The organism is Gluconobacter roseus, assembly GCF_046058915.1.
GTDB classification, from domain to species: Bacteria; Pseudomonadota; Alphaproteobacteria; order Acetobacterales; family Acetobacteraceae; genus Gluconobacter; species Gluconobacter roseus_A.
This window is the reverse complement of the sequence record NZ_CP175538.1, coordinates 2,541,606-2,598,242: the sequence shown is the minus strand read 5'-3', so window position 1 is coordinate 2,598,242 and position 56,637 is coordinate 2,541,606. Positions and strand designations below refer to the sequence as shown.

The window sequence follows — 56,637 nt, the reverse complement described above, 5'->3', positions numbered from 1 at the left end:
TCGAAATGAAAAATGGCAATGGCCATCTGACGATCGGCGGCAAAACCGTCACGCCGAAGCGCTCTCTCGTCGCGGCCGCCCCGCATTTCGATACAAGTGGTGGCAAGGCAGACCCGTCAGTCGGCTTCCTCGGCTTCGCAGGGCACTAGATTTTTCTGACCCAGACACGAAAAAAGCCGGAGAGCAGTCTCCGGCTTTTTTTTATACCCGCTATGTTATGGCCTCAGCCGACGTTACGCAGCGCCTGGCTTTCCTGACGCAGCACGTCAATCTGGACGAACTGACCGTCCCGCTCGAAATACCAGAACGTCCAGCCATTGCAGGACGGCGCATTGGTCAGCATCGCACCCAATTTGTGGATCGAGCCGCGCTGATTGCCCGATACAAGCGTGCCATCGGGCGTAACCGTCGCCTTGAGACGCTTCTGCCGGTCATAGAGCAATGTCCCGGCCGGAAGAGCTCCCGTCTCGACGAAGCTTCCGAACGGAATGCGCGGCATTTCGCGCTTGGCGGGCGTCGTTGCAAGCTGCTCGGAGGTCAGGCGCTCTTCACGCGCCACCCGCTCCCGGGCGGCTTTGACGTAGTCCGGGTGGCGTTCAATGGCGATGTAATGTCGTCCGAGACGCTTGGCCATTGCGGGGGTCGTACCGCTTCCACAGAACGGGTCAAGCACGACGTCATTGGCATTGGTCGAGGCCACCAGCACGCGATGCAGCAGGCTTTCCGGCTTTTGCGTCGGATGCAGTTTCAGGCCATGTTCATTTTTCAGACGCTCATTGCCCGTGCAGAGCGGCAGATACCAGTCCGAACGCATCTGAAGGTCGTCGTTCAGGGCCTTCATGGCCTGATAGTTGAAGCGATACTTGCTCTGCGGACCACGCGCTGCCCAGATCAGCGTCTCATGCGCGTTGGTAAAGCGACGTCCGCGGAAATTCGGCATCGGGTTGGACTTGCGCCAGACGATGTCATTTAGAATCCAGAAGCCCAGATCCTGCATGATCGCACCCAGGCGGAAGACGTTGTGATACGACCCGATGACCCAGATCGTGCCGTCCTTGTGCAGGATGCGGCGGGCTTCACTCAGCCATTCGCGCGTAAAATTGTCGTAGGTCGCGTAATCCGCGAACTTGTCCCAGTCATCGTCCACACCATCCACGACGGTTTCGTCCGGACGACGCAGCTCACCGCGCAGCTGAAGGTTGTACGGTGGGTCGGCGAAAATGCAGTCCACGCTCCCATCGGGCAGCGTCTTCATCGTCTCGATGCATTCTCCACGCAGGATCTGGTCGACGGGAAATTCACCGCTCATGCTGCGTGTGCCTCTGCTTCAATCATGTTTCGTATCGGCGCGAACCCGCGCCTGTGATGGGGTGTCACCCCCCGGAGCTTCAGACCCTGCATGTGCGCGGCCGTGCCGTAACCGGCATTGCGCTCCCATCCATAAGCATCATGACGCACGGCCAGACGCGCCATCAGGCGGTCCCGCGTCACTTTTGCGATGATGGAGGCTGCGGCGATGGACAGGCTGATCCCGTCTCCACCGATCACCATTTTTATGGGGCATGGCAGCTTCGGGGCATGTTTGCCGTCCACAAGCGCCAGATCGGGAGTGCGTCCCAGACGGGACAGGGCCCGCCGCATGGCCAGATAACAGGCCTGGGCGATATTGATCTGCTCGATTTCCGCGACAGATGCCGCGCCGATGCCAATCAGCGCCTGCTCGTCGGCTATCAGGGCATCATAGGCCAGCATCCGGCGGCGGGCCGTCAGTTTCTTGGAATCATCAAGCAGGGAGGACAGGGTTTCTGACGGGGGCGCCGTAAATGCTACGGCAGAAGCCACCACCGGCCCTGCCAGAGGACCACGCCCGACTTCGTCGATCCCGACGACCAGCCCCCCATGGGCAGCTTCCAGGGCGTAATCCGGCATTTCTGAGCATTCTCCCCGACAGACACCCCGAAATCAGGTGACCGAATCGGTTTTGAATCATGGCGACTCGAAAGGGAAGCCTAAAAATGCATTGTTCTTCAGTTTAGTATGTCAAGTGTGGTTCGAAAGACTCTTTCCTCAGGGCTCAGAGTTCTTCCTGTTCGTCGTCCTGTCCGGAGGAGGCAGGCGGATTTGATGGTGCAGACTGGTGCATCTGCTCCTGCTGGTGCTGGAGTTCGGCTTTCATCTGCGGCAACTGATAGATCTTCTCCGTCACATTGGCCGCAAACAGCACCAGACTGACCAGGAGCAGTGACAGACCCCGCCCGACAATCTGCCGCCGCCTCCAGAAATATCCCGGCAGGAACAGCCACCACCAGAAGCCCGGCGGCGTCTGCCCGTTTTCACGGATGGAATTGCGGTCCAGCGTGAACGCCGTGAAAAACAGGACCAGAGACATGATCGCGACAATGGAAGATGGCCCAGCCTGCTCACTGGCAGGCACCTGACGCCAGTCCAGAATCAGCAGCGCCAGACGCTGGATCAGCCACGGCCCGACAAGCACAACCCAGGCCCAGTGCTCCGAGATACCCGTGGACAGGCGCAGCAGGCCCGTTAGCGGAGAGACAAGCCCGGCAGCACTGGCCGGTCGCCAGGCCTCGCCGAATTCCGGCGTCCAGACCAGCGTTTCGGGCTTGATGCGCTGTTGCATGATCAGACGCAGGATTTCTTCACGGGAAACGGGACCAACCTGCTGCCCGTTATTCTCGTAAAACCATTCCATGCAAAAAAAGCCTCCCGGATTGCTCCGGAAGGCTTCTAGCACAAAGACCCTGCGATGGTCGAAAGGCCTATGGCTCCCTCAGGAGCTTTTGCGGCCGAACATCAGTCCGCCGACGATCATGCCCACAACCGTGGCGATCACCAGCGAGATCAGCGGACGGTCCTGAACGAATGCCGTAGCGGCTTCGAGCTTGGTCTCGCCTTCGTCATACAGATCGGCAAAATCCTGCTGTGCCATGCCGGAAAGCTGGTCGAACTTGCCTTCGGCCTGCATCTTTGCATTGCCGGTCAGGCCGCCAACGCCGTCCTTGACCTTGCCCTTGACGTCATCCAGGAGGCCTTCAGCCTTCGTTTCAGTTGTATCAGCCATGTTGTTCTCCTCTGTCCGGATAAACCTGTGTCCGCATTACAACGCGCAACAGAAGCATCCGGTTCCTGTCCGATATGATCCTTGAGCGGAAAAGAGACAAGCCCTGCAGATCAGTAACAGAGTGTATCATTTGTGCTCATTTTGATTTTCACCATCAAAACTGAACAGGATTTAAGGTCCCGTCATGGCCGACCCGGGTCTCCTGCCTTATAGGTATGGAAACATACAGCATTGCCGCCTGAGAGCCACGCGCTCTGGTATACGGGAAAGACAGAACAACCATGGATCAGCAGACGGCCGGCTCCAGCGACCGCCTTACGAACAGCACCACCCAGTCCGCCCCGCCCCGCACACGGTCCCGCCGTCGCTGGATCCTGTGGGCCGTTGTTCTTCTGGTCGCTCTTCTGATCCTGTTCGCGATTTTCAGACCCCACGGGACAACGCACAAGCACGGCCGTGGGGCAGCAGCCGATGGCAGCGTCCAGCCCGTCGCCGTCGCCACAGCCCATACCGGCGATATGCCCGTCATTTTCCAGGAAATCGGCACGGTCGTTCCTGTCACCAACGTAACGATCACACCACGCGTCAACGGCCATATTGCGGCCGTCTATTATCAGGAAGGCCAGCACGTTCATAAGGGTGACGAACTCGAACTGATCGATCCGCGTCCCTATGAGGCTACGCTCGCCCAGTATCGCGGCACGCTCGCGGCCGATATTGCGCAGCTTGAAAAGGCCCGCGTGGACAATGCCCGTTACCAGCGCCTGATCAAACAGAACTCGACCTCGGCCATGACCGCGCGTGACCAGGAATTCACGGTGCAGCAGCTTGAAGGCCAGATCGAGTTCGATCGCGCCAATGTCCGCAATGCCGAACTGAACGTGATGTACTGCCACATCATCGCGCCGGTCGAAGGCCGTGTCGGTATCCGTGCGCTCGACGTTGGCAACTATGTCACCGCTGGCCAGTCCGGCGGCCTGACGGTGCTGACGCAGATGCAGCCGATCTCCGTGATCTTTACGGTCCCGCAGAACCAGCTTGGGGAAGTCGCAACCCATCTGCGTGAAGCCGGCGAACTGACGGTCGAGGCCTGGAACAGCGACAACACCCAGAAACTCGCCACCGGCACCGTCAAGGCGCTGGACAGCCAGATTGATACTTCAACCGGAACGGTCCGGATGCGTGGCATTTTTGCGAATGAGGACGAGCACCTCTTCCCGAACCAGTTCGTCAACCCGCATCTTCTGGTCACGACGCTGCACAATGCGCTGCTCATTCCCGGCAACGCCCTGCAGACCGGTCCGGACGGACGCTTTGTCTATCGCGTCAAATCCGACATGACCGTGGAAACCGTTCCCGTCACCGTGGGCACGACCGACAGCACGAATGCCGTGATCCAGAAGGGTCTGAGCGAAGGTGACCGCGTCGTGACCGATGGCGTCAGCCATCTGCGTCCGGGCCAGAAAGTCTCGATCCCCGATACGTCTTCGACAGCGAAGCAGAATACGGAAGCCGAGCAGCAGACGGCTGGCCAGCACCGCCGTCACCGCAACGGACAGCAGAGTTCCGACGCACCGCAGCAGCAGAACGACCCGTCCTCGCCCGCCGATACCGGCAATCACTGATCGCCGACCAGAACAGCAAGATTAGGGAACAGCAAGACCGTGAATCCGTCCCGCCTGTTCATCGAGCGCCCGGTTGCCACCAGCCTTCTGATGTTCGCCATCCTGCTGAGCGGCCTGCTTGGTTATCACTTCCTGGCCGTGTCAGCCCTGCCGCAGGTCGAATATCCGACGATCACGGTCTCGACCTTCTATCCGGGCGCCGGGCCGGACGTCATGAGCACGTCCGTCACCGCCCCTCTGGAAACCCAGCTTGGCCAGATGGCGGGGCTGGACCAGATGACGTCCCAGTCCTCGGGGGGCGCCTCGGTCGTGACCCTGCGCTTCGGGCTCGACATGTCGATGGACGTGGCCGAGCAGGAAGTTCAGGCGGCGATTAACAACGCCACCTCCCTGCTTCCCAGTGATCTGCCCGCCCCCCGATCTATGCGAAGGTCAATCCGGCTGACACTCCCGTCCTGACGCTTGGCATCACGTCCAAGACGCTGCCGCTTCCAGAGGTCGAAGACTACGTCAATACGCGCCTTGAGCAGAAGATTAGTCAGATTTCCGGCGTCGGTCTCGTCACCCTGTCGGGCGGTAATCGCAAGGCCTACCGGATCCAAGTCAATATCCCGAAGCTGACCTCCTACGGCATCGCGATTGATACCCTGCGCACCATCATCAGCACGGTGAACGTCAATTCGCCGACCGGTACGTTCGACGGCCCCAAGCGCTCCACCTCCCTGCGCATCGACGGTCAGATCCAGTCCGTCGAACAGCTCATGAACCAGGTGATCGCGTATCAGAACAACGGTCCGATCCGCGTGCGTGATATTGCGACCGTCATCGAAGGTGCGGAAAACGCACAGCTCGCCGCCTGGGCCAACCGCACGCCTGCGCTGATCCTGAACGTGCAGCGCCAGCCCGGCGCGAATGTCATCGGCGTCGTGGACAACGTGCTGCGCGTCCTGCCGCAGCTCAAGCTCGATCTGCCTCCCGGCATTGACGTCACGCCGCTGACCGACCGCACCACGACCATCCGCGCCTCGGTCAATGACGTGGAATACGAACTCGCACTGGCCATGCTGCTGGTCGTGGGCGTGATCTTCGTGTTCCTGCGGAATGTTCCGGCGACGATCATTCCGAGCCTCTCCGTTCCGCTGTCGCTGATCGGCACGCTTGCGGCAATGTATCTGCTGGGCTTTTCGCTCGACAATCTCTCGCTGATGTCCCTGACCATTGCGACCGGCTTCGTGGTCGATGACGCCATCGTGGTGATCGAAAACATCGCCCGTTACGTCGAGGCTGGCGAGGACCGCTACACCGCAGCACTCAAGGGTGCGGGCGAAATCGGCTTCACCATTATCTCGCTGACGGTCTCGCTGATCGCCGTGCTGATCCCGCTGCTGTTCATGAAGGACGTTGTCGGGCGTCTTTTCCATGAATTCGCGATGACGCTCTCCATCACGATCATCATTTCCGCCGTCGTCGCCCTGACGCTGGTGCCGATGATGTGCGCGCGTCTGCTGTCCGATACGCATGCGCCGTCCACGAAGAACACGCTCTGGAGCCGCCTGTCCAACAGCACCGAACGCGGCATCAATGCGCTGATCGCGGGTTACGGGCGCTGGCTCGACGTCGTACTGCGCTTCCGTGTCACGACCCTGCTCGTCACGCTGGGAACGATCGTTCTGACCGGTGTACTGGCCTGGACCATTCCCAAGGGCTTCTTCCCGACACAGGATACCGGTGTCATCCAGGGCATCTCCGTGATGTCGCAGGCCATTTCCTTCGAAGGCATGAAGGAGCGTCAGGCCACCCTTGGAGACGTGATCCTCAAGGATCCGGACGTCGCCAGCATCTCGTCCTTCGTCGGCATCGACGGCCAGAACATGACGCTGAATGTCGGCCGCTTCCTCATCAACCTCAAGCCGCGTGAACAGCGGACGAGCGACCTTCAGACGATCCTGCGCCGCCTCTCTTCCGTCGGGCAGCAGGTCATCGGCGCCGAACTTTATGTCCAGCCGATCCAGGATCTGTCACTGGATTCCTCGATCTCCGCCACGCAGTACCAGTTCATGCTGGAAAACCCGGATTACGACACCTTCAAGACCTGGGTGCCGAAATTCGTGGATGCGCTGCGCAAGGAGCCGTCGCTGACGGATGTCACGTCCGATCTTCAGGCAGAGGGACTGGTCGCCCAGCTCTCGCTCGACCGTCCGACCGGCGCGCGGTACTCCATCACGCCGCAGACAATCGACAATCTTCTGTATGACAGCTACGGCCAGCGTCAGATCACCACGATCTACACGCAGTCCAACCAGTACCGCGTCATTCTGGAAGCCGATCCGAAGCTCCAGACCGATCTGACCTCCCTGAGCCAGCTTTACCTGCCGGGCATTTCCTCCGAAGCCGGTGGCAGCACGTCGGGTCCAACGCGCCAACCGACCTCCGGCCTCGTGCCGCTGTCACAGGTGACGACGATCACCCATGCGCTCTCCCCGCTGCTGATCAGCCATTACGGACAGTTCCCCGCCACGACCATCTCGTTCAACGTGGCCAACGGCTATTCGCTGGGCACCGCGACCAACGCCATCGAGCGCGTGGAAAAGCAGATCGGCCTGCCGCCCGAATTCCAGACCGCCTTCCAGGGCACGGCCGCAGCCTTCCGCTCGTCGCTGTCCAACGAGGTCTGGCTGGTCATGGCGGCCGTGATCGCGGTCTATATCGTCTTGGGCATTCTCTATGAGAGCTACGTTCACCCGATCACGATCCTTTCCACCCTGCCTTCGGCCGCCATCGGTGCGCTGATCGGGCTCTATCTGTTCGGGATGGATCTCGACATCATGGGCATCATCGGCATCGTGCTGCTGATCGGCATCGTGAAGAAGAACGCCATCATGATGATCGACTTCGCGCTCGAAGCCGAACGTCTGGAAGGCCATACGCCTCTTGAGTCCATCAAGCGCGCGGCCATGCTCCGTTTCCGTCCGATTTTGATGACCACGCTGGCCGCCCTGTTCGGCGCCCTGCCCCTGCTGCTCGGCACGGGTGTCGGCTCCGAACTGCGTCGTCCGCTGGGTGTGGCCATCGTCTTCGGTCTGATGATGTCGCAGCTCCTGACCCTGTTCACCACACCGGTCATCTATCTGTTCATGGATGAACTCGGCACGCGGAGCCGTGCCTTCATCAAGCGTCACCGCCGCAGCAGCCCCCCTTCGCCGAACCAGCCCTCCAACCCCCAGACAGGCGCTCCGTGAATCTGGTCCGCCTCTTCGTTCTGAGGCCCGTTGGCACCACGCTGATGGCCGTGGCCCTCGTGATCGGCGGCATCATGGGGTATTTCGCCCTTCCGGTCGCTGATCTGCCAAACGTGGATTTCCCGGTTATCATGGTGACCGCGAACCAGCCTGGCGGCTCTCCGTCCGAAATCGCGAGTACGATCGCCGGGCCTCTGGAGCGGCATCTCGGCGCGATTTCCGGCGTGACCGAGATGACGTCGGAATCCACGGTCAACCAGACGCGTATCACGCTGCAGTTCGATCTGTCGCGGGACATCAACGGCGCGGCGCGTGACGTGGAAGCGGCGCTGCAGGGCGCGCGGCAGGATCTGCCCACGACCCTGCGCAGCAACCCGACCTATATGAAGGCGAACTCGAACGGTCCGCCCGTTCTTGCGCTGACGCTGACGTCCGGCACCCGGACGCCGCAGGAACTCTACGATTTCGCCAGCAATATCCTCATCCCGCAGCTCAGCCAGATCGAGGGCGTGGGGGACGTGGACATCCGTGGCGCCTCGCTGCCAGCTGTGCGGGTCGAGATCAATCCGCTGCGGCTGTTCCGTTACGGAATCGGGTTCGAGGATCTCCGCGCTGCCCTGGCCTCCGCCAATGCGCACACGCCCAAGGGCTTTGTGGATGCCAATGGCGCGCGCATGATGCTGTCCACGAACGATCAGGCCACGAAAGCGGAGGAATACCGCGACCTGATCATCGCCTATCGCGACAGTCAGCCTGTCCGTCTCACGGATGTGGCGGAGGTCAATGACGGCGTCGAGGATCTGCGTCAGGCCGGCTATCTGAATGGTCAAGCCGCCATCATCTGCACCGTGTTCACGCAGGGTGGGGCCAACGTCATCAAGACGATCGACGGGATCCGCACCCGCCTGCCCGTGCTGCAGTCCGCCCTGCCTGGGAACACGAACATCTCGATCCTGATCGACCGTTCCAAGACAATCCGGGCGTCGCTGGACGACACGAAACAGACACTCATCATCGCCAGTCGTTCTCGTGGTGGCGGTCGTCCTGCTGTTCCTACGCAGCCTGTCGGCCATCATGGTGCCCGCAATCGTGGTGCCGGTCTCGATCATCGGCACGTTCGGCGTCATGTCGCTGATGGGATACCAGCTCGACAACATGTCGCTGATGGCCCTGACCATCTCCACGGGTTTCGTGGTCGATGATGCCATCGTGGTGCTGGAAAACATCGCCCGCTACATGGAGATGGGTTACGACCGGCAGGAAGCCGCCATCAAGGGCACGACCGAGGTCGCTTTCACCGTCATCTCGATCACCGCCTCGCTGATCGTCGTTTTCGCGCCGATCATGCTCATGGGCGGGATTGCCGGTCGTCTGTTCCACGAGTTCGTGATGACCATGGTCATCACGCTCTGCATCTCCCTGGTGCTGTCCCTGACGCTGACACCCATGATCAGCGCCCAGCTCCTGACCCATTCGGACGATAACGGGCCCGGCTTCTGGAAAAAGGTGGGCCGGTTCTGCGAACGCATGATCAATGCCACCACCGCAGGCTATGGCCGGTCTCTGGACTGGGCGCTGGGTCATCAGTTCCTGATCGCGCTGTCCCTGCCCGCCACTCTGGTGCTCGCAGGCGTGTTGTTCGTGAAAATGCCCAAGGGTTTTTTCCCGTCCGAGGACACCGGGCAGATCATGGGCCGTATAGTCGCCGACCAGTCGATCTCCTTTCAGGCGCTCCAGAAAATCGTGGTCAAGGCCATGAAGGTGATCGCATCCGACCGCGATGTCGTCAGCGTCATGGGTGGGGTGGGCGGACGTTCGGCAAACTCTGCCAATGTCTTCGTGGCCCTCAAACCCAAATCCGAACGGACAGACGATCTCGCCACGACCATCCAGCGCCTGACCCGCAAGTTCTCCCATACCCCTGGCGCCCAGTTGCGCCTGATGGCACCGGGCAGCGTGCGGACGGGTGCGCGCTCCGGCGATGGCGCCTATCAGTATTCGCTGGAAGGTGCATCCGCCGAAGATCTGTTCGAATGGACGCCCAAGATCGTGGCCGCGCTCTCGAAACTGCCGCAGCTCATGGACGTGACCTCGAACGTGGAACAGGGAGGTCAGGGCATCAACATCGCCATCAACCGCGATACGGAGGCGCGCTATTCCGTCACGCCGCAGCTGATCTCCAACACGCTCTATGATGCCTTCGGCCAGCGCGCCGCATCCATCATCTACGGCAACCTCAACCAGTACCGCGTCGTCATGGAAGCGGCCCCGCGCTACTGGCAGGATCCGTCCATGCTGGAGCAGATGTGGGTCAGCATTTCCGGCGGGACCGCGGCAGGTGGAACAGCCTCCAACAACATCCGTGTCAAAGCCGCAACCACGGCCACCCCCCTGTCCCAGAGCGAGATATCCTACCAGAACTCGGTCGCCAACGCGCTCGCCGGCGGCAAGTCGGCTTCGAGTGGCTCGGCTGTCGCGACGAGCGCAGCCACGATGGTTCCGCTCTCCGTTGTCTCGCGCCAGCGCAACACGAATACGGCGCTGACGGTCAGCCATCAGGGACAGTTCGTCGCTACGACCATCTCCTTCAATCTGGCGCCGGGCGTCTCGCTTGGGCCGGCCGTTGATGCCGTTCAGTCAGCCATGGTCAAGCTCCATGTGCCCTCGGACATTCACGGCGGGTTTGCCGGCAATGCAGCCGCTTTCCAGCAATCGGCCAGCAGCGAGATCCTGCTGATCCTCGCCGCTCTGGCTGCCGTCTATATTGTTCTGGGCATTCTGTATGAGAGCCTGATCCATCCCCTGACGATCCTCTCGACCCTGCCTTCCGCAGGCGTGGGCGCCATTCTTGCGCTTCAGATCTGCGGGGAAGAGTTCTCGCTGATGGCGATGATCGGCGTCATTCTGCTGATTGGCATCGTCAAGAAAAACGCCATCATGCTGATCGACTTCGCCCTGGTGGCGCAGCGCGAAGGCATGTCCGCCATGGATGCCATCCGCCAGGCCAGCCATCTGCGTTTCCGCCCGATTCTCATGACATCGCTGGCCGCGGCTTTTGGTGCAGTGCCGCTGATCATCGGCAATGGTTACGGCTGTGAGCTTCGGCGTCCGCTGGGCATTGCGATCCTTGGCGGTCTCGTGGTCAGTCAGCTTCTGACGCTCTACAGCACCCCCGTCATTTTCCTGTATCTCGACCGGTTCGGACGCGCCATGGGCCGTCTGCGGGCCCATCTCGCCTCCTTCTTCCATCTTTCATCCCGGGAAACACAGTCCTGATGACCGCCCTCCGTAAGTCTACCCTGCGCAATGCCCTGCTGGGGGCAGCAACCCTGCCTTTCCTGAGCGGCTGCATCGGCGGCATGGTCGGGCCGAACTATCATCGCCCGAAGGCCATCATCTCTGCGAAATTCAAGGAAGCCCCGCCCCCGCCGGGCTGGCAGATGGCCGCGCCGGACCTTGCCAAAATGCCGAAAGGTGATTGGTGGACGGTCTTTAACGATCCCGTTCTGAACGATCTTGAAGAGCGCGTCGCCAGGTCCAATCAGAGTCTGAAGGAATACGAGGCGCAGTACCGCAAGGCTGCCGCGACGATTGACTCGATCCGTGCACAGCTTTTTCCAACCCTGAGCGGCAAGTTCAGCTTCAACCGGTATGCGCAGGGCAGCAGTGCCCAGAATACGAGCGGCGGCTTCACCTACACCTCCACGCAGTCTTACACCACGAACACCTGGACGACCGGACCGTCCGCAAGCTGGACCGTGGACGTCTGGGGCATGATCCGTCGTCAGGTCCAGGAACAGGTCGCCGCAACACAGGCGGATGCAGCGCTCGTTGCGAATATGCGCCTGTCCTATCAGCTTCAGCTGGCCCAGGATTATTTCGACCTGCGCTATCAGGACAGTCTGATTGCGCTCTATGCCCGCAATGTGGACCTGTATCGCCACAATCTGGAAATCCTCCAGAACCAGCTTGATGCCGGCGTTGCGGATCCGACAAGCGTTCTGCAGGCCCGTTATCTGTTGCAGTCCACACAGGCCAATCTGGCAAACGCTCATATTGCGCGGGCGGAGTACGAACATGCCATTGCCATGCTGACAGGCCGCGCTCCGGCAGAACTGACGCTGCCCCCCTCTCCGCTCCCCGCGACGATCCCGGCCGCACCTGTCGCCGTACCTTCCATGCTGCTGGAACGCAGGCCGGATGTGGCGCAGGCCGAACGCAACATGGAAGCCTATAATGCGGAGATCGGTTACGAAATCGGGGCTTTCTTCCCGCAGGTCACCCTCTCCGCATCCTATGGCTATAGTGGCAATCCGCTCCAGCAGCTGATCCAGACAGCAACGCGGACATGGAGTCTCGGTGCTGCAGCGACGGAAACCATTTTCGAGGGGGGCTCACGTTCCGCGGCTGTCCGCAGCGCTGAAGCAGATTACGACAATGCCGTTGCCACCTACCGACAGACTGTTCTCGCTGCGCTGCAGGATACCGAAGACCAGATGTCAGGGCTGCATTATCTCGATCAGCAACTGGCCCTGCAGAATGCAGCCGTGAAATCCGCAGAGGAAGCGGTTCAGGTCTCGATGAACGAGTATCTTGCCGGAACCCAGATCTACACCACGGTCATCACTGCTGAACAGAATGCCCTGCAGTATCAGGAAACACAGCTCAGCGTACGCCAGCAGCAGTTCTTGGCCGAGGTCAAGCTCATCACGGATCTGGGCGGCGGCTGGACCACCCAGCAGCTTCCCAGCAAAGGCTCGCTCCAGACGGACAACCCTTTCCTCCCCTCCTTCATCCAGAGGGACAAGAACGGGAACTGAACAACAAAAAAGGGCGGGGCCATTGGCACCCGCCCTTTTCACATCAACCCTGCGTCATGCCCTCAGAGAGCGTGAAGCCCCGCTACGCCTGCGAGAATGGCAAGCACGGCCAGCACGAGGAAGACAATGAAGAACAGCTTGGCGATGCCTGCCGTCGCAGCTGAAATACCAGAAAAGCCGAAAACACCGGCAATGATGGAAATGATAAAGAAAACAATCGCATAGTGCAGCATGACGCAGGCTCCTCACCCAAGAGTTCGTGGTCATGTCGTAACGTGAGCAGCCTGCAGAAGTTTAATTTCCTCGAAAAAGTTGCTTTCCCAGCAAGAGTCCAAGGAAAAACGAAACCAGAAGCCACAGGAGCGGCTGATCCACCATCAGATCGCTGACGAGTGCTTCCGTTTCTCTTGCCGCACCAGAAATCTTTTTTCCAAACCCACATTTCGAAAAACAGCAGGCAGGCTCGTCCTGCACCCGGCCTATACCGGCTTCGAGATAACGCTCCAGATCGGCGTCCATAGGTCTTCTCCTTGATATGATAGGTCCCAAACGCAGGAAGGGGCAGCCCGATGCCGGACTGCCCCTTCCTTTTACATCCTCAGAGCAATGATGCGATGCTCTGGATCAGTGACCGACTACAGGACCGCTTTCGCCCCGTGCTGCAGCTTCTTCGCTATAGCGACGCGCTTCCGGCGAGATGGTCAGAGCCATCGTCATACCGGCAGAAGCCAGATAGATCACGGCAAAGGTCCAGATCACATACTGCATGCCCGGACCAAAGACAGCCTCACAGCCGGCCACGACTGCCGGACCAACCCAGGTGGATGCACCTGCACCCAGACCCAGAATGGACAGCGCAGCAGCTTTCTCACGCGGGCAGATCTGCGGCATCAGGCCGGACAGCGGAACGAATGCTGCCACGGTCGCGCCATAGAAGATGCCTGCGGCGGCCACGGCCCAGAAATTTCCGGGGAACCACAGCGGCACATAATAGAACAGTGGAATGGCGATAAAGCCGCCAATACCACCGAACACGGCGACAACGAACCGGTGCCCAAGGCTGTCAGCAACCATACCAGAGACGAGGTTGAACAGGATGTTGCTCAGGAAGATGAGCGACAGCAGGTTCAGCCACTGGCCAAGAGAAAACCCGAGATGGTCGACGAAGAATGCCGGCATGATCGCCAGGAACGCATATTCCGAAGACGTGTCGATCACACGGACGATACCGGCAATCAGCGTCTTGGGCTCACGCCACATGATGCTCATGGAACCAAAGAAAATGTCCTTGGTCGGAACATGGTCCGGCAGAAGACGTTTCTTGCCAGTCGGTTCATGCGTGAACAGCAGGGCCACAAGACCACCGATGATCACCAGTCCGAGCGAGCACCAGAAGGTCCGGAGTTCGCCGATCTGCGGAATGGCAAAACGCGCGAACTGCGAACCGAGCGTCGGCAGACCTGCGGAGAAGGAGAACCAGAACCAGCCGGCAGCCGAACCCAGCATGGCGGTCGGCGTGGCAGCAGCAATCCAGACAAGGAAGCCATACGCAAAGAGCGGATAGGCAAAACCGCGAAGCGTATAGAAAAGCAGGATCATCGGTCCGCTGTTGGGTCCAAGACCCAGGGACAGGAAGCCCACTTCAAGAATGGACCACAGGATGAGACCAAGCCACATGACTTTCTTCGGCCCCATGAGATCCGACAGCGGCCCGGAGAACCAGGCGGCGATCATCACGGTGATACCGTAGAACGTGAACATTTCGTTCACGAAACCCTGCGTGTGGCCGTGATGAAGCATGTAGGTATCGAGATACCCCGCCTCCACACCATCGCCGACCATGAACAGGAGCTGCCCCACAAATGCCCAGAACAGGGCTCTGGGTATCCCAAGGGTTTCCGCAAGCCCGTGCTTGGGGGGAAGATTTGGACATTATAACGCTCTCCAAACGCTGGACGCATCACGAACCCATCCAGGCCTCATTGCCGGGATACATATTCGATGCGTTGTGGCAGGCCCTACGAGAGTGCTCGGACCTGTTTCTCAGAATTGTGCAGACCCAACGCGGAGAACGAAGGAACGTTCTCCAAAAGGGTACGAACCGCTCCTGAAGAAGGAGCGGACATTCAGGCTGTCTCCGGATGGAAACAGGAAAGATTCTGCAAAGAGTGATGAGTGCATACCACACAACATCGTGGCAAAGAAACCACGAATCAAAAAAGGCCGGAGCATTCCTGCCCCGGCCTCTTCCGAATTCCTGAAAAACAGGAGCCTCAGGCGGCTTCCAGCTCTTCTGCAACGTTCTGCTTCGGTCCGCTGTCCTGGCCCTTGGCAGAAACATCACGATCGACCAGCTCGATCACGGCCATATCGGCATTGTCGCCATAACGGACGCCAGCCTTCAGGACGCGGGAGTAGCCACCGGCACGTCCCTTGTAGCGCTCGGCCACAGCCGAGAACAGCTTCGTCACGACAGCGTCGTCACGCAGCTGGGCGAAAGCCTGACGACGGGCGTGCAGGTCGCCGCGCTTGCCGAGCGTGATCAGCTTTTCGACGACCGGGCGAAGTTCCTTCGCCTTCGGCAGCGTCGTCGTGATCTGCTCGTGCTTGATGAGAGCCACGGCCATGTTGCGGAACATGGCAGCGCGGTGAGAAGAGGTGACGTTGAGCTTACGCCCGCTCACACCATGACGCATTGCTAGTTTTCCTTACCTTGAAAGTTCTCAGAACGTCTCGTCGAGACGCTTGGCCAGATCCTCGATGTTCTCGGGCGGCCAGGCCGGGACGCTCATGCCGAGCGACAGCCCCATACCGGTGAGAACTTCCTTGATCTCGTTGAGCGACTTGCGCCCGAAATTGGGCGTACGGAGCATTTCCTGTTCGGACTTCTGCACCAGATCGCCGATATAGACAATGTTGTCGTTCTTGAGGCAGTTGGCGCTACGCACCGACAGCTCGAGTTCGTCAACCTTGCGGAGAAGATTGCGGTTGAACGGCAGGTCGTCCTGCGGCTCTTCATGCTGGACCGGACGCGGCTCATCGAAGTTGATGAACAGCTGCAGCTGATCCTGAAGAATCCGGGCTGCAAGAGCCAGGCTGTCTTCCGGCGTCACCGCACCATTGGTCTCAACCGTCAGCAGCAGCTTGTCATAGTCAGTGACCTGACCGACACGCGTCTGCTCGATCTTGTAGGACACGCGGCGCACCGGCGAATAGATCGCGTCGATGGGAATCAGGCCAATCGGGGCATCTTCCGGACGGTTTGCTGCTGCTGCAACATAGCCCTTGCCCATATTGACGGTGAGTTCCATGCCGAGCTTCACGCCGTCATCGAGCGTGCAGATCACGAGATCAGGGTTCATGATCTCGATGTCATGACCCGCCTGGATCTGGCCAGCCGTCACTTCACCCGGGCCCGTGGCCGTCAGGATCATGCGCTTGGGGCCTTCACCATGCATGCGCAGGGCGAGCTGCTTGACGTTCAGGACGATGTCCGTGACGTCTTCGCGAACACCCGGCACAGCGGAGAACTCATGCAGCACGCCATCGATCTGGATGGCGGTCACGGCAGCGCCCTGCAGCGACGACAGAAGAATACGACGCAGTGCGTTACCGAGCGTCATGCCGAAGCCGCGTTCCAGAGGCTCGGCCACGACAGTGGCGATGCGCGAGGCAACCGGTCCGGGCTCGACTTCAAGCTTCTCCGGCTTGATGAGGGACTGCCAGTTTTTCTGGAGAACCAAGGTCGTGGCCTTTCAAACAACGAAGCACGCCAAGGGAAATTGGCGGCACCTGGGCCCGCACCAGAGGTGCGGCAAAAGATGCAATCACTTACAGATGCTGCGTATCGCGCACGATACGCAGCAAAGCATCACTCAGACGCGACGACGCTTCCGGGGACGGCAGCCATTGTGCGGCACGGGCGTCATGTCGCGGATGGACGTAATGTTGAACCCTACGGCCTGAAGGGCACGGAGAGCGCTTTCACGCCCCGAACCCGGACCGGAGACCTCGATCTCAAGCGTTTCCATGCCATGCTCGCGTGCCTTGCGGCCGGCATCTTCTGCAGCGACCTGAGCAGCATACGGCGTGGACTTACGGGAGCCTTTGAACCCCTGCGCACCCGACGACGACCAGGCAATCGCGTTGCCCTGTGCGTCAGAAATGGTGATCATGGTGTTGTTGAACGTGGACAGCACGTGAGCAACACCGGAAATGATATTTTTGCGTTCCTTTTTACGGATACGCGGAGCAGCGGCCTTGGCCATGAGAGAGGTCGTCCTAAAAGTTTAACGAAAAACGTCGATGAAGATGTCAGGCGCGGATTAGCGCGTGACCTTCTTCTTGCCGGCAATCGCCACGGCCTTGCCCTTGCGGGTACGGGCATTCGTATGCGTGCGCTGACCGCGGACCGGCAGGCCACGACGGTGACGAAGGCCACGGTAGCAACCGAGGTCCATCAGACGCTTGATGTTCATTGCGGTCTCGCGACGGAGGTCGCCTTCAACGCGCAGTTCGGAATCGATCAGCTCGCGGATCTTCACGATTTCATCGTCAGACAGCTCGTTGACGCGCTTGGCATCGGGGATTTCGAGCTTGTTGCAGATGGACTGCGCCGTCGACGGGCCGATGCCGTAGACATAACGCAGGGCAATGACGACCCGCTTGTTGGTCGGAATGTTTACGCCGGCAATACGTGCCACGCCTGTTACTCCCATTGGCGCGGTTCGGGACCGCACCAGACTGTTACGTGCCCGGCCGTGGCCAGGTCGATTATGTCACAGCCGGACCTGTCACCTGCCAATTCCGGCAGGCGCATACACGGTCTGACTGCACCTGTGTCGAGGGCGCGCAATATACTGCCCACCCTACTTGAGTTAAATGATAGGGATCACTTTTTCGTGATTCTATCAGAATACTCAGTGTTTCTTCGCTGCCGCAACGATGGCATCGATCTCTTTGCCAACGCTCTCAACGTCTTTCATACCATCGACATGCAGCAGACGTCCTGCCTTCTCATAATAGGGAAGGATCGGCGCGGTCTGCTTGCGATAGACATCCAGACGGGCACGGACCACATCAGGATTGTCATCCGGACGTCGCGTACCATCTTCGCCGCGGCGACTGGCGATCCGCTCAACAAGTTCATCCTCATTGACGTCAAGAAGGATAACAGCATCGATCGTCAGGCCGCGCGCGGACAGCATGGTATCCAGCGCCTCGGCCTGGCTCTCGGTCCGCGGGAAGCCGTCAAGAATGAAGCCCCGCTCGCAGTCCGGCTGTGCAATCCGGTTCTGGATCATGGCGACGATGATTGGATCAGGAACAAACTGCCCCTTCTCCATGATCGCCTTGGCTTCGTTTCCGATATCAGATCCCGCCGCAACTTCTGCACGCAGCATGTCGCCAGTCGAAATCTGCTTGAAGCCATACAGGCTCTCAAGCCGCTTGGCCTGAGTTCCCTTACCGGCCCCGGGAGGCCCAAGAAGAATGATGTTCATCGACGTTTCATGCCTCCCTGTACGCCGCCACGTGAACCACGGCTACGCTGCTTGCGGATCAGTCCCGAATACTGGTGAGCAACCAGATGCGATTGGATCTGCGTCACGGTATCAATCGTCACAGAGACGATGATGATCAGGCTTGTGCCACCAAAATAGAACGGCACGTTATATTTGCTGATCAGGATTTGCGGCAACAGGCAGACCACAATAAGATACAGTGCACCGATTGCTGTCAGGCGGGACAGGATCTTGTCGAAATACGTGGCCGTACTCGCACCTGGACGGATACCCGGGATGAAGCCCCCCTGCTTGCGCAGGTTCTCGGCCGTTTCTTCGGGATTGAACGTGATCGCCGCATAGAAATAGGAGAAGAACAGGATCATCGCGGCATAGAACAGCATGTACAGCGGCTGTCCCTGCCCCAACTGCTGGCCCAGAACCGAAAGCCATCCCGGCATCGAATGCCCGTTCATGAAGCCGGAAATGGTCACCGGAATCAGAAGAACGGAAGATGCGAAGATCGGCGGAATGACGCCGGCCGTATTGACCTTCAGCGGCATATGCGTGGAGTCACCGCCAAAAATGCGGTTTCCAACCTGACGCTTGGGATACTGGATCACCACACGGCGCTGCGCCTGCTCCATGAAGACGATGAAGCCAATCACCGCAATCGCCAGAACCAGGAAAATCACAACGAAAATAGGCGACAGCGCCCCTGTCCGTCCAAGTTCGAAAAGACTGGCCATGGCATGCGGCAGGTTTGCAACGATACCCGCGAAAATGATGAGGGAAATCCCATTCCCTACACCACGGGACGTGATCTGCTCTCCGAGCCACATCAGGAACATCGTGCCGCCCACAAGCGTCACGACGCAGGATGCAATGAAGAACATCCCGGGGGCCACCACAGCGCTCGCACCATGCGCCGTCATGTTCTCAAGCCCGACAGCGATGCCATAGGCCTGAAAAAGAGCAATGAAGACCGTAAGATAGCGCGTGTACTGGTTGAGCTTCTTACGACCCGCCTCACCTTCCTTCTTCATGGCTTCCATGGACGGAAGCGCCGTGGAAAGAAGCTGGATGATGATCGAGGCACTGATATACGGCATGATGTTCAGAGCGAACACGGTCATACGCCCGAGCGCACCACCCGTGAACATGTCGAACATCCCCAGGATACCACCCTGATGCTGGGCCAGAAGCTGTCCCATCACGGTCGCATCAACACCGGGAACCGGAATATACGTGCCAAGCCGGTAGACGATCAGCGCACCAAGCGTGAACCAGATGCGCTTCTTGAGTTCGGTCGCCTTGGAAAACGAACTCATATTGAGATTGGCGGCGAGCTGCTCTGCTGCGGAAGCCATCCACCTGTCCTTTCATGAAAACAGCGTCGCCGCACGAGAGCACGGGACGCTGTTCACTATCTAACCCTATCCCGGGAAAAACCCAGGAAAGAAATCTCAGGCCTCAGCCTGAGCTTCCTTCTTGGCTTCGAGTACCTTCACGGTACCACCGGCCTTCTCGACAGCAGCCAGAGCTGCAGCAGAGGCACCGGCAACTTCGATGGTCACGCCATGCGAAAGTTCACCATGGGCAAGAAGACGGACACCGGCCAGCTTGCTACCGTTGACGAGACCAGCCTTGCGCAGGGACTCTTCATTGACGGTTGCAGCCTTGTCCAGCTTGCCGCTTTCGATCGCCTTGGAGATCGCGCCGAGGTTCACCGGAGCATATTCCTTGCGGAAAATGTTCACGAAGCCACGCTTCGGCATACGACGGTACAGCGGAAGCTGACCACCCTCGAAGCCGTTGAGGGACACGCCCTCACGAGCCTTCTGACCCTTGACGCCACGACCCGACGTCTTGCCCTTGCCGGACCCGATGCCACGTCCAAGACGCTTCTTGCGATAACGAGAATCCTCGTTGTCACGCAGTTCGTTGAGGTTCATTTCAACCCTCCACCTTGATGAGGTGGGCAACCTTGCGGATCATTCCACGCACGGCCGGAGTATCCTCCAGCGTACGCGTGGAACCAATTCCACGCAGACCAAGACCGGTGATAGTCTCGGCCTGGCCCGGTTTACGACCGATGACCGAAGCGATCTGCGTAACCTGGACGGTCTTGCCGTTCTCAGCCATTTGTCACCTCCGCTTCCGTCTGGCTCTGCTCGCGCTTGCCAAACAGTTCAGCAGCCTTCTTGCCGCGACGGGATGCAACATGACGCGGGCTGCTGGCCTTTTCGAGCGCAGCAAATGTCGCCTTGATCATGTTGTGTGGGTTACGCGTCCCGAGGCTCTTGGCCACAACGTCATTGACGCCGAGGCTTTCGAACACCGCACGCATCGGACCACCGGCGATGATACCCGTACCGGCTTCAGCCGCACGGACAACAACCTTGCCGGCACCGTAGTGACCGAACGTATCGTGATGAAGGGTACGACCCTCCTTCATCGGTACGCGGATCATCGTGCGCTTGGCGCGCTCGGTTGCCTTGCGGATCGCCTCGGGAACTTCACGGGCCTTACCCGCACCGTAACCAACACGACCCTTCTGGTCACCGACAACCACGAGGGCGGCGAACGCAAAACGGCGACCACCCTTCACGACCTTGGCGACACGGTTGATGGTTACGAGCTTGTCGACCAGATCATCGCCCTGCTCGCGCTCACGACCACCACGGCCGCCTTCTCTTGGCTCACGTGCCATGTGTGATCCTCCTTAGAACGAGAGTCCGCCCTCACGGGCAGCCTCTGCCAGGGCTTTGACCCGGCCATGATACAAATAAGAGCCGCGGTCGAACACGACGGTCTTGACGCCAGCTGCAACACCGCGCTCGGCAATCAGCTTGCCGATAACCGTAGCCGCAGAGACATCGGCGCCGGTCTTGCCAGCGTCACGCAGCGTCTTTTCCAGCGTGGAAGCGCTGGCAAGCGTGCGACCCTGTGCGTCGTCGATGATCTGGGCGTGAATGTGCTTGCTGGAACGGAAGACCGACAAACGCGGCCGGCCGCCGCTCTTGCGACGAAGCTGGAAGCGCAGCCGCTGACGGCGACGTTCCTGCAATCCTTGCTGCGATGCCATTACTTCTTCTTACCTTCCTTACGACGCAGAACCTCGGTGTCGTACCGAACACCCTTGCCCTTGTAAGGCTCAGGCTTGCGGAAGCTGCGAATATCGAGCGCAACCTGACCAACACGCTGCTTGTCGTTACCTTCAACGACAATCGCGGTCGGACGCGGAGTGGTGATCTTGATGCCTTCCGGAATCGGATAGACAACATCATGCGAGAAGCCGAGGTTCATCACCAGGTTGGAACCCTGAACAGCAGCACGGAAACCCGTACCCTGAATTTCAAGACCCTTGGTGAAGCCGTCCGACACGCCCTTGACCGTATTGGCGATCAGAGCGCGGGTGGTTCCCCACATGGTCCAGTTTTCCCGGGAGCGACGACCAACAGGAGCAACGGAAACATTGCTCCCTTCGATCTTGACTTCCACATGACGGGATACCGGAACGCTCAGTTCACCCAGCTTGCCCTTGGCCTTGAATACGCCATCAGCAACGGACACCTGCACGCCAGTCGGAACTTCGACGGGATATTTACCTACGCGAGACATGCGATCCTCCTTAGAAGACGCGGCAGAGGACCTTGCCGCCAACGTTGGCAGCGCGAGCCTCGACGTCCGACAGGACGCCACGCGGGGTGGACAGGATCGACACACCAAGGCCGGCATAAACGCGCGGAAGTTCCTTGATCTTCGAGTAGACGCGACGGCCGGGCTTGGAAACGCGATGGATTTCCTTGATGACCGGCTGGCCTTCTACATACTTCAGCTCAATGCGGAGCTGTGCAACACCCTTGCGGAGTTCTTCAGCAGCGAAGCCACGGATGTAGCCCTCACGCTTCAGAGCTTCCAGAACGCTTGCGCGCAGCTTGGATGCAGGCGCAACGCAGACAGCATGACGGGCACGCTGCGCATTGCGGATCCGGGTCAGCATATCGCCCAGTGGATCAGACAAAGACATTCGATCTACCCTTTACCAGCTCGACTTGACCATGCCAGGAATCTGGCCGGCGGAGGCAAGGTCACGCAGAGCGATACGGCTCAGCTCGAACTTGCGATAGTTGGCACGGGGGCGACCAGAAAGCTTGCAACGCAGGCGGACGCGCGTAGCGGATCCATTGCGTGGCATCTGGGCCAGCTTGAGGGTCGCATCAAAGCGGTCTTCAACCGACAGAGTGCGATCCTTGATGATGTTCTTGAGAGCGGTCCGCTTTTCCTTATCGCGCTTCACCAGGGCAGCGCGATGGTTATTACGGTTTACCGCTGAGACCTTCGCCATCTCGAATTTTCTCCCGGAACCTGTCAGGCCTATCCCGACGGTTTTCCAATCAGCGTGTCTATAAAGGAAAGCGGCCTTCCAATGGAAGGCCGAATCCTGATTTTAACCGTGATCGGTCTGAAAAATTATGGATCAGCCGTTGAACGGCAGATCAAAGGCCTTCAGCAGGGCCTTTGCTTCAGCATCAGACTTGGCGCTGGTCACGAAAATGATGTCCATGCCGCGGACGGCATCGATCTTGTCATATTCGATCTCAGGAAACACGATCTGTTCCTTGATGCCCATGGCGAAGTTGCCATGTCCATCAAAGCCCTTGTTTGCCGGCAGACCGCGGAAATCGCGGATACGCGGCATGGCGATCGTCACCAGACGGTCAAGAAACTCGTACATGCGGGCACGACGGAGCGTGACCTTGCAGCCGATGGGCAGACCTTCACGGATCTTGAAGCCGGCAATAGCCTTGCGAGCAAGGGTCTTGACGGGCTTCTGACCGGAAATGACGGTCATTTCCGCAACAGCGGCATCAAGCTTCTTCTGGTCGCCGGCGGCTTCACCAACACCCATGTTCAGCACGATCTTCTCGAGCTTCGGAACCTGGAGTTCGTTGGCGTAACCGAACTGCTCGCGCAGCTGCTTCTTCAGAACGTCTTCGTAACGCTGGTGCAGACGCGGCAAAGCGTTTTTATATTCGCTCATTGTTGCGCTCCTCAGCCTTCGATCACTTCGCCGGTTGCCTTGGCAACGCGAACCTTGCGACCGTCTTCCAGAATACGGAAACCGACGCGCGTCGGCTTGCCGCTCTTCGGATCAACCAGCTTCAGGTTGGACAGGTGGATCGGCATTTCGCGCTCGATGATCCCACCTTCTCCGCCCATGCGGTTGGGCTTCGTGTGACGCTTGGCAACTGCCACGCCACGCACAACAGCCTTCTCGGCCTTCGGCATCACGGCGAGAACTTCGCCGCGAACGCCACGGGACTTGCCGGAGAGGACCAGAACCTGGTCACCCTTCTTGATACGAGCAGCCATTACAGCACCTCCGGAGCCAGCGAGATGATCTTCATGAACTTACGCGCACGCAGCTCACGAACCACCGGGCCAAAGATACGCGTACCAATCGGCTCCTGCTGCTTGTTCAGCAGAACGGCAGCATTCTTGTCGAAGCGGATTGCGGAGCCATCTGCACGACGGACCGGGTAGGAGGTGCGAACGATAACGGCCTGATGGACGTCACCCTTCTTCACCTTGCCGCGGGGAATTGCTTCCTTGACGGACACGACAATGACGTCGCCGACCGAGGCGGTCTTCCGCTTGGAACCGCCCAGCACCTTGATGCACTGCACCCGACGTGCGCCGGAATTGTCGGCGACGTCCAGGTTGGTCTCGGGATGAATCATGTGTCTACCCCCTTAAGCGCTGACGGAAGAGGAGGCAGCAGCCAGGTCCTCTCCGTTGCGCGACACGACAGACCACGTCTTGCGCTTGGAGATCGGTGCGCATTCTTCAATGCGGACCAGATCGCCCGTCTGGCAGACGTTCTCTTCGTCATGAGCCGCATACTTCTTGGAGCGGCGAATAAACTTCTTGTAGAGCGGATGCATGATGCGACGATCGACAAGAACGGTAACCGTCTTGTCCATCTTGTCGCTCGTGACCCTACCCGTCAGGACGCGCCTTGGCATCGTCCGTCTCCTCTCAGGACTTAGCGGCGGACGTTTTGGCGCCCGCACGGTTCTTCGATTGATGAGCCAGTGTCTTGATACGTGCTACTGCACGGCGCACGACCTTGACGCGGCTTGTGTTCTCCGACTGCCCAGTGGCAGCCGAAAAACGGTGGTTGATCTGTTCGCGCTTGAGATCGAGCAGAAGAGCGTTCAGCTCGTCCTCGCTCTTCGCGCGCAGATCGGCAGGCTTGTACGTGTCGGCCATTACGCGTCTCCGATACGCTGAACGAACTTGGTCTTGATCGGAAGCTTTGCAGCACCCAGGCTCAGGGCCAGCTTGGCAACCTCAGGCGGAACGCCTTCGATCTCGAACAGGATACGACCCGGCTTGACACGTGCTGCCCAGTACTCGGGGTTACCCTTACCGGAGCCCATACGCACTTCTGCAGGCTTTGTCGAGACCGGAGTGTCCGGAAAGATACGAATCCACACACGACCAGCACGCTTCATGGCACGCGTGATCGCACGACGGGAGGCTTCGATCTGGCGAGCGGTGATCCGCTCCGGCTCCAGCGCCTTCAGGCCGAAGGCACCGAAGTTGAGCTGGGTTCCGCTTTTCGCCAGACCGTGAATGCGGCCCTTGTGGGCCTTACGAAACTTTGTCCGCTTCGGGGAAAGCATGTTGTTAAATCCTCAAATCAGCACCAGCAATGGAACTGTGAGCTTTCGCTCACAGTCTTAGCGCTGGGGAGCCTGCTCCGCAGCACGACGATCCTGTGCCAGCGGGTCATGAGCCAGGATCTCACCCTTGAAGATCCATACCTTCACACCGCAGGTGCCATACGTTGTCTTGGCGGTTGCCGTACCGTAATCGATGTCGGCGCGAAGCGTATGCAGGGGAACGCGTCCCTCACGATACTTCTCGGCACGAGCGATTTCAGCACCACCCAGACGACCACCGCAGGTGATCCGGATGCCCTGGGCACCAAGACGCATTGCGGACTGAATTGCGCGCTTCATGGCACGACGGAAAGCAACACGACGTTCCAGCTGCTGAGCGATGTTCTCGGCAACGAGGGTCGCATCGATTTCCGGCTTGCGGATCTCGACGATGTTCAGCGCCACGTCGGTCTTCGCCATACGGCTCAGTTCCTTGCGGAGCGCGTCGATGTCCTGGCCCTTCTTGCCGATCACGACGCCCGGACGGGCGGCGTAGATCGTCACGCGAGGCTTCTTGGCCGGACGCTCGATAACAACGCGGGACACGCCTGCGCCGGACAGCTTGCGACGCAGGAATGCACGAAGCTTCAGGTCTTCATGCAGCAGACGTGCGTAGTCTTGACCGGCGTACCAGCGGCTGTCCCAGGTACGGTTGACGCCGAGCCGAAGCCCGATCGGATTGACCTTGTGTCCCATGGATCAGGCTGCCTTCTGCTCTTTGTTGGTTCCGCGAGACGGCTTCGTCTCTTCCGGTGCTTCTGCACGCTCGGCAACAACAATCTTCAGGTGGCTGAAGAACTTCTCGACGCGAGCGGAACGGCCACGGCCACGAGCGTGGAAACGCTTCATGACGATGGACTTGCCCACTTCTGCCGTCTTGACCACCAGCTGATCGACATCGAGCTGGTGATTGTTCTCAGCGTTGGCCACGGCGCTCTCAAGAGTCTTCTTGACCTGCTGCGCGATACGACGACGCGAGAAGGTCAGAGCGGCGATAGCCTTGTCAGCCGGCTGGTTGCGGATCATTGCCGCGACCAGGTTCAGCTTGCGCGGGCTGACGCGGATGTTGCGGGCAACTGCCTGCGCTTCCGTATCAGCGAGCGTGCGGATGTGCTTCGGCTTGCTCATTTTCAGCCCCGCTTCGACTTCTTGTCAGAGCCATGACCGGTGTAGGTCCGCGTCGGCGAGAACTCACCGAACTTGTGACCGACCATGTTCTCCGTGACCTGCACAGGCAGGAACTTGTGACCATTATAGACGCCGAACGTAAGCCCGACGAACTGCGGAAGGATCGTCGAACGACGCGACCAGATCTTGATCACTTCATTACGACCCGAAGCGCGGGACGCTTCAGCCTTACCGAACAGATACCCGTCAACGAACGGGCCCTTCCAGACGGAACGTGCCATCTCTGTTTGCCCCCTCTTACTTGCCGGACTTACGGCGACGGATGATCAGGCTATCCGTCTTCTTGTTAACACGCGTCTTGTAACCCTTGGTCGGAACACCCCACGGCGTAACCGGATGACGGCCACCAGAGGTCCGGCCTTCACCACCACCATGCGGATGGTCAACCGGGTTCATGACAACGCCACGGTTATGCGGGCGACGTCCGAGCCAGCGGGAACGCCCGGCCTTGCCCATGTGCTGGTTCATGTTGTCCGGGTTGGACACGGCACCAACGGTTGCCATGCATTCACCGCGAACGAGACGCAGCTCACCGGACTGCAGCTTAACCTGCGCGTAGCCGGCATCCTTGCCGACCAGCTGGGCATACGTGCCAGCGGAGCGGGCCAGCTTGCCACCAGCGCCCTGCTTCAGCTCGATGTTATGCACGATCGTTCCAACCGGCATTGCACCCAGCGGCATGGCGTTGCCAGGCTTGACGTCCGTATGGGCGCCGGAAATGACGCGATCGCCAACCTTCACGCGCTGCGGAGCAAGGATGTAGGCGAGTTCGCCATCTTCATACTTGATCAGCGCAATGAATGCCGTGCGGTTCGGATCGTATTCGAGACGCTCGACCGTTGCGGCCACATCGAACTTGCGACGCTTGAAGTCGACATAACGATAGGACTGCTTGTGCCCGCCGCCACGGAAGCGAACCGTGGTACGGCCGTGATTGTTACGGCCGCCCGACTTGTTCTTGCCTTCCGTCAGCTGCTTGACCGGCTTGCCCTTGAAGAGCTCGCTGCGGTCAATCAGCACGGTGCCGCGTGTGCTCGGCGTCGTGGGATTAAAGTGCTTGAGTGCCATGGTATCCTACCCCGCGTCAGCCCAGCTTGGCTGTAAGGTCAATGGACTGACCTTCAGCAAGCTGTACATACGCCTTCTTGATGTCCGAGCGACGGCCGGGACGACCCTTGACGCGCTTGACTTTGCCCTTCTGGACCAGCGTGTTCACGCCAGTAACCTTCACGTTGAAGAGCTTCTCAACCGCAGCCTTGATCTGAGGCTTCGTCGCACCGGGAGCGACCTTGAACACCACCTGGTTACGCTCGGAAAGAAGCGTAGCCTTTTCGGTGATCAGCGGTGCACGGACCACGTCGTACAGGGCTTCCTGCGACATGTTCTGTGCCGTCTTGTGTGCGTTCATGACGGTATTGGTGGTCATGCCAGACGCTCCTTAAGACCCTCAAGACCGGCGCGGGTGATGACCAGCACGTCGTGGTTGAGGATGTCATAGACGTTTGCACCAATGGTCGGCAGAACGTCGATCTTCGGCAGATTGGCGATTGCACGAGCGAACTGCTCGTCAACAGCGCCATCAACGATCAGCGCGGACGTCCAGCCCAGGGCCTTGATCTTCGCTGCGGCTTCACGGGTCTTGGTGACACCGTTGGCTGCATCGAGAACGATCAGCTTGCCCTCGGCTGCCTTCTGCGACAGGGCGCAGATCAGGCCGAGACGACGGACCTTCTTGGGAAGGTCATAGCCGTGGTCGCGAACGACCGGACCATGGACAACGCCACCCGTACGGAACTGCGGTGCGCGCAGGGAGCCCTGACGGGCAGAACCCGTGCCCTTCTGGCGGTAAGGCTTCTTGGTCGTGCCAGAAATCTCACCCATGCCCTTCGTACGGTGCGTACCGGCACGGCGCTTTGCGAGCTGCCAGTGCACAACACGTGCCATGATGTCAGAGCGCGGCGTGACCGCGAAAATCTCTTCCGGAAGCGCGACAGAGCCTGCGCTACCGTTATCGAGGGTCTTGATATCGTATTCCATGCCCCTCGTCCTCAACCGGCGGCCGCCACTGTTGCTGCCGGATACGGCGCATCAGCATGGCGAGCCTTCTTGATTGCATCGCGAATCAGCACAAGGCCGTTCTTCGCACCAGGAATTGCACCCCTGACCATGATCAGGTTGCGCTCTTCATCCACGGCAGCGATCTCAAGGTTCAGCGTGGTAACACGCTCGTCACCCATGTGACCTGCCATCTTCTTTCCCTTGAAGACCTTGCCAGGATCCTGGCGCTGGCCCGTAGAACCATGGGAACGGTGGCTGATGGAGACGCCGTGGGACGCTTCGAGGCCTGCGAAGTTATGACGCTTCATAACACCCGCAAAACCCTTACCCTTGCTCTGGCCCGTGACGTCAACTTTCTGTCCCACAACGAAGTGAGCAGCGGACAGCTTGGTTCCAGCTTCCAGCAGGGCGTCTTCGGAGACGCGGAACTCTGCCAGATGCTTCTTTGGCTCGACCTTGGTCCGGGCGAAATGGCCACGGTTCGCCTTGGTGACATTCTTCACCTTGGCATTACCAAGTCCGAGCTGAATGGCGGTGTAGCCATCGCGCTCGTTCGTGCGGGCATCCACAACCTCGACATTGTCAAGGTGAAGGACCGTCACAGGCACATGCGTGCCATCTTCCTTAAACAGCCGGGTCATACCCAGCTTCTTTGCAATCAATCCGGTTCGCATCGTCTGGACCTTAGAGTTTGATCTCGACGTCCACGCCAGCGGCGAGGTCGAGCTTCATGAGGGCGTCCACGGTCTGCGGGGTCGGCTCGACAATGTCGAGCAGCCGGCGGTGAGTCCGAATTTCGAACTGTTCGCGGCTTTTCTTATCCACGTGTGGCGAGCGGTTCACCGTGAACCGTTCGATATGCGTCGGCAGCGGGATCGGACCCCGAACCCGCGCACCCGTACGCTTCGCCGTGTTTACGATCTCCTTGGTGCTGTTGTCCAGCACGCGATGATCGTACGCCTTAAGGCGAATGCGGATGTTCTGGTTGTCCATGTTCTTGTTCGTCCAACTCAAAAATTCGGGTGTCGTCCTACTGCCATTGCCCCTGAAAGGGAACCCCGGTCAGAAAAAATCTGACCGGGGCTGTCAAAGCCAACGGCTAAACGCAGGACTTAGGCGGTGATGGAAGAAACCACACCGGCACCCACGGTACGGCCACCTTCGCGGATAGCGAAGCGCAGGCCTTCGTCCATGGCGATCGGAGCGATCAGCTCCACGTCCATGGCAACGTTGTCACCCGGCATGACCATTTCCGTGCCTTCCGGCAGCGTCACGACGCCCGTGACGTCGGTCGTACGGAAATAGAACTGCGGGCGGTAGTTCGTGAAGAACGGCGTGTGACGGCCACCCTCTTCCTTCGTGAGGATGTAAGCCTCAGCCTTGAACTTCTTGTGCGGCGTGATGGAGCCAGGCTTTGCCAGAACCTGGCCACGCTCGACGTCTTCACGCTTCGTGCCACGAACCAGCGCACCGATGTTGTCACCGGCTTCACCGCGATCGAGCAGCTTGCGGAACATCTCGACGCCCGTAACGGTCGTCTTGACGGTGTCCTTCAGGCCGACGATTTCGACTTCGTCACCCACGTTGACAACGCCGCGCTCGACACGACCCGTGACAACCGTACCACGACCCGAGATCGAGAACACGTCTTCGATCGGCATCAGGAACGGGCGGTCAACCGGACGCTCCGGCTGCGGGATGTAGGCGTCAACCTGCGTCATCAGTTCGAGAACGCGGTCTTCACCGATGGACGGATCGCCATCTTCCAGCGTCACAAGAGCGGAGCCCTTGACGATGGGGATATCGTCGCCCGGGAACTGGTAGGAAGACAGAAGCTCACGAACTTCCATTTCCACGAGCTCAAGCAGCTCCGGATCGTCAACCTGGTCAACCTTGTTCAGGAACACGACCAGTGCCGGCACACCAACCTGACGGGCAAGCAGGATGTGCTCGCGGGTCTGCGGCATCGGACCATCAGCAGCGGACACGACGAGGATCGCGCCGTCCATCTGAGCTGCACCCGTGATCATGTTCTTCACGTAGTCAGCATGACCCGGGCAGTCGACGTGAGCGTAGTGACGGTCAGCCGTCTCGTACTCAACGTGAGCTGTGGAAATGGTGATACCACGGGCGCGCTCTTCCGGAGCCTTGTCGATCTGGTCGTACGCGCTGTAGGTGGCGCCGCCGGTCTTAGCCAGCACCTTGGTGATTGCAGCAGTCAGCGAGGTCTTGCCGTGATCGACGTGACCGATGGTGCCGATGTTGCAGTGCGGCTTCGTCCGCTCGAATTTAGCCTTTGCCATCGTCTTTCTCCAAAACCCCGCTCCACCTGGAACGGGAGTAAGACTGAAAGTTCAAACCAGTCAGTGCACGATCCTGAGATCGACACACTGCCGGAAGCCCTTTAACGGGTTCTGATTACCAGCGATAGTGGCTGAATGCCTTGTTGGCTTCAGCCATGCGGTGCGTGTCTTCGCGCTTCTTGACAGCGGAGCCACGGTTGTTGACCGCATCCATCAGTTCGTTGGACAGACGCTCCTGCATCGTGTTCTCGCCACGCTTGCGGGAGGCATCGATCAGCCAGCGGATCGCGAGAGCCTGACGGCGCTCGGCGCGGACTTCAACCGGAACCTGATAGGTTGCGCCACCGACGCGACGCGAGCGGACTTCAACCGCAGGCTTCACGTTATCCAGAGCCGAGTGGAACATGGCCACCGGATCTGCAGTCGTGCCGCCGCGACGGCGCATGACTTCGAGAGCACCGTAAACGATGCCTTCGGCAGTGGATTTCTTACCATCGTACATCAGCGCATTCATGAAGCGCGTAATGACGACGTCTCCGAACTTCGGATCGGGAAGGATCTCGCGCTTTACAGCGCGGTGACGGCAACTCATTCCAAATACCTCTTACTTCGGACGCTTCGCGCCATACAGCGAACGACGCTGACGACGCTTGGCGAGACCCTGTGTATCAAGCACACCACGCAGGATGTGATAACGGACGCCAGGAAGATCCTTCACGCGGCCACCACGGATCAGAACAACACTGTGTTCCTGAAGGTTGTGGCCTTCACCCGGAATGTAGCTCACGACCTCATACCCGTTGGTCAGACGCACCTTGGCGACCTTACGCAGAGCGGAGTTCGGCTTCTTCGGCGTTACGGTATACACACGCGTGCAAACGCCGCGCTTCTGCGGGCAGCCCTGCAGTGCGGGGACCTTGTTCCGCTTTGCGGCCGGCTCACGGCCGTTCGCGATCAACTGGTTGATGGTCGGCATGCGCCCTTCCCAATCCTTGTCCTATTTCAGACAGCAACATTGCTGTTTCTGTCGTGACATTTGTTCCAACCGACATGCGGTAGGACCGCCTGCCATTTCCACATCGTGAAAAGGAAACAGCCTGAGCTGTTCCCTTCTCTCTTTAGCGTGCGGCCTTGGCATTTCCTCCTGAGAGAATAGCGGCACCGCATGCGATTCTTTAAACTTCGTCGGCTTTTTCAGCCTTCCGGGAAGGCAGTAGCCGAGGGCGCGGAACCTACGAAGGGTTCGACGCCAAGTCAAGTGGTTCAGCCGAAATGGCCCGATTCTGCAAAGAAAGTTTGTGGAATCGGGCTGAAACGGATCCCTGCCCCGTTTAAAAGCAGGGACCCTGTTCCTCATTCTGCGGCATCTTCTACAGCTGCAGGAGATGTTCCGCCGACGCGCTGACGGTCCTGGCTTGCAGCGATGCCCCGCAGGCGGTTCATCACGCTGCCCGTTCCTGCCGGGATCAGACGCCCGACAATCACGTTCTCCTTCAGACCATTAAGCGTGTCCACCTTGCCCGACGTTGCCGCATCCGTAAGGACACGTGTGGTCTCCTGGAAGGAGGCCGCCGAGATGAAGGACTGCGTCTGCAGAGACGCCTTGGTGATGCCCTGCAGAACCGGCATGGCCCTTGCAGGCGTATCCCCGTTCTCCATGAGACGCTGGTTTTCACCCTCGTACTCGATACGGTCCACCGTCTCGCCGATCAGATAGGTCGAATCACCCGGCTCAAGGATTTCCACCTTCTGCAGCATCTGACGAACAATGACTTCAATGTGCTTGTCATTGATCTTCACGCCCTGCAGTCGATAGACGTCCTGGATCTCGTTGACGAGATAGTCGGACAGCGCCTCGACACCCATGACCTTGAGAATGTCATGCGGCACGCGCGGACCATCGACCAGCGGATCGCCCTTCTGGACAAAGTCGCCTTCCTGAACGGAAACGTGCTTGCCCTTCGGGATGAGGTACTGGGTCTCTTCACCCGTATCGTCGTTCTTGACGATAACGCAGCGCTTGGACTTGTAGTCCTTCCCGAATTCGATGCGGCCTTCACCTTCGGCGATGATCGCATGATCCTTCGGACGACGTGCTTCGAAGAGTTCTGCCACACGCGGCAGACCACCCGTAATATCACGCGTCTTGGACCCTTCACGGGGAATACGAGCCAGCACGTCACCGGCATTGACCTCTGCTCCGTTCTCCACCGACAGAATACTGTCCGGAGAGAGGAAGTAGCGGGCGTCATTGCCATTGGCGAGCTTGACGACGTTGCCGGAAGCATCCTTGAGCTGCAGACGCGGACGCAGATCCACACCCTTGGCTGCCTGCTTGTAGTCAACGACGACCTTCGAGCTCAGACCCGTGACTTCATCCATGCGCTCAACGAGCGTGATGCTGTCGATCAGGTCGAGATACTCGACGGTACCAGCCTGCTCGGTGATGATCGGCAGGGTGTACGGGTCCCACTCGGCCATCTTCTGGGTCCGCGTCACCGCTTCGCCTTCCGAGACCATCAAACGCGCACCGTAAGGCACACGATAGCGGGCACGTTCCACGCCGTTCTCGTCGGTCAGCAGGATCTCGCAGTTACGCGACATCACAACCAGAACCTTCTGCGAATTCTCGACAACGTTCCGGTTCTTGATCGTCACGATACCGTCGCGGGATGCTTCAACCGTCGACTGCTCGGCGCCACGCGTTGCTGCACCACCAATATGGAAGGTACGCATCGTCAGCTGGGTACCCGGCTCACCAATGGACTGAGCGGCAATAACGCCGACAGCTTCACCAATGTTAACCGGCGTACCGCGAGCAAGATCACGGCCATAGCAGTGAGCGCAGATGCCCACGCGACTGTCACAGGTCAGGACCGAGCGGATATCAACGCTTTCCACGCCCGCCTTCTCGATCAGTTCAGCCTCGGCTTCCTCGATCAGCGTATTGCGCGGCAGGATGACGTCCTGCGTGACCGGATGCACGATGTCCTTGGACAGTGTACGGCCCAGGATACGCTCGGACAGGGAGGCGACGACTTCGCCGCTATCCATGACCGCACGGACAGTGAGACCGCGTTCCGTACCGCAATCCGGCTCGACGATGATGCAGTCCTGCGCCACGTCGACGAGACGACGCGTGAGGTAACCCGAGTTCGCGGTCTTCAGCGCCGTATCCGCGAGGCCCTTACGGGCACCGTGGCTGGAGGTGAAGTAATCGAGAACCGACAGGCCTTCTTTGAAGTTCGCGATAATCGGCTGCTCGATGATCTCGCCCGAAGGCTTCACCATCAGGCCGCGCATACCGGCGAGCTGCTTCATCTGGGCTGGCGACCCACGGGCACCGGAGTGGCTCATCATCCAGACCGAGTTTGTCGGCTTGCCGATGACCTGCTTGGAGATCTCCTTGAGCATCGCAGCCTGGACTTCGTCCGTGCAGCGTGACCAGGCGTCAACCACCTTGTTGTAGCGCTCGCCAGCCGTGATCAGACCGTCCTGATACTGCTGCTCGAACTCCTTGACCTCTTCCGACGTCTTGCCAACCAGCGTTGCCTTGGCTTCCGGGATGATCATGTCATCCTTGCCGAAGGAAATGCCGGCGCGGGCTGCATGACGGAAACCAAGTCCCATCAGACGGTCACAGAAGATCACCGCTTCTTTCTGACCACAGTGACGATAGACCGTGTCGATCACGTCGGACACGTTCTTCTTCGTCAGCTGCTTGTTGATCAGGCTGAACGGAATGGCCTGATGCTTCGGCAGGATCTGCGCGATCAGAGCACGACCCGGTGTCGTCAGAATTGTCTGACGAACAGGCTTGCCATCGGCATCGACCGTCGGCAGGCGCAGACGGATCTTGTCATGCAGCTTCAGCGAACCCGAGAGCATGGCGCTTTCGATTTCGGCGACATCAGAATAGGCCGGCGGAGCAGCCGTGACGACCTTGCCATCCTTGATGACAGCCTCGTCCGGCGTCTCGCGGTATTCCGGAACCTCAAGGCTCAGGTAATACAGACCAAGCACGATATCCTGGGACGGCACGATGATCGGCTTGCCGTTCGCGGGGCTGAGGATGTTGTTCGTGGACATCATCAGTACGCGGGCTTCAAGCTGGGCTTCGAGCGACAGCGGCACGTGAACGGCCATCTGGTCACCGTCGAAGTCGGCGTTGAACGCGGTGCAGACCAGCGGATGAAGCTGGATGGCCTTACCTTCGATCAGCGTCGGCTCGAACGCCTGGATACCCAGACGGTGAAGCGTCGGCGCGCGGTTCAGCATGACCGGATGCTCGCGGATCACCTCTTCGAGGATATCCCAGACTTCCGGACGCTCCTTCTCCACCATGCGCTTTGCAGCCTTGATGGTGGTGGCGTGACCGTACTTTTCGAGCTTCGAATAGATGAACGGCTTGAACAGCTCGAGCGCCATCTTCTTCGGAAGACCACACTGATGCAGCTTCAGTTCCGGACCAACCACGATGACCGAACGGCCAGAGTAGTCGACGCGCTTTCCGAGCAGGTTCTGACGGAAGCGGCCCTGCTTGCCCTTCAGCATGTCAGACAGCGACTTCAGCGGACGCTTGTTGGCACCCGTGATGGCACGACCACGACGGCCGTTGTCGAACAGGGCGTCAACAGCTTCCTGCAGCATGCGCTTTTCGTTGCGGACAATGATGTCCGGCGCACGCAGCTCGATCAGCCGCTTCAGACGATTGTTACGGTTGATGACGCGACGGTACAGGTCGTTCAGATCGGACGTCGCAAAACGGCCGCCATCCAGCGGCACCAGCGGACGCAGTTCCGGCGGAATGACCGGAACGATGTCCATGATCATCCAGTCCGGACGCGAGCCGCTTTCCACGAAGGCTTCGACCAGCTTCAGACGCTTGACAAGCTTCTTACGCGCGGCTTCCGAAGTCGCCTTGCGCAGCTTCTTGCGCATCATGGTCTTTTCAGAATCGCCTTCCATGACGTCAGCGTCATAATCGAACGGATCCGGCAGGCCCTTTTCCTTGGCCGCGAGGCTCAGGTCGCGTTCCTGGTCGTTCGGAATACCCCAGTCATAGCTGGAAAGTGCGCGCTTGATGGCTTCCGCACCGATTCCGACGTCGATACCCGCATCCGGATATTCATCCAGCAGATCTTCGCAGCGAATTTCGTCCAGCAGGTACTGGTCGCGCTTCTTGCCATTCTTGTAGGAATCGATCTGATCGGATTCACAGACGCCCTTGTCGAGCACCAGGAACTTCTCGAAATACAGAACCGGTTCGACGTCCTTGAGCGGCAGGTCCAGCATCGTGGCGATGCGGCTCGGCAGGGACTTCAGGAACCAGATATGTGCAACCGGAGAAGCCAGTTCGATGTGGCCCATGCGCTCACGGCGCACCTTGGCCAGCGTGACTTCCACACCGCATTTTTCGCAGACAATACCGCGGAACTTCATCCGCTTGTACTTGCCGCAAAGGCACTCGTAATCCTTGATCGGGCCAAAGATACGAGCACAGAACAGACCGTCACGCTCAGGCTTGAACGTCCGGTAGTTGATGGTCTCCGGCTTCTTGATTTCGCCGTAAGACCACGACCGCACCTGCTCGCTGGAAGCGAGCTGGATCTTGATCTGGTCGAAGGTCACCGACTGGCCGGTCTGACCCAGGATCTTCATGAGTTCGTTCATGCGCCGAAACCCCAATGTGTACCGCGGCGTCCCGCGGACACCTTAAAAATGAACCGTGGCGAGAAGGAGGGAGCGGGCAATTAAAGCCCGCTCTGCTCGAGTTCGACGTTCAGGCCGAGCGACTTCAGTTCCTTGATCAGAACGTTGAAGCTCTCCGGAATGCCGGCTTCGAAATCGTCCTGCTCGCGAACGATTGCCTCGTAGACCTTGGTACGGCCGGACACGTCATCCGACTTCACCGTCAGCATTTCCTGCAGCGTGTAGGCTGCACCGTATGCCTCAAGGGCCCACACTTCCATTTCACCAAAGCGCTGACCACCGAACTGCGCCTTACCACCCAGCGGCTGCTGCGTGACGAGCGAGTAAGGACCGATCGAACGGGCATGGATCTTGTCGTCGACAAGGTGATGCAACTTCAGCATGTAGATGTAGCCAACCGTCGTCTGACGCTCGAACGGCTCACCCGTACGACCATCGATCAGCTGCGACTGGCCCGACTTGTTGACGCCGGCCTTCTCGAGCATCTCTTCGATGTCCGGGATGGAGGCGCCGTCGAACACCGGCGTTGCGATCGGCAGACCCTTGCGAAGGTTGTTCGCAAGCTCGATCAGCTGTTCGTTCGGCAGGGTCGCCACATCTTCGTTGAAGATGACATCGCCATAGACTTCGTGCAGGCGATCCAGCAGTTCCTGCTTGCGCTCACCGGTCCGCTGATACTCGTCCACCATATCGCCGATGCTTGCGCCGATATTGGCACAGGCCCAGCCCAGATGGGTCTCGAGGATCTGACCGATGTTCATGCGCGACGGCACACCCAGCGGGTTCAGCACGATGTCGACAGCCTGACCATTCTCAAGGAACGGCATGTCCTCGACCGGAACAACGCGGGAGACGACACCCTTGTTACCGTGACGACCGGCCATCTTGTCACCCGGCTGAAGCTTGCGCTTCACGGCAACGAAGACCTTGACCATCTTCATCACGCCAGGCGGCAGCTCGTCACCGCGCTGCAGCTTCTCGACCTTGCTGTCGAAACGCGCATCGATCCGGCGGGTCGCTTCCTTGAACTCACCGCGCAGCTTTTCAAGCTCTGCCATGACGTCGTCAGACGTGACCGTGATGCTGGCCCAGGTTGCGCGATGATGCTCGTCCAGAACCTCTTCCGTGATCGGCGTACCGGAGCGGATGCCCTTGAAGCCGGCACCGGCCGTCTGGCCAACCAGACGCTCACGCAGACGGTTGTAGAAGCTGCGCTCCTGAATACCACGCTCGTCGTCACGGTCCTTGGTGAGACGCTCGATTTCGGCGCGCTCGATGGCCATCGCACGCTCGTCCTTGTCCACGCCACGGCGGGAGAAGACGCGAACGTCGACAATCGTACCCGTCGTGCCAGGCGGCAGCTTCAGGGAGGTGTCACGGACATCGGAAGCCTTTTCACCGAAGATGGCGCGCAGAAGCTTCTCTTCCGGCGTCATCGGGCTTTCACCTTTCGGCGTCACCTTGCCAACGAGAATATCACCCGGGTTCACCTCGGCGCCGACATAGACGATACCGGCTTCGTCGAGGTTGCGCAGGGCTTCCTCACCGACATTCGGGATGTCGCGCGTGATTTCTTCCTGACCCAGCTTCGTATCACGAGCCATGACTTCGAATTCTTCGATATGGATCGAAGTGAAGACGTCATCACGGGCAATACGCTCGGAGATCAGGATGGAATCTTCGAAGTTGTAACCGTTCCAGGGCATGAACGCGACGAGCACGTTGCGACCCAGAGCCAGTTCACCCAGCTCGGTGGACGGACCGTCAGCGATGATGTCGCCGGCATGGACCGTGTCACCGACCTTCACCAGCGGACGCTGGTTGATGCAGGTGGACTGGTTGGAACGCATGTACTTGCGCAGACGGTAGATATCGACACCCTGCGTGGCACCGGCTTCATCCGTTGCACGGACGACGATACGGGCACCGTCGATCTGGTCAACCACGCCGCGGCGCTTGGCAACGATGGTCGCACCCGAGTCATGCGCAACGGCGGCTTCCATGCCGGTACCGACCAGCGGGGCATCAGCCTTTACCAGCGGCACAGCCTGACGCTGCATGTTCGCGCCCATCAGTGCACGGTTGGCGTCATCGTTCTCAAGGAACGGAATGAGCGCAGCGGCGACAGAAGACAAGCTGCTTCGGCGAAACGTCACAGGCCGTGACCTGCTCCGGCGGAACGACGCGGAAATCACCCGAGCGACGAACGGAAACGAGTTCGTCCGTCAGGCGACCCTGGTCGTTCTGCTTGGCATCAGCCTGGGCAACGACGAGCTTTTCTTCTTCCATGGCGGAAAGATATTTCCAGCCATCCTGAAGAACGCCCTCTTCCACCAGACGATACGGCGTTTCGATAAAGCCGTACTTGTTCACCTTGGCATAGGTCGACAGCGAGTTGATCAGACCGATGTTCGGGCCTTCCGGCGTCTCGATCGGGCAGATACGGCCGTAATGCGTCGGATGAACGTCACGGACTTCGAAGCCTGCGCGCTCACGGGTCAGACCGCCCGGGCCAAGCGCCGAAAGACGACGCTTGTGCGTCACTTCGGAGAGCGGGTTCGTCTGGTCCATGAACTGGCTGAGCTGCGAGGAGCCGAAGAACTCACGCACCGCAGCGGCAGCCGGCTTCGCGTTGATCAGGTCATGCGGCATGACCGTGTCGATGTCGACGGAACCCATACGCTCGCGGATGGCACGCTCCATGCGGAGCAGACCGACGCGATACTGGTTTTCCATCAGTTCGCCGACAGAGCGAACACGACGGTTACCAAGGTTGTCGATATCGTCGATCTGACCGCGACCATCCTTCAGGTCGCACATGATCTTGATCGTGCGCAGGATGTCTTCCTTGCGCAGCACGCGAAGGGTGTCCGGCGCGTCGACATCAAGACGCATGTTCATTTTCACACGACCGACCGCAGAAAGGTCATAGCGGCCCTGGTCGAAGAACAGACCATGGAACATGGCTTCCGCCGTTTCCTTGGTCGGCGGCTCGCCCGGACGCATAATGCGATAGATGTCGATCAGCGCTTCGTCACGGCAGCTGTTCTTGTCGGCAGCCAGCGTGTTGCGGATCCAGGGGCCGTGCGAACCGTCAACAGACAGCAGCGGAAGCTCCGTGATTCCCATTTCCTCGAGCGCGGCCAGACGGTCTTCCGTCAGTTCCTCGCCTGCTTCGCCATAAATCTCGCCCGTGTTCTCGTTCACGAGATCATAGGCCAGGAAACGTCCAAGGATATCGAGACGGCCAACCTGCACGACGCGGGTCTTTTCCGCGATCTTGCGGACCATACGCGCGGTCAGCTTGGCATCAGCCTCGGCAACCACTTCACCCGTGTCGGCATCGACCAGCGGGCTGAGCAGCTTCAGACCACGGAATGCATCCGGATCGAACGGACGCGCCCATTCGCCACCCAGACGGGTGAACGGCACGGCCTCATAGAAGTAGGACAGGATTTCGTCCTGATCCATGCCGCGGATATCGAGACCCTCAACATCGCCACCGTCCGCAATTTTCTGCTCACGCTGCGCGAGGTAGTTTGCACCTTCAAGCGCATAAAGAAGCGTGGTGACCGGCAGCTTGCGCTTGCGGTCAATACGGACATAGATCAGGTCCTTGGCGTCGAATTCGAAATCGAGCCAGGAACCACGATACGGAATGACGCGGGCAGCAAAGAGGTATTTGCCCGAAGAATGCGTCTTGCCCTTGTCGTGATCAAAGAACACGCCCGGGCTACGATGCATCTGCGAGACGATGACACGCTCGGTGCCATTGATGATGAAGGTGCCGTTATCGGTCATGAGCGGCATGTCGCCCATGTAAACCGGCTGCTCCTTCATGTCGTGGATCGAGCGTGAGCCCGTATCCTCGTCGATGTCCCATGTCGTCAGACGAAGAATGACCTTCAGCGGCGCTGCATAGGTCAGACCGCGCTGAATGCACTCTTCGACGTCATATTTCGGATCTTCGAATTCGTAGGACATGAAGTCCAGACGACCGCGACCCGCAAAATCGTTGATCGGAAAAACCGAACGGAAGACTTCCTGAAGCCCGGCATCCTGCCGGCTGTCAGGGCTCACGTTCATCTGCAGGAATGCCTCATCAGGAGGCGCGCTGCACGTCGATCAAATTGGGCATCGGCGCAATTTCGGGAATACGCCCGAAACTTTTGCGGATCCTTTTGCGTCCCGTGAACGATTTGGTGATCGCGTTCATCTCTTCTGCCCTCTGCACCAGACCTTCGAGTCGCCCGTAAACGGCGCTGGGAATTTGGCCCCAGCATTGCGGACGACCGGAACGACCGGTCATTATGAAATTTTCAGTACGTGGCGAGCCGCGCACTATACGCCCGTTTTGCTCCAACGGCAAATCGGGCGGGAACCGCATGCGATCCCCGCCCCATCTGTCTGCCAGGCAGAGGCTGCTCCGCAAACGATGCAGCCTGAAGTCAGTGAATTACTTGACTTCAACCTTGGCGCCGGCGTCTTCAAGAGCCTTCTTGATCTTGGCAGCTTCGTCCTTGGACGCGCCTTCCTTGACGGTCTTCGGTGCGCCTTCGACCAGGTCCTTGGCTTCCTTCAGACCCAGACCCGTGATGCCACGGACTTCCTTAATCACGTTGATCTTCTTGTCGCCGGCGTCAGCCAGGACAACCGTGAATTCGGTCTGCTCTTCAGCAGGGGCAGCAGCAGCGCCACCGGCAGCAGCAGCAACTGCAACCGGAGCAGCAGCGGAAACGCCCCACTTCTCTTCGAGCATCTTGGAGAGTTCTGCAGCTTCCAGAACGGTCAGAGCGGACAGCTCTTCAACAATCTTTGCCAGATCGGCCATGGTCTTATCCTAATATGATGTACTGTTGATCAGGTTCAAGCCTACGCCGCAGCGCAGACCTTCATTCTCAGGCGGCTTCTGCTTCGCCGGCCTTGGCATAGGCGCCAAAGACGCGAGCAAGCTGGCCAGCCGGCGCCTGGACAACACCTGCGATACGCGTGGCCGGGGTATTGATCATACCCACCAGCTTTGCGCGCAGCTCGTCCAGCGACGGCAGCTCGGCAAGGGCCTTGATTCCATCGACGCCAAGCGTCTGGGAACCGAGGGCGCCACCAAGCACCACCAGTTTGTCGTTCGTCTTGGCGAACTCGACGATCACCTTTGCCACTGCTGCCGGGTCCTCAGACCACGCAAGCGCGGTCGGTCCCTTGAGCAGCGGCGCGATGCCGTCGAATTGGGTCCCATCCAGAGCACGGCTGGCCAGCCGGTTCTTCGCAACCTTGTATGTCGCCCCTGCCGCACGAATGCGTCGACGCAGTTCCGTCACATCAGCAACCGTCAGACCCTTGTTCTGGGTGACGACAACCATGGACGTGCTGCCAAACACATCGGCGAGGAACTCAACAAAGGCCCGTTTTTCCGTACGGTCCAAAACCTGTCTCCTCGTCAGTCCGGCTTTCACCGAACCAGGTTACCCATGGAACCACCTCTTTCGAAGCGGTCCCGCTCGCCTGTCCACAGAAGTGAGCGAACCCAGCACATCGCAGCAGAGCCACAAATACTGTCGCCCCGTCTGACGCCCGCGATCCCGGAAGATCCTTAAGGCCCCGAAGGTCCACGTGCGGTCTTGGACAGGTTTGGAAGCAGCCCGCCGAAGCAGGCCACCCCTAAGCCATCATACCCGAAGGCATGACGTCATTTCGTGGAGGTCTTTCCCAGAAGGAAGACCTCCTGTCAATCAGGCTTCGAAGCTCGCAACATCAATGCGAACGCCGGGACCCATCGTGGAAGACAGGGCTGCCTTCTTCAGATACGTACCCTTAGCACCTGCCGGGCGAGCCTTCTGAACGGCATCGACCAGAGCGTTGATGTTCTCAACGAGCTTGGCTTCGTCGAAGGAAGCCTTGCCAACGCCGGCGTGGATGATACCGGCCTTCTCGGCGCGATACTCGACCTGACCGGACTTGGCGGCCGTGATGGCACCCTTGACGTCCATGGTCACCGTGCCGAGACGCGGGTTCGGCATCAGGCCACGCGGGCCGAGGATCTTACCCAGACGGCCCACGAGAGCCATCATGTCCGGCGTTGCGATGCAGCGGTCGAAATCGATTTCGCCAGCCTGGATCTTTTCAGCCAGATCTTCTGCACCAACAACTTCCGCACCAGCGGCTAGGGCTTCTTCAGCCTTGGGGCCACGGGCGAAAACGCCAACGCGAAGAGTCTTGCCCGTGCCGTTCGGCAGGGAGAGCAGACCACGGACCATCTGGTCGGCGTGACGCGGGTCGATGCCGAGGTTCAGCGACAGCTCAACGGTCTCGTCGAACTTTGCCTTGGCATTGCTCTTCACCAGAGCAACAGCCTCGGACAGACCATACGGCTTGTTGCGCTCGACGGTTGCGCGAGCAGCGTTCAGACGCTTGTTCTTGGCCATGATATCAGCCCTCCACCACGTTCAGGCCCATCGACTTGGCAGAACCGGCGAGCATGCGCACGGCACCGTCAATGTCGTTGGCGTTCATGTCCTTGAACTTCGTCTCAGCGATCTCGCGAAGCTGAGCCGTCGTCACGGAACCAACCGCAGCGGACTTGCCAACCGTCTGGCTGCCCTTGGAAATCTTGGCAGCCTTCAGCAGGAAGTACGTGTTCGGCGGCGTCTTCGTGATGAAGGAGAACGTGCGATCCGCATAGGCGGTGATGACCACCGGGATCGGCATGCCGGGCTCGAGCTGCTGGGTCTTGGCGTTGAACTCCTTGCAGAACTGCATGATGTTCAGGCCGCGCTGACCCAGAGCCGGACCAACCGGCGGAGAAGGATTGGCTTTACCAGCCGGGATCTGAAGCTTGATGTAGCCAACAACTTTTTTGGCCATATCCGGGACTCCCCTGTTTGTCGTTCCCGAACCGCGGTTCAACGGAGTCGGCCATGCCGGCTCCTCCCGCGTTCGAAGTGAGGCGGACCCCTAGACCAGTCAGGGCCGTTTCGTCAAGCCTTGCTGGACATTCGCGGACACCTGATCGCCGCGCAGATCATTGTCCAGCGGCTTGGCATGATTGTCGATGCCATTGACCGGCTTTGGAGTGCGCAGATTGTTATACTGAAGCGGACCGAACGGATCGATCTGCTTGATACCCGGCAGGTCAGCCGTGCTCCAGCCACCACCCAGGGCACGGACAAGACGCACGGAGGACTGGACCTGCGCCGTCTGCACCTCGACCTCGGCCAGACGCGCCTGAAGGGCATCCTGCTGTGCCACGAGGGCATCAAGATAGTTCGACAGACCGCCGGTATAGAGCGCCATGGTCATGTTCTGCGTCCGCAGCGCGGCTTCCACCGCTTTCTGCTGCTGGTCCTGTGCGATCTTGAACTGTCTTGTCTGCGTCAGACCATCCTCGACGTCCTGAAACGCCGAAAGGACCACGGAGCGGTAGTTATCCACCATCTCCCGGTACTGCGACCAGGACCGCTGCAGGGCCGCACGCCGCAGGCCACCCGTAAAGGCCGGTTCAACCGCCTGAACTGCAATCTTCCAGAACGCCCGGGAGATGCTGGCGAGATCGAACCCGCCGTCTTCGAACCCGCCCTCGGCGCTGAACGTGATGTGCGGATAGAACGCGGCGCGTGATACGCCGATCGCACGGGCCGACGCGGCCATCTGACGCTCGGCAATTGCGATATCCGGACGGCGCTCAAGCAGCGAGGCAGGCAGTCCGGCGTCGATTTTCACGACCCCGAAATGCATCTTCACGTCCTTGACGGGCGCAATATGGAAACCTGCGGGAGCCGTGTTCAGCAGAACCGCGATCGCATGTTCCATGACATTGCGCCGGGCGATCAGATTGCTTTTTCCGGCCTGCGCCGAATAAAGCTGCGTCTCCGCACGCGAGACATCGAGACCCGCACCGATCGACCCCGCCTGACGCAGTTCGGTGATTTCAACCGCAGCATGGAAGTAGCGGATGGAGTCATCATAGACCGCATTCTGCGCATCCAGTCCGCGCAGCGCGATGTAGTCTGACGCCAGTTCAGCCTCCAGGCTCAGTCGTGCGAGCGCATACTGACCAGCCGAAGCCTGTGCGAGGTTTTTCTGCATCCGCGTGGTATTGCGGATTGAATCCCAGAAATCCGGCTCCCACGTCGCAGCCCCGCTATAAGCCTGATTGGACTCATAGACGAGACTGCTGCTGGTGGCCGTGTTGTTATACAACCGGCCTACGGAACCCTTGTTGTCGCTCATGTGAGCAGCGCCGGTGACCTGCGGGTACAGACGGCTTTCCGTCTCACGGGCCACGTCACGGGCCTGCGTGAAGGCCTCTGCCTGTGCCTGCAGATCGGGATTGACGGCAAGCATGCGTCTTTCGAGCCCATCAAGGATGGGATCGTTGAACATAGTCCACCAGTCGCTGCGGACAGCACCATCCGCCGGCTGAGCGTTGACCATCAGCCCCTTCCCTTCCCAGCCGTCGGGATAGAGGAATTTCTGGGGATGATATTCCGGCGCCAGATCACATGAAGCCAGCCCGATGCAGAGCACGCCAGCCAGAGCCGTCGTGATTCGCCACCTGGAGCGGTTACGTCTGGAAGAGGCCGGGGTGGCTGGAGATGACTGGGAACATTCCGGTTTCATCAGCGAGATCCGGCCTCCTCAGGGTTTGCATCATGCTGACGGACAGGCTGCTGATCGGCATCCTGCTGCGCCTTGCTCGGCGTGTTGTATCCCGGTGTGGTCGGGACGATCTTGACCTCGTCCCCTTCCAGCAGATCAGCCGTAGGGTTGGCAACCACGCGGTCGTCTTTTGTAATACCGCTGAGCACCTGAACTGTCGTCCCGAAATTGATGCCGACTTTCACGTTCACCAGATGGGCATGGTTGTTGATGACCTTGGCCACCTGATTTCCCTCGGCCCGGAAGATGATCGCGCCTTCCGGCAGGATCAGGATGTTCGGGTTGCCCGGAGCCGAAATATGGGCCGTCGCGTAGGAGTTCGGCCACAGGAGGTTATCGCCGTTATCCAGTGTCAGCTCCGTCGTGACCGTACGCGTCGCTGCATTGAAGGCGTTGGCCGTTGCAAGGAATGTCGCCCGGAAGCGGCTTCCCGGATACTGCGGCACCGTCAGTTCGGCCTCGATCTTCGGTGAGATGACGCTCGCGAAATCCTGCGGCACGGAGACAAACACACGCATGCGGTGCACATCGGCGACCGAGAACAGTTCGGAGGCCGTACCGCGTGAATTGAGGTTCCCGCCGCCTGCATTCACGTAGTCACCCACGTTCACCAGACGCAACGTCACGATGCCGTCGAAGGGCGCGACGATCTTTTTGAAGTCCTCGAGAGCCTGAAAACGGTCCACGTCATGACGTGCCGCTTCGAGTTCGGCTTTCTGGGCAGCGGCATTGGCGGCCTGTACGTCCACTTCCTGACGGGACACGGCCTGCGTTCCCTTCAGCGCCGTCCAGCGCTGGGTCGTGATCACGGCCAGCTTGTAGCGTGCCAGAATGACGTTGTAATGCGCCTTGGCGGCTTCGAACTGGGCATCAATGCTTGGCGTGCTGATTTCCGCCAGAACGTCACCGCGCTTCACATGCGCGCCGTAGTCCTTGTACCACATCTTCACATAGCCCGAGACCTGCGCATAGATCGGCGCCTCGTACCAGGCGGCCAGGTTGGCCGGCAGATCCACCTGCCGTGTCTTCGGACCCGGCTGCGGCGTGATCAGGGTGACGGGTGGAATGGCCGCGTCTTCCGTCGCACCCGTCAGGGAATGATAATGCGTTCCCCGCTGTACGATGCCCCAGGCTGCCAGTGCGATCGCCAGCAGGACCACCACCAGCAGGATGATCTTGCCCCGCGCTCCGGAGCCCGTGCGTGCCGGATGGTTTGTCGGAGGCACGTGCCCCTGATCCGTAGAATGGCTCACGCGTGGTCTCCTTCAGGCTCAGCAGGACGCCTGTAATGAATAAGGGCAAATACGCAGGGGACGAACAGCAGTGTGGCAACGGTCGCAACCAGCAGGCCACCGATCACCGCCTTGCCCAGCGGGGCATTGTCGGAATTGCTGATGGACATCGGGATCATGCCGATCATCATGGCCAGCGCCGTCATCAGGACCGGGCGGATACGTTCGTAACCCGCTTCCAGTGCCGCCGTGATGGCATCGCCGTGATGGTCCATCCGTTCACGGGCAAAAGACACCACAAGAATGGCGTTGGCCGTGGCCGTACCCATACACATGATCGCACCCGTCAGTGCCGGCACCGACATGGACGTGTGTGTCAGGAACAGGCTCCACGAGATGCCACCCAGCGCGCCCGGCAGGGCCGTGATGATGACGAACGGATCAAGCCAGGACTGAAAGTTCACGACGATGATCAGGTAAACCAGCACGATCGACAGCGCGAGCCCGCCGACCAGCTGCACATACGCATCATTCATCGTCACGGCCTGACCACGCACCACAAGGCTCGAACCATGCGGCAGAAGCTTGCGCTCCTGATCCACGATCCGGTTCACCGCCCGTGAGACAGTCCCCAGATCCATGTCTTCCGGCGCGGCATAGATGTCGAAGACCGGCATGATGTTGTAATGCGCGACCTCGGCCGGCGTCCCGGTCTGGACCAGTTCACTCAGACCACCCAGAAGCTGAGGCGTCTGATTGGTTGGATTGCCGTCTCCCTTGTCGATCGGGAGGATTTCCAGATCGTTCATGGTCTGCAGATAGTTCGCCGGTGCCTGCACGTCGATCAGCTGTGACGTTCCCTGGGCATTCAGGTAATAGGTCTGCCCCACCTGACCACTGCCGGAAAGCGTGACAAGCGCGTTCAGGGCCACGTCACGTTCGGTGATGCCGGTTCCCAGCGCAAAGCTTCGGCGGTTGTTGACCATGATGGTCGGCTGCGTCATCGGCTCCTGGATGGAGACATCGGCAATGCCCGGAATGTGACGGAGCTTCTTGGCGAGCCTCGTGGCAAATTTAAAGTTGCCGCTCAGATCACGTCCGACAACCTGCACATCGATCGGTGACGGCAGACCGAAGTTCAGGATCTTGGCGGTCAGGTCACCCGGCTGGAACGTAAAGACTGTGCCCGGGAAGTCGTTCGTCAGTCCCTTGCGGAGGGTGCGGCGATATTCCGGGATCGGGCTTTCGGAATTGCGCAGCTGGATCGTGATGTCGCAGTCCTGCGATCCGACGGTCGGAGACGGGATCATTGCCTGGTTCAGCTGACTGAACGGCAGGCCGCAGTTATGCACGACATTGACCACCTGCCCCGGCAGCAGACTGCGGATCCGGCGCTCGGCCAGCCCGGCGATCTTGCCGGTTTCTTCCAGCCGGCTGCCGATGGGCGCGCGCATGTGCATCTGCAGCGTCCCCGACTTGATCTCGGGGAAGAAGTCCTGTCCGATGAACAGCAGCAGCGCCATGGACGAGATGGCTGCCAGCAGGAACAGCGTCACGAAGCGCCCGCGGATCGAGATCAGGGTCTCGAGGATGGTCTTGTAATGCTCGCGGAAGCTGGTGAAACGTGCCTCGAAGCCCTGCTGGAAGCGTCCGAAAATGCTGAGCTTGCGATTGTGCCATTCAGGGTCGCGGTGCATCCGCACCTGTGCTGCCAGCATCCAGTTCGCCATCGTCGGCACCAGTGTCCGCGACAGAATGAAGGACGCGATCATGGCAAAGATGATGGCTTCGGCCATCGGCATGAACAGCCAGCCGGAAATGCCCGTCAGTTCGAACAGCGGCAGCCACACGATGCAGATACAGGTCGTCGACACGAAGGTCGGAATAACGATCTGGTTCGCCGCATCAATGATGGCGTCTTCGAGTTCCTTGCCGGTCTCGAGATGCGCATCGATATTCTCGATCATGACGGTTGCGTCATCCACAAGAATACCGACCGCCAGCGCCAGACCGCCCAGCGTCATCACGTTGATGGACTGCCCCGCAATGCTCAGCCCGATGATCGAACACAGCATGGCCAGCGGAATGGACGTCGCCACGATCACGGTCGAGCGCCACGAGCCCAGGAACAGCATGACTGTCAGACTGGTCAGGATGGCGGCGGTGATCATTTCACGCACCACGTCCACGACCGATTCCTTCACGAAGCTCGACGCATCGGTCAGGACGTTCATCGTCGTCCCGGCCGGCAGCGTCGCCCCGACCTGCGGCAGGAGCTTCTTGATCCCGCTCACGACAGACAGCGTAGACGCGTCACCGCTCTTGAGGATGACGATCAGCACCGCCTGCTGCCCCTTCACAAGGACAGCATTGATCTGCGGAGGCCCTCCCCGATGCACCCAGGCGACATCGCGCAGATAGATTACGGAATTGCCGACCTGCTTGATCGGCATCTTGTTGAACACATCCAGATCAAGGGGGGTGGAGTTCGTCTTCACCATCCAGTCAAGCTGACCGATCCGCTGGTCACCCGCCGGAAGGACGATGTTCTGCAGGTTCAGCGCGGAGGCTACGTCCTCAGGCGAGAGCCTGTGCGCCAGCAGTTTGATTGGATCGATATCCACCATGATGTCCGGCGCAAGGCCACCATAGGGATTGGGAATGGCCGCCCCGGGCACGGAAATCAGCTCCGGCCGGATCAGGTTGGACGCCATGTTGTAGATTTCCGACCCGGACATGGTCGGATTGTTCACCTGAAGTGTCAGAACCGGAACGGAGGACGCATCCATCGCCAGAATCAGCGGTGGCGTCGAACCATTCGGCAGCTGTTTGATAACCGTCTGGGACACCGACGTGATCTGCGTCTGCGCCACCGCCGTATTGGTCCCCGGCTGGAAGAACACTTTGACGATGCCGCGCCCGTAATAGGAGGAGCTTTCGATATGTTCGATGTTGCTGACCGTCGCCGTCAGTGATCGTTCGTAATAGTAAACGATACGACCGGACATGTCCTCCGGCATCAGGCCCGTATAGGACCAGATGACCGCCACGATCGGAATCTTGATGGACGGGAACACGTCCGTCGGTGTGGAAACGATGGCTTTGACCCCGAAAATCAGGATCATGATCGACAGGACGACGAAGGTATAAGGCCGCTTCAGCGCGGTAACGACGATGGCATTCATGCGGTCAGACTACCCCTGCGGGCTCTTCCTGGTCCGGTCATTCTCAACGGGTGTCCCCTTGCAAATTGATCCGAGTCATATCCATCGGGACTCAGACGACAAGGAAAATTCTGTTTAAATATCAAGACACACGGCAAACTTTGACACAGTAAGACACATTACACCGCCCTCAGACGGATGCGGGTGGCGCAAAATGAATGGTGAAAACCGCTCCGGGCAATGCGTTGCCGGGCCGGGCCGCCACGATATCCACGGATGCCCCATGCAGTCGCAGGATGGCCGATACCAGGCTCAGCCCCAGTCCGCTTCCCGGAACATGGCGGCTTTTGTCCGAGCGATAGAAGCGCCCCATGACAGCCTTGCGCTCATCCTCCGCAATGCCGATCCCCGTATCCGCGACACGAAGCCAGCATGCGCCACCTGCCCCCTGCCCCGCGCTCAGCTCGACCGTTCCGGGAGCGGGCGTAAACTTGATTGCATTATCCACAAGATTGGCGAGAACCTCGTTCAGCAGATCCTTGTCTCCGAACAACGGAACCGGTTCCACCGAATCCGCCACCCGAAGCGTCACGCCTTCCGTCTCGGCGATGGGCTCGTACAGATCGACGACACCGGCCAGCAGTTCGCGCAGATCCAGCACCGCAAATCCGGCCCGGCGACGACCATTTTCGATCTCGCCGATCCGCAGGAGAGCCGTGATGACGGAAAAACACTGCTCCAGATCCAGGGTCGCCCGCTCGATCGCACGCTGAAGCGCGGCCGGATCATTCGTGATGGCCGAAACACGCTCCAGCCGGGCCTTCACCCGTGCCAGAGGGGTCCGCAGATCATGGGCGATATCGTTGCCCACATCCCGGATCTCGTCGAGCAGATGTTCCAGCCGGTCCAGCATCCGGTTGACCGAGACTGCCAGCCGCTCGATGTCGTCGCGTTCGCGACCGGTCGGCAGACGCTCGTGCAGATCACCATCCATGATGCGGTCGATCGCCTCATGCATATCCTTGATCCGCCCTAGCGCACGATGGCTCAGGAAAATCCCCGCCATCAGGGCAAACGCCACGACTGGCACAACGGACATCAATGCTGCACGCTTGGTGATGTAACGCAGTTCATTGGCCATGTGCAGCGACCGGGCCAGAACGAGAATGCGGTCGCGGTTACCGTTCGTCCCCTCGACCTCGACGGCCAGATACCGCATTTCGTAGGGCGTATCTCCCGGCGGTGCATCCCACAGACGCTGCGTCCTGGGAGAGACCTCAAGCCCGACCGGCCATTTCTTGATGTCACCCGCAATCCGGTTGCGGCTCATGTCGAACAGGGCCGCCCCGTTGAGGATCACGCGCAGATCGGTCTTGCTGCGCTCGCGGACTTCATATTCAAGCTGGGCTGGCGTTTCGTGAACCAGCAGCGCCGCCTCACGCTGGAGCAGATCGGTCGAGCGCTGCTGCTCGTATCCGCTCATCTGCCCGTAAACGAGCCCGAACTGCAGCGCCATCCCCGCGATGATCGCCACGACAAAGGCCAGTGTCAGCCGGAACGTGGCCGTCCGGAAAAGATCAGCCCGGAAGAGTTCGGAAAGGCGCAGCTCAGCCCGGGACACGCAGACTGAACCCGGCACCGCGGATACTGTGAATGAGCGGCGGCTCGCCGGGCACATCGATCTTGCGACGCAGTTTCCCGATATGGACATCCACCAGGTTCGTCTGCGGAACGAACCGGTAATTCCATACATCCTCAAGCAGCATGGTGCGCGTCAGCACGGTATCGGGACGGCGCATCATGTATTCCAGCAGGCGGAACTCACGCGGGAGCAGATCAATCTCCTGCCCTTTGCGGAACACCCGGCGCTCGATCAGATCCATTTCAAGCGGGCCCACCCGGAGCATCGTCACACGACTGTCCGTCGGACGCCGCAGCAGCGCTTCCAGACGCGCGGCCAGTTCTTCCATGGCAAAGGGCTTGGTCAGATAATCGTCTCCGCCCGCCTTAAGGCCGCTCACGCGATCATCCACTGCCGAAAGCGCGGAGAGCACCAGAACGGGAATGTTGATCCGCTGCGCCCGGACGCTTTCAATGACGGTCAGCCCGTCCAGCTCCGGCAGCATGCGGTCCACGATCATCAAATCGAACTGCCCGGCACAGGCATGGTCCAGCCCCTCAACGCCCGTTGACGCCCGCGTCACGTCATAGCCGCGCGTCGTCAGTTCTTCTACGACCTCGGCCGCAATGCTGTCGTCATCCTCGATCAGCAGAAGCCGGGGGAGGGTTCGGGAAGGCGCTCAGGCGCCCCGGATTCATGTGCGGACGTCATGCTCATGATCTTCACATGGGGCAGCGTCCCATGTCATCCAATTAAAATCGGTCTTAAAGGCGCCGGGCCTCAGGACAGGGACGTCTCGTCCAGCGCCTCTTCCATTTCGTCAGCCGTGCCGTCCAGCGCCCGCAGCCTGCGTCCAAGCACACGGGTGCGACGCCGGGCTTCCTCGATCGTATTCCCCATCGTCCCGGCATTGCGATGCAGCTTCTCCAGAACCTGATCCATCCGCAGCATTTCCTGCCGCGTCGCCCCCAGAAGCCCGGCAATTGCCTCTGTCCTCTCTTCGAGCGTCAGCGTGACATATCCCAGATGCACGGTCCGCAGCATCGCGGGCAGCAGCGACGGTCCCATTACTATCACTCGATACAGCCGGCCGATCTCGTCAATCACGCCGGGCATCCGGGCAATTTCGGCATAAAGCCCGTCCGTCGGCAGATACAGCACGGCAAATTCGACCGTCACCGGCGGCAGGATATATTTGGAGGCGATCTTCTTCGCCTCGAACCGGATAACATTTTCAAGCTCCCGCCGGGCCTGACGCTCAGCCAGCGCATCGCCTGCTTCCGCGGCATTCAGCAGCCGTTCATAGGCTTCGGTCGGGAACTTGCTGTCGATCGCAAGTCGTGGTGGCGTCTCCGTTCCGCGCACCGGCATCTTCACTGCGAATTCCACATTCTCGCCCGCGGTCCCGAGGCGGAAATTCGTGTCGTAGCTGCCTTCGGGGAGAATGTCGTCCAGAATGGCCCGGCACTGCGCCTCACCCCAGCCACCGCGCGTCTTCACATTCGAAAACAGCCGCTTCAGATCGCCGATCTGCGCCGTGACACTCGTGACCTCGCCCAACGCCTTCTGCATGGCGCTGAACTGCTCCACCACGCGCTGGAAGCTGGTCTGCATCTGCTTTTCGACCGCGCCGTGGAGCTGTTCGTTTACGGTCGCGCGAATGCGTTCGATCTGCTCGTTCTGGCTCTGCGCCATCTCTCGCAGTGCATCGGACAGCAGGAGCCGTCCTTCGGCCTGATCCTGACCCAGATTCCGCGCCAGAGTGCTCAGACGCTCGCTGGTCTCCAGCCGGAACTGGTCCAGCCGCCCGGACAGGACACGCTCGACTTCCGACAGATGCGCCCGGTGATATTCGACGTCCTGCGCCCGTTCCTGAGCCTCGCGCTCAAGCAGACGCTCGAAACGGCCGCTGCCATTGCCGCCTCGCAGGACGGCAACAAGCGCAACCAGCAGCCCCACCGCCGCCACAATCCAGGGAAGAAACTGCGCCATTCCGGAAAAACCCTCCTGCATGGCGCAGTCCTACCCCGTCAGTCCGTGACGGCCAATGCCGTACCGCTTACGGCTGATGGATATTGCCGTAAGACGCGGCACCCAGTCCCGGGCAGGAGCACGGCGCGCCCAACGGAACCTGCGTCGGCATCTTGCAGGTGTAGATTCCGGCCTTGCAGGTATAGCCATACCCCGCGATGGGCGTTCCCGGCGCAACCGGACCGGACGCCGCCGTCCCGACACAGGCCCCCAGTCCCAGCAGGGACAGACCGGCAACAGCACGCAGAGCATGACGAAAAACGGAACGAGGCATCTTGGTTGTGTCCTTGTGGGCCAGTTGCAGAAAACCAGGGTTCGGAGAAGCGGAAACGGATCGCCGCCTCACCGGTTGCCGCGTGATCGGATGCGAGAATGGCAATCCTGTGGCAAAGAGCGTCTAGCGATGCCCGGCAGCCGCCTGTCCTGCCGCAACACCGCTCGCCCAAGCCCACTGGAAATTGTGACCACCCAGCCAGCCCGTCACATCCACGGCCTCCCCGATCGCATACAGCCCCGGAATGTCACGGGCTTCCAGCGTCTGGGACGACAGGTCCCGCGTATCGATCCCGCCCCGCGTGACTTCCGCCTTGGCATAGCCTTCCGTCCCGGCGGGACGAAGCTGCCAGTTCGACACGCGCTCGGCCAGCGCCCTGATCGCCCGGTCCGGCTGGTTTGCCAGCATCGTATCGCCCAGCCCGGCCGCCAGAACACGCGCCAGTCGCTGGGGCAGCGCTTCCAGCAAACTCGGCGGCAGGGCTTTCGGACGGTCTTTCTTGATCTTGAGCAGCACATTCAGCGCGTTCTGCCCGGGCAGAAGATCGATCTGCGCCGCATCCCCGGCTTCAAGATAGGATGAAATCTGCAGGATCGCCGGGCCGGACACGCCACGATGGGTGAAGACCATTCCGTCTTCAAACCGCGGGCCCTTCTTGCCTACGCGCGCCACGATCGGCAGCGACACGCCCGCAAGCTCCGGATCAGCATCCGCCAGAACCAGCGGCACGAGCGCAGGTGCTGGCGGCACAATCCGCAGGCCAAATTTCCGTGCCAGCCGCAGTGACAGGTCGGATGCCCCCAGCTTGGGAATGGACAGGCCGCCCGTCGCAAGAATTACCGCCCCGGTCCGGATCTCGCCCCCATCTGTGACGACAATGAAGCCGTGCTCCGCCTGCCGCACATCCAGAATGCGGGTCTGCATCCGCAACTCACATCCGGCGGTCCGGCATTCCGAGACCAGCATATCCACGATCTGCCCGGCGGACCCATCACAAAAAAGCTGACCCCGCGCCTTCTCATGCCAGGCAATGCCGTAACGGTTCACCAGCTTGAGAAAATCCTGCGGCGTGTATCGCGCCAATGCGGAACGCGCAAAATGGCGGTTCTGCGAGATGAAACAGTTGGGCCCGGTCTCAAGATGAGTGAAATTGCACCGGCCGCCGCCCGAAATCAGAATCTTGCGCCCCGGCTCCGGCCCGTGATCCAGAACCAGGACCCGCGCCCCGTTCTGACCGGCCGTCGCTGCAGCCATCAGCCCCGCTGCACCGGCTCCGAGCACAATCACATTGGGGTTCATCATGGCGGCTCTCAGAAATCCAGATTGGCGTAATGCGCCGGCGGCGTGATGCCACTGACCTTGTCAGACAGCAGCCCCCGGAAACAGGGCCGCGACTTCACCCGCGCATACCAGTCCTTCGCGGCAGGCGCCTTGGACCAGTTCACGTCCCCAATGAAGTCCAGTGCCGACAGATGAGCCGCGGCCGCGAAATCCGCGAGCGACAGTGCAGGCCCCGCAAGCCAGGACCGCGTCTCCGCCAGCCAGCCGATATAATCGAGGTGAAAGCGCATGTTCGCATAGCCGGCCCGCAGCGCATTGCCGTCAGGGTGGCCGCGCCCGAACTGGCGCTTGTCCACTTTTTCGCCGAGCAGGTTGCGGGTGACCTCCTGTGCGAAACGGGTCTCGAACCAGTCCACGAGCCGTCGCGTCTCAACGCGGTCGGCGAAGGTGCGCCCCAGAAGCGGCGTGTCGGGATAGGCGTCTTCCAGATATTCGCAGATGACGCGCCCACCCGGTACGGCCAGACCATTTTCCTCAACCAGCACGGGGACCTCGCCCGCGGGATTGAGATGCAGGAATTCCTCGCGCTGTTCCCAGACCCGCTCGACGACGAGTTCAAACGGGAGTCGCTTCTCGCTGAGGGCGAGCCTCACAAGACGGCATTGCGGAGAAAGTGGAAGGTGATGCAGGATACGCATTGCCACTTTCTAAGTCAGCCGATACCCGCTCACAAGAGCCTCACCGACTGCCCGACACAGGTCCGACGATTTTCACGATGCCCGATCCCGTTTCCGCTACCTCTTCACACACCCCCATGCGCATCCGTGCGCGCGGCCGCTCCTTCCTGGCGCTCGTCCTGTCTCCAGAGGCCCCCCTCCCCCTCTGGCTGGAAGGTCTCGACTACCAGATTGCCCGCTCGGGCGGCCTCTTCACAGGAAAACCGGTCATCCTGGACCTGGGTCTCCTCAACGAAACCACGCCGGGTCTTGCGACGCTGCTGGACGATATCCGCCGTCGTGGTGTCCGGATCATCGGCATTGAAGGCGGGAGCCGTCACTGGCCGGCGGTTGCGCACTGGGACTGGCCGGAAACGCTGGATGGCGGCCGCCCGGCCGGGGAAGTCGAGATCCCGGAAGATCCTGCCGTCAGTGCGGCGGGCCCGGTTTCGGGGGGGGACGCTGATCATCGACCAGCATGTCCGTTCCGGTCAGAGCATCCAGCACATGCAGGGCGATGTAATTATTCTCGGATCCGTTTCGTCGGGTGCGGAAATCGTGGCCGCAGGGTCCATCCATGTGTACGGAACGTTACGCGGCCGGGCGATCGCCGGGGTGGGCGGACAGTCCCAGAGCCGCATTTTTGCCAGCCGAATGCTGGCCGAACTGCTGGCGCTCGACGGGTATTATGCCGTCACGGAAGACATCGATCCTGCCATCCTTGGACAGGCCGCGCAGGCGGCACTGGACGAAGATCGGGTCCGTGTCCTGCCCCTGCCGGCATAACGGGAACTGTAAATTGAGTGCCGCTGCCATGAAAGCACCCCTATTCGCCGGTTGCCGCGGGGTATAAAACTTTCATAGAATGAGAAAACCGGTTGCGGTCCTTCGTTACAGGCAACCGCAGACCGCAAAGACGTTATTTTGGAGTATTCATGGCCAAGGTTCTGGTTGTCACTTCCGGCAAGGGTGGCGTCGGCAAGACGACATCGACCGCCGCGCTCGGCGCCGCTCTCGCTCAGAGCGGGCAGAATGTGGTGGTGGTTGATTTCGATGTCGGCCTTCGGAACCTTGACCTGGTCATGGGCGCCGAGCGCCGGGTCGTGTTCGATCTGATCAATGTGGTGCAGGGCGATGCCCGCCTGTCACAGGCCCTGATCCGCGACAAGCGCTGTGAAACGCTGTCCATCCTCCCGGCGTCCCAGACCCGCGACAAGGATGCCCTGACGTCCGAGGGCGTTGCCCGCGTCATGGATGAGCTTCGCGAGAAGTTCGACTGGGTCATCTGCGACAGCCCGGCTGGCATCGAGCGTGGCGCACAGCTTGCCATGTACCATGCCGACATGGCCGTGATCGTGACCAATCCCGAAGTCAGCTCGGTGCGTGACTCCGACCGGATCA

Annotated in this window: 54 protein-coding genes and 5 pseudogenes (2 of these 59 running past the window's edge); 7 read left to right on the top strand and 52 right to left on the bottom strand. The window is 59.9% G+C overall.

Annotated elements, in window-relative coordinates:
- On the top strand, window positions 1–149 hold the 3' end of the coding sequence (locus tag ACJ2A4_RS12260; RefSeq protein WP_408873022.1) for an ankyrin repeat domain-containing protein. 469 nt of this gene lie to the left of the window's left edge; 149 of the gene's 618 nt are visible here — the last part of the coding sequence; its start codon lies beyond the left edge, outside the window; it ends in the stop codon at window positions 147–149.
- Between the two features lie 74 nt (window positions 150–223).
- Here ACJ2A4_RS12260 and ACJ2A4_RS12255 read toward each other — a convergent pair whose 3' ends face one another.
- The 4 genes from ACJ2A4_RS12255 to ACJ2A4_RS12240 form a co-directional block, all read right to left on the bottom strand.
- A complete protein-coding gene (locus ACJ2A4_RS12255; protein WP_408873021.1) occupies window positions 224–1,309 on the bottom strand; it encodes a site-specific DNA-methyltransferase in 1,086 nt (361 codons plus the stop codon).
- Window positions 1,306–1,929 carry a ribonuclease HII gene (locus tag ACJ2A4_RS12250; RefSeq protein ID WP_408873020.1) on the bottom strand — a complete coding sequence of 208 codons (624 nt, stop codon included), beginning with the start codon at window positions 1,927–1,929 and terminating at the stop codon, window positions 1,306–1,308. Before ACJ2A4_RS12250 ends, ACJ2A4_RS12255 begins: the two co-directional genes overlap by 4 nt.
- A 145-nt stretch (window positions 1,930–2,074) precedes the next feature.
- Entirely contained in the window at window positions 2,075–2,713 is a 639-nt protein-coding gene (locus ACJ2A4_RS12245; RefSeq protein ID WP_408873019.1) for a DUF4339 domain-containing protein, read from the bottom strand.
- A 78-nt stretch (window positions 2,714–2,791) separates the two neighbouring features.
- Window positions 2,792–3,082, bottom strand: a complete 291-nt coding sequence (locus tag ACJ2A4_RS12240; RefSeq protein WP_408873018.1) for a CsbD family protein — start codon at window positions 3,080–3,082, stop codon at window positions 2,792–2,794.
- 281 nt (window positions 3,083–3,363) lie between these two features.
- Between ACJ2A4_RS12240 and ACJ2A4_RS12235 the strand changes: the two genes are divergently transcribed.
- The 4 genes and pseudogenes from ACJ2A4_RS12235 to ACJ2A4_RS12220 all read left to right on the top strand — a co-directional run bounded on the left by ACJ2A4_RS12235 (window position 3,364) and on the right by ACJ2A4_RS12220 (window position 12,766).
- Window positions 3,364–4,707 (top strand): efflux RND transporter periplasmic adaptor subunit, encoded by a 1,344-nt coding sequence (locus tag ACJ2A4_RS12235; protein ID WP_408873017.1) that lies wholly within the window; start codon window positions 3,364–3,366, stop codon window positions 4,705–4,707.
- A 39-nt stretch (window positions 4,708–4,746) separates the two neighbouring features.
- Window positions 4,747–7,946 (top strand): annotated as a pseudogene (locus tag ACJ2A4_RS12230) (efflux RND transporter permease subunit).
- Window positions 7,943–11,222: pseudogene (locus ACJ2A4_RS12225) on the top strand (efflux RND transporter permease subunit). Before ACJ2A4_RS12230 ends, ACJ2A4_RS12225 begins: the two co-directional pseudogenes overlap by 4 nt.
- Window positions 11,222–12,766, top strand: a complete 1,545-nt coding sequence (locus ACJ2A4_RS12220; protein ID WP_408873016.1) for an efflux transporter outer membrane subunit — start codon at window positions 11,222–11,224, stop codon at window positions 12,764–12,766. Before ACJ2A4_RS12225 ends, ACJ2A4_RS12220 begins: the two are co-directional and overlap by 1 nt.
- Before the next feature lie 62 nt (window positions 12,767–12,828).
- On the opposite strand, the gene ACJ2A4_RS12215 is transcribed toward ACJ2A4_RS12220, so the two are convergent.
- From ACJ2A4_RS12215 to ACJ2A4_RS11980, 48 genes and pseudogenes are all read right to left on the bottom strand, one after another.
- A complete protein-coding gene (locus ACJ2A4_RS12215; protein WP_011251938.1) occupies window positions 12,829–12,999 on the bottom strand; it encodes a DUF1328 domain-containing protein in 171 nt (56 codons plus the stop codon).
- Window positions 13,000–13,060: 61 nt separating this feature from the next.
- Window positions 13,061–13,285 carry a hypothetical protein gene (locus ACJ2A4_RS12210; protein ID WP_408873015.1) on the bottom strand — a complete coding sequence of 75 codons (225 nt, stop codon included), beginning with the start codon at window positions 13,283–13,285 and terminating at the stop codon, window positions 13,061–13,063.
- Between the two features lie 105 nt (window positions 13,286–13,390).
- Complete coding sequence (locus tag ACJ2A4_RS12205; protein ID WP_408873014.1) at window positions 13,391–14,608, bottom strand: MFS transporter; 1,218 nt, start codon at window positions 14,606–14,608, stop codon at window positions 13,391–13,393.
- Window positions 14,609–15,039: 431 nt separating this feature from the next.
- Window positions 15,040–15,462, bottom strand: coding sequence for a 50S ribosomal protein L17 (gene rplQ / locus ACJ2A4_RS12200; RefSeq protein ID WP_408873013.1), 423 nt, complete (start codon window positions 15,460–15,462; stop codon window positions 15,040–15,042).
- Between the two features lie 27 nt (window positions 15,463–15,489).
- Window positions 15,490–16,509, bottom strand: coding sequence for a DNA-directed RNA polymerase subunit alpha (locus ACJ2A4_RS12195; protein ID WP_408873012.1), 1,020 nt, complete (start codon window positions 16,507–16,509; stop codon window positions 15,490–15,492).
- A gap of 132 nt (window positions 16,510–16,641) precedes the next feature.
- Entirely contained in the window at window positions 16,642–17,034 is a 393-nt protein-coding gene (rpsK, locus tag ACJ2A4_RS12190) for a 30S ribosomal protein S11 (RefSeq protein ID WP_011251943.1), read from the bottom strand.
- A 57-nt stretch (window positions 17,035–17,091) separates the two neighbouring features.
- The gene (gene rpsM, locus ACJ2A4_RS12185) at window positions 17,092–17,469 is read right to left on the bottom strand and encodes a 30S ribosomal protein S13 (RefSeq protein WP_011251944.1); all 378 of its coding nucleotides are present in this window, start codon (window positions 17,467–17,469) and stop codon (window positions 17,092–17,094) included.
- Between the two features lie 216 nt (window positions 17,470–17,685).
- Window positions 17,686–18,267, bottom strand: a complete 582-nt coding sequence (locus ACJ2A4_RS12180) for an adenylate kinase (protein WP_408873011.1) — start codon at window positions 18,265–18,267, stop codon at window positions 17,686–17,688.
- Window positions 18,264–19,637 (bottom strand): preprotein translocase subunit SecY, encoded by a 1,374-nt coding sequence (secY, locus tag ACJ2A4_RS12175; RefSeq protein ID WP_408873010.1) that lies wholly within the window; start codon window positions 19,635–19,637, stop codon window positions 18,264–18,266. The genes ACJ2A4_RS12180 and secY overlap by 4 nt, the downstream gene beginning before the upstream one ends.
- A gap of 96 nt (window positions 19,638–19,733) precedes the next feature.
- Window positions 19,734–20,222 carry a 50S ribosomal protein L15 gene (rplO, locus tag ACJ2A4_RS12170; RefSeq protein ID WP_408873009.1) on the bottom strand — a complete coding sequence of 163 codons (489 nt, stop codon included), beginning with the start codon at window positions 20,220–20,222 and terminating at the stop codon, window positions 19,734–19,736.
- A gap of 1 nt (window position 20,223) precedes the next feature.
- Window positions 20,224–20,412, bottom strand: a complete 189-nt coding sequence (gene rpmD / locus ACJ2A4_RS12165; RefSeq protein WP_011251948.1) for a 50S ribosomal protein L30 — start codon at window positions 20,410–20,412, stop codon at window positions 20,224–20,226.
- Entirely contained in the window at window positions 20,405–20,980 is a 576-nt protein-coding gene (rpsE, locus tag ACJ2A4_RS12160; RefSeq protein ID WP_062509655.1) for a 30S ribosomal protein S5, read from the bottom strand. The genes rpmD and rpsE overlap by 8 nt, the downstream gene beginning before the upstream one ends.
- A 12-nt stretch (window positions 20,981–20,992) precedes the next feature.
- Window positions 20,993–21,355, bottom strand: a complete 363-nt coding sequence (gene rplR / locus ACJ2A4_RS12155) for a 50S ribosomal protein L18 (RefSeq protein WP_011251950.1) — start codon at window positions 21,353–21,355, stop codon at window positions 20,993–20,995.
- Window positions 21,355–21,891: a 50S ribosomal protein L6 gene (rplF, locus tag ACJ2A4_RS12150; protein ID WP_062509657.1), complete on the bottom strand. Its 537-nt coding sequence runs from the start codon at window positions 21,889–21,891 to the stop codon at window positions 21,355–21,357. Before rplF ends, rplR begins: the two co-directional genes overlap by 1 nt.
- A gap of 10 nt (window positions 21,892–21,901) precedes the next feature.
- A complete protein-coding gene (rpsH, locus tag ACJ2A4_RS12145) occupies window positions 21,902–22,300 on the bottom strand; it encodes a 30S ribosomal protein S8 (RefSeq protein ID WP_408873008.1) in 399 nt (132 codons plus the stop codon).
- A gap of 12 nt (window positions 22,301–22,312) precedes the next feature.
- Complete coding sequence (rpsN, locus tag ACJ2A4_RS12140; protein WP_011251953.1) at window positions 22,313–22,618, bottom strand: 30S ribosomal protein S14; 306 nt, start codon at window positions 22,616–22,618, stop codon at window positions 22,313–22,315.
- A gap of 132 nt (window positions 22,619–22,750) precedes the next feature.
- Window positions 22,751–23,314, bottom strand: coding sequence for a 50S ribosomal protein L5 (gene rplE, locus ACJ2A4_RS12135; RefSeq protein WP_011251954.1), 564 nt, complete (start codon window positions 23,312–23,314; stop codon window positions 22,751–22,753).
- A gap of 11 nt (window positions 23,315–23,325) precedes the next feature.
- The gene (rplX, locus tag ACJ2A4_RS12130; protein ID WP_011251955.1) at window positions 23,326–23,646 is read right to left on the bottom strand and encodes a 50S ribosomal protein L24; all 321 of its coding nucleotides are present in this window, start codon (window positions 23,644–23,646) and stop codon (window positions 23,326–23,328) included.
- Entirely contained in the window at window positions 23,646–24,014 is a 369-nt protein-coding gene (rplN, locus tag ACJ2A4_RS12125; RefSeq protein WP_011251956.1) for a 50S ribosomal protein L14, read from the bottom strand. The genes rplX and rplN overlap by 1 nt, the downstream gene beginning before the upstream one ends.
- 12 nt (window positions 24,015–24,026) lie before the next feature.
- The gene (gene rpsQ, locus ACJ2A4_RS12120) at window positions 24,027–24,299 is read right to left on the bottom strand and encodes a 30S ribosomal protein S17 (protein ID WP_041110838.1); all 273 of its coding nucleotides are present in this window, start codon (window positions 24,297–24,299) and stop codon (window positions 24,027–24,029) included.
- A gap of 13 nt (window positions 24,300–24,312) precedes the next feature.
- Window positions 24,313–24,546 carry a 50S ribosomal protein L29 gene (rpmC, locus tag ACJ2A4_RS12115; RefSeq protein ID WP_011251958.1) on the bottom strand — a complete coding sequence of 78 codons (234 nt, stop codon included), beginning with the start codon at window positions 24,544–24,546 and terminating at the stop codon, window positions 24,313–24,315.
- Complete coding sequence (rplP, locus tag ACJ2A4_RS12110; protein WP_011251959.1) at window positions 24,546–24,962, bottom strand: 50S ribosomal protein L16; 417 nt, start codon at window positions 24,960–24,962, stop codon at window positions 24,546–24,548. Before rplP ends, rpmC begins: the two co-directional genes overlap by 1 nt.
- A gap of 57 nt (window positions 24,963–25,019) precedes the next feature.
- Window positions 25,020–25,697, bottom strand: coding sequence for a 30S ribosomal protein S3 (gene rpsC, locus ACJ2A4_RS12105; RefSeq protein ID WP_011251960.1), 678 nt, complete (start codon window positions 25,695–25,697; stop codon window positions 25,020–25,022).
- A gap of 3 nt (window positions 25,698–25,700) precedes the next feature.
- Window positions 25,701–26,129: a 50S ribosomal protein L22 gene (gene rplV, locus ACJ2A4_RS12100; protein WP_011251961.1), complete on the bottom strand. Its 429-nt coding sequence runs from the start codon at window positions 26,127–26,129 to the stop codon at window positions 25,701–25,703.
- 2 nt (window positions 26,130–26,131) lie between these two features.
- Window positions 26,132–26,410, bottom strand: a complete 279-nt coding sequence (rpsS, locus tag ACJ2A4_RS12095) for a 30S ribosomal protein S19 (protein ID WP_011251962.1) — start codon at window positions 26,408–26,410, stop codon at window positions 26,132–26,134.
- Between the two features lie 16 nt (window positions 26,411–26,426).
- Window positions 26,427–27,257: a 50S ribosomal protein L2 gene (rplB, locus tag ACJ2A4_RS12090; RefSeq protein ID WP_011251963.1), complete on the bottom strand. Its 831-nt coding sequence runs from the start codon at window positions 27,255–27,257 to the stop codon at window positions 26,427–26,429.
- 16 nt (window positions 27,258–27,273) lie between these two features.
- Window positions 27,274–27,570: a 50S ribosomal protein L23 gene (locus tag ACJ2A4_RS12085; RefSeq protein ID WP_172492046.1), complete on the bottom strand. Its 297-nt coding sequence runs from the start codon at window positions 27,568–27,570 to the stop codon at window positions 27,274–27,276.
- Between the two features lie 41 nt (window positions 27,571–27,611).
- Complete coding sequence (gene rplD / locus ACJ2A4_RS12080; protein ID WP_011251965.1) at window positions 27,612–28,226, bottom strand: 50S ribosomal protein L4; 615 nt, start codon at window positions 28,224–28,226, stop codon at window positions 27,612–27,614.
- Between the two features lie 11 nt (window positions 28,227–28,237).
- The gene (gene rplC, locus ACJ2A4_RS12075) at window positions 28,238–28,921 is read right to left on the bottom strand and encodes a 50S ribosomal protein L3 (protein WP_041110841.1); all 684 of its coding nucleotides are present in this window, start codon (window positions 28,919–28,921) and stop codon (window positions 28,238–28,240) included.
- Between the two features lie 10 nt (window positions 28,922–28,931).
- Window positions 28,932–29,240, bottom strand: coding sequence for a 30S ribosomal protein S10 (gene rpsJ / locus ACJ2A4_RS12070; RefSeq protein WP_007282720.1), 309 nt, complete (start codon window positions 29,238–29,240; stop codon window positions 28,932–28,934).
- A gap of 119 nt (window positions 29,241–29,359) precedes the next feature.
- Window positions 29,360–30,550 (bottom strand): elongation factor Tu, encoded by a 1,191-nt coding sequence (gene tuf / locus ACJ2A4_RS12065; protein WP_011251967.1) that lies wholly within the window; start codon window positions 30,548–30,550, stop codon window positions 29,360–29,362.
- Between the two features lie 115 nt (window positions 30,551–30,665).
- On the bottom strand, window positions 30,666–31,142 hold the full coding sequence (rpsG, locus tag ACJ2A4_RS12060; RefSeq protein ID WP_408873007.1) for a 30S ribosomal protein S7: 477 nt from the start codon (window positions 31,140–31,142) through the stop codon (window positions 30,666–30,668).
- A gap of 12 nt (window positions 31,143–31,154) precedes the next feature.
- Window positions 31,155–31,526, bottom strand: a complete 372-nt coding sequence (rpsL, locus tag ACJ2A4_RS12055; RefSeq protein ID WP_011251969.1) for a 30S ribosomal protein S12 — start codon at window positions 31,524–31,526, stop codon at window positions 31,155–31,157.
- Between the two features lie 377 nt (window positions 31,527–31,903).
- Window positions 31,904–36,223, bottom strand: coding sequence for a DNA-directed RNA polymerase subunit beta' (rpoC, locus tag ACJ2A4_RS12050; RefSeq protein ID WP_408873006.1), 4,320 nt, complete (start codon window positions 36,221–36,223; stop codon window positions 31,904–31,906).
- Window positions 36,224–36,303: 80 nt separating this feature from the next.
- Window positions 36,304–40,478 (bottom strand): annotated as a pseudogene (gene rpoB / locus ACJ2A4_RS12045) (DNA-directed RNA polymerase subunit beta).
- Between the two features lie 240 nt (window positions 40,479–40,718).
- On the bottom strand, window positions 40,719–41,093 hold the full coding sequence (rplL, locus tag ACJ2A4_RS12040) for a 50S ribosomal protein L7/L12 (RefSeq protein WP_041110858.1): 375 nt from the start codon (window positions 41,091–41,093) through the stop codon (window positions 40,719–40,721).
- 67 nt (window positions 41,094–41,160) lie between these two features.
- Entirely contained in the window at window positions 41,161–41,685 is a 525-nt protein-coding gene (gene rplJ / locus ACJ2A4_RS12035) for a 50S ribosomal protein L10 (protein WP_062509665.1), read from the bottom strand.
- A gap of 306 nt (window positions 41,686–41,991) precedes the next feature.
- Window positions 41,992–42,684: a 50S ribosomal protein L1 gene (gene rplA, locus ACJ2A4_RS12030; RefSeq protein WP_408873005.1), complete on the bottom strand. Its 693-nt coding sequence runs from the start codon at window positions 42,682–42,684 to the stop codon at window positions 41,992–41,994.
- Window positions 42,685–42,688: 4 nt separating this feature from the next.
- A complete protein-coding gene (gene rplK, locus ACJ2A4_RS12025; RefSeq protein ID WP_008852418.1) occupies window positions 42,689–43,123 on the bottom strand; it encodes a 50S ribosomal protein L11 in 435 nt (144 codons plus the stop codon).
- A gap of 99 nt (window positions 43,124–43,222) precedes the next feature.
- Window positions 43,223–44,878: an efflux transporter outer membrane subunit gene (locus ACJ2A4_RS12020; RefSeq protein ID WP_408873004.1), complete on the bottom strand. Its 1,656-nt coding sequence runs from the start codon at window positions 44,876–44,878 to the stop codon at window positions 43,223–43,225.
- Complete coding sequence (locus ACJ2A4_RS12015) at window positions 44,878–46,170, bottom strand: efflux RND transporter periplasmic adaptor subunit (protein WP_408873003.1); 1,293 nt, start codon at window positions 46,168–46,170, stop codon at window positions 44,878–44,880. The genes ACJ2A4_RS12020 and ACJ2A4_RS12015 overlap by 1 nt, the downstream gene beginning before the upstream one ends.
- On the bottom strand, window positions 46,167–49,334 hold the full coding sequence (locus ACJ2A4_RS12010) for an efflux RND transporter permease subunit (RefSeq protein WP_408873002.1): 3,168 nt from the start codon (window positions 49,332–49,334) through the stop codon (window positions 46,167–46,169). The genes ACJ2A4_RS12015 and ACJ2A4_RS12010 overlap by 4 nt, the downstream gene beginning before the upstream one ends.
- Window positions 49,335–49,503: 169 nt before the next feature.
- Window positions 49,504–50,934 carry a sensor histidine kinase gene (locus tag ACJ2A4_RS12005; protein WP_408873001.1) on the bottom strand — a complete coding sequence of 477 codons (1,431 nt, stop codon included), beginning with the start codon at window positions 50,932–50,934 and terminating at the stop codon, window positions 49,504–49,506.
- A complete protein-coding gene (locus ACJ2A4_RS12000; RefSeq protein WP_408874169.1) occupies window positions 50,921–51,586 on the bottom strand; it encodes a response regulator transcription factor in 666 nt (221 codons plus the stop codon). Before ACJ2A4_RS12000 ends, ACJ2A4_RS12005 begins: the two co-directional genes overlap by 14 nt.
- A gap of 128 nt (window positions 51,587–51,714) precedes the next feature.
- Window positions 51,715–52,947: a DNA recombination protein RmuC gene (locus ACJ2A4_RS11995; RefSeq protein WP_408873000.1), complete on the bottom strand. Its 1,233-nt coding sequence runs from the start codon at window positions 52,945–52,947 to the stop codon at window positions 51,715–51,717.
- A 46-nt stretch (window positions 52,948–52,993) separates the two neighbouring features.
- Window positions 52,994–53,239 carry a hypothetical protein gene (locus ACJ2A4_RS11990; protein ID WP_408872999.1) on the bottom strand — a complete coding sequence of 82 codons (246 nt, stop codon included), beginning with the start codon at window positions 53,237–53,239 and terminating at the stop codon, window positions 52,994–52,996.
- A 123-nt stretch (window positions 53,240–53,362) separates the two neighbouring features.
- On the bottom strand, window positions 53,363–54,538 hold the full coding sequence (locus ACJ2A4_RS11985) for an NAD(P)/FAD-dependent oxidoreductase (protein ID WP_408874168.1): 1,176 nt from the start codon (window positions 54,536–54,538) through the stop codon (window positions 53,363–53,365).
- Between the two features lie 11 nt (window positions 54,539–54,549).
- Entirely contained in the window at window positions 54,550–55,218 is a 669-nt protein-coding gene (locus ACJ2A4_RS11980; protein WP_194258993.1) for a glutathione S-transferase family protein, read from the bottom strand.
- 77 nt (window positions 55,219–55,295) lie between these two features.
- Here ACJ2A4_RS11980 and minC point away from each other — a divergent pair.
- Both minC and minD read left to right on the top strand, forming a co-directional pair.
- Window positions 55,296–56,022 (top strand): annotated as a pseudogene (minC, locus tag ACJ2A4_RS11975) (septum site-determining protein MinC).
- A 149-nt stretch (window positions 56,023–56,171) separates the two neighbouring features.
- Window positions 56,172–56,637, top strand: a pseudogene (gene minD, locus ACJ2A4_RS11970) (septum site-determining protein MinD) (it continues 346 nt past the right edge of the window).

What these genes read in the sequence shown, in the direction of transcription:
- ACJ2A4_RS12215 (WP_011251938.1), bottom strand. Translation starts at nt 12,999, where the DNA reads ATGCTGCACTATGCGATTGTTTTCTTTATCATTTCCATCATTGCCGGT.
- rpsH (WP_408873008.1), bottom strand. Translation starts at nt 22,300, where the DNA reads ATGTCTTTGTCTGATCCACTGGGCGATATGCTGACCCGGATCCGCAAT.
- ACJ2A4_RS12210 (WP_408873015.1), bottom strand. Translation starts at nt 13,285, where the DNA reads ATGGACGCCGATCTGGAGCGTTATCTCGAAGCCGGTATAGGCCGGGTG.
- rpsJ (WP_007282720.1), bottom strand. Translation starts at nt 29,240, where the DNA reads ATGGACAACCAGAACATCCGCATTCGCCTTAAGGCGTACGATCATCGC.
- rpmD (WP_011251948.1), bottom strand. Translation starts at nt 20,412, where the DNA reads ATGGCTGAGAACGGCAAGACCGTCCAGGTTACGCAGATCGCTTCGGTC.
- rpsS (WP_011251962.1), bottom strand. Translation starts at nt 26,410, where the DNA reads ATGGCACGTTCCGTCTGGAAGGGCCCGTTCGTTGACGGGTATCTGTTC.
- rpsQ (WP_041110838.1), bottom strand. Translation starts at nt 24,299, where the DNA reads ATGCCAAGGCGCGTCCTGACGGGTAGGGTCACGAGCGACAAGATGGAC.
- rpsC (WP_011251960.1), bottom strand. Translation starts at nt 25,697, where the DNA reads ATGGGACACAAGGTCAATCCGATCGGGCTTCGGCTCGGCGTCAACCGT.
- rplP (WP_011251959.1), bottom strand. Translation starts at nt 24,962, where the DNA reads ATGCTTTCCCCGAAGCGGACAAAGTTTCGTAAGGCCCACAAGGGCCGC.
- rplL (WP_041110858.1), bottom strand. Translation starts at nt 41,093, where the DNA reads ATGGCCGATCTGGCAAAGATTGTTGAAGAGCTGTCCGCTCTGACCGTT.
- ACJ2A4_RS12220 (WP_408873016.1), top strand. Translation starts at nt 11,222, where the DNA reads ATGACCGCCCTCCGTAAGTCTACCCTGCGCAATGCCCTGCTGGGGGCA.
- secY (WP_408873010.1), bottom strand. Translation starts at nt 19,637, where the DNA reads ATGGCTTCCGCAGCAGAGCAGCTCGCCGCCAATCTCAATATGAGTTCG.
- tuf (WP_011251967.1), bottom strand. Translation starts at nt 30,550, where the DNA reads ATGGCAAAGGCTAAATTCGAGCGGACGAAGCCGCACTGCAACATCGGC.
- ACJ2A4_RS12240 (WP_408873018.1), bottom strand. Translation starts at nt 3,082, where the DNA reads ATGGCTGATACAACTGAAACGAAGGCTGAAGGCCTCCTGGATGACGTC.
- ACJ2A4_RS11995 (WP_408873000.1), bottom strand. Translation starts at nt 52,947, where the DNA reads ATGCAGGAGGGTTTTTCCGGAATGGCGCAGTTTCTTCCCTGGATTGTG.
- ACJ2A4_RS12205 (WP_408873014.1), bottom strand. Translation starts at nt 14,608, where the DNA reads ATGGTCGGCGATGGTGTGGAGGCGGGGTATCTCGATACCTACATGCTT.
- rpsK (WP_011251943.1), bottom strand. Translation starts at nt 17,034, where the DNA reads ATGGCCAAGGCCGCTGCTCCGCGTATCCGTAAAAAGGAACGCAAAAAT.
- rplF (WP_062509657.1), bottom strand. Translation starts at nt 21,891, where the DNA reads ATGTCTCGCGTAGGTAAATATCCCGTCGAAGTTCCGACTGGCGTGCAG.
- ACJ2A4_RS12250 (WP_408873020.1), bottom strand. Translation starts at nt 1,929, where the DNA reads ATGCCGGATTACGCCCTGGAAGCTGCCCATGGGGGGCTGGTCGTCGGG.
- ACJ2A4_RS12180 (WP_408873011.1), bottom strand. Translation starts at nt 18,267, where the DNA reads ATGAACATCATTCTTCTTGGGCCTCCCGGGGCCGGTAAGGGAACTCAG.
- rpmC (WP_011251958.1), bottom strand. Translation starts at nt 24,546, where the DNA reads ATGGCCGACACGTACAAGCCTGCCGATCTGCGCGCGAAGAGCGAGGAC.
- ACJ2A4_RS12020 (WP_408873004.1), bottom strand. Translation starts at nt 44,878, where the DNA reads ATGAAACCGGAATGTTCCCAGTCATCTCCAGCCACCCCGGCCTCTTCC.
- ACJ2A4_RS11980 (WP_194258993.1), bottom strand. Translation starts at nt 55,218, where the DNA reads ATGCGTATCCTGCATCACCTTCCACTTTCTCCGCAATGCCGTCTTGTG.
- rpoC (WP_408873006.1), bottom strand. Translation starts at nt 36,223, where the DNA reads ATGAACGAACTCATGAAGATCCTGGGTCAGACCGGCCAGTCGGTGACC.
- rplO (WP_408873009.1), bottom strand. Translation starts at nt 20,222, where the DNA reads ATGAACCTCAACGAACTGCGTGACAACGAGGATTCTCGTTATCGCAAG.
- ACJ2A4_RS12085 (WP_172492046.1), bottom strand. Translation starts at nt 27,570, where the DNA reads ATGTCGCAGGAAGCCCTGTACGACGTGGTCCGTGCACCGCTGATCACC.
- rplQ (WP_408873013.1), bottom strand. Translation starts at nt 15,462, where the DNA reads ATGCGTCATGGTGTGAGCGGGCGTAAGCTCAACGTCACCTCTTCTCAC.
- ACJ2A4_RS11985 (WP_408874168.1), bottom strand. Translation starts at nt 54,538, where the DNA reads ATGAACCCCAATGTGATTGTGCTCGGAGCCGGTGCAGCGGGGCTGATG.
- rpsG (WP_408873007.1), bottom strand. Translation starts at nt 31,142, where the DNA reads ATGAGTTGCCGTCACCGCGCTGTAAAGCGCGAGATCCTTCCCGATCCG.
- rplV (WP_011251961.1), bottom strand. Translation starts at nt 26,129, where the DNA reads ATGAGCAAGCCGAAGCACATCCGCACGCTCGCTGATACGGAAGCGCAG.
- rplA (WP_408873005.1), bottom strand. Translation starts at nt 42,684, where the DNA reads ATGGCCAAGAACAAGCGTCTGAACGCTGCTCGCGCAACCGTCGAGCGC.
- ACJ2A4_RS12235 (WP_408873017.1), top strand. Translation starts at nt 3,364, where the DNA reads ATGGATCAGCAGACGGCCGGCTCCAGCGACCGCCTTACGAACAGCACC.
- ACJ2A4_RS12010 (WP_408873002.1), bottom strand. Translation starts at nt 49,334, where the DNA reads ATGAATGCCATCGTCGTTACCGCGCTGAAGCGGCCTTATACCTTCGTC.
- rplD (WP_011251965.1), bottom strand. Translation starts at nt 28,226, where the DNA reads ATGGAATACGATATCAAGACCCTCGATAACGGTAGCGCAGGCTCTGTC.
- rpsL (WP_011251969.1), bottom strand. Translation starts at nt 31,526, where the DNA reads ATGCCGACCATCAACCAGTTGATCGCGAACGGCCGTGAGCCGGCCGCA.
- rplX (WP_011251955.1), bottom strand. Translation starts at nt 23,646, where the DNA reads ATGGCTGCTCGTATCAAGAAGGGTGACCAGGTTCTGGTCCTCTCCGGC.
- rplB (WP_011251963.1), bottom strand. Translation starts at nt 27,257, where the DNA reads ATGGCACTCAAGCACTTTAATCCCACGACGCCGAGCACACGCGGCACC.
- rpsN (WP_011251953.1), bottom strand. Translation starts at nt 22,618, where the DNA reads ATGGCGAAGGTCTCAGCGGTAAACCGTAATAACCATCGCGCTGCCCTG.
- ACJ2A4_RS12245 (WP_408873019.1), bottom strand. Translation starts at nt 2,713, where the DNA reads ATGGAATGGTTTTACGAGAATAACGGGCAGCAGGTTGGTCCCGTTTCC.
- rplC (WP_041110841.1), bottom strand. Translation starts at nt 28,921, where the DNA reads ATGCGAACCGGATTGATTGCAAAGAAGCTGGGTATGACCCGGCTGTTT.
- rplN (WP_011251956.1), bottom strand. Translation starts at nt 24,014, where the DNA reads ATGATTCATCCCGAGACCAACCTGGACGTCGCCGACAATTCCGGCGCA.
- rplR (WP_011251950.1), bottom strand. Translation starts at nt 21,355, where the DNA reads ATGGCATCGCAGCAAGGATTGCAGGAACGTCGCCGTCAGCGGCTGCGC.
- ACJ2A4_RS12255 (WP_408873021.1), bottom strand. Translation starts at nt 1,309, where the DNA reads ATGAGCGGTGAATTTCCCGTCGACCAGATCCTGCGTGGAGAATGCATC.
- rplK (WP_008852418.1), bottom strand. Translation starts at nt 43,123, where the DNA reads ATGGCCAAAAAAGTTGTTGGCTACATCAAGCTTCAGATCCCGGCTGGT.
- ACJ2A4_RS11990 (WP_408872999.1), bottom strand. Translation starts at nt 53,239, where the DNA reads ATGCCTCGTTCCGTTTTTCGTCATGCTCTGCGTGCTGTTGCCGGTCTG.
- rplE (WP_011251954.1), bottom strand. Translation starts at nt 23,314, where the DNA reads ATGAGCGAATATAAAAACGCTTTGCCGCGTCTGCACCAGCGTTACGAA.
- rpsE (WP_062509655.1), bottom strand. Translation starts at nt 20,980, where the DNA reads ATGGCACGTGAGCCAAGAGAAGGCGGCCGTGGTGGTCGTGAGCGCGAG.